The organism is Ancylobacter mangrovi (genome assembly GCF_024752355.1).
In the GTDB taxonomy this organism is placed as follows: Bacteria; Pseudomonadota; Alphaproteobacteria; order Rhizobiales; family Xanthobacteraceae; genus Ancylobacter; species Ancylobacter mangrovi.
Map to the genome: position 1 here is coordinate 732461 of NZ_JANTHZ010000001.1, position 56522 is coordinate 788982.

The 56522-nt window shown below is 70.9% G+C and carries 51 protein-coding genes (2 of these 51 running past the window's edge); 22 read left to right on the top strand and 29 right to left on the bottom strand.

Features of this window, described 5'->3' with window-relative positions; all coding sequences use genetic code 11:
- The 8 genes from NVS89_RS03390 to mgtE all read left to right on the top strand — a co-directional run.
- On the top strand, positions 1-1290 hold the 3' portion of the coding sequence (locus tag NVS89_RS03390) for an ABC-F family ATP-binding cassette domain-containing protein (protein ID WP_258731072.1). 522 nt of this gene lie to the left of the window's left edge; only the last 1290 of its 1812 coding nucleotides appear in the window; its start codon lies beyond the left edge, outside the window; it ends in the stop codon at positions 1288-1290.
- Positions 1287-2096, top strand: coding sequence for a TrmH family RNA methyltransferase (locus tag NVS89_RS03395; protein ID WP_258731073.1), 810 nt, complete (start codon positions 1287-1289; stop codon positions 2094-2096). Before NVS89_RS03390 ends, NVS89_RS03395 begins: the two co-directional genes overlap by 4 nt.
- A 231-nt stretch (positions 2097-2327) precedes the next feature.
- Entirely contained in the window at positions 2328-2945 is a 618-nt protein-coding gene (locus NVS89_RS03400; RefSeq protein ID WP_258731074.1) for an amino acid kinase family protein, read from the top strand.
- Positions 2942-3508, top strand: coding sequence for a flavoprotein (locus tag NVS89_RS03405; RefSeq protein WP_258731075.1), 567 nt, complete (start codon positions 2942-2944; stop codon positions 3506-3508). Before NVS89_RS03400 ends, NVS89_RS03405 begins: the two co-directional genes overlap by 4 nt.
- Positions 3501-5015 (top strand): DUF6513 domain-containing protein, encoded by a 1515-nt coding sequence (locus NVS89_RS03410; RefSeq protein WP_258731076.1) that lies wholly within the window; start codon positions 3501-3503, stop codon positions 5013-5015. The genes NVS89_RS03405 and NVS89_RS03410 overlap by 8 nt, the downstream gene beginning before the upstream one ends.
- A 5-nt stretch (positions 5016-5020) precedes the next feature.
- The gene (locus tag NVS89_RS03415; RefSeq protein WP_258731077.1) at positions 5021-5587 is read left to right on the top strand and encodes a DUF447 domain-containing protein; all 567 of its coding nucleotides are present in this window, start codon (positions 5021-5023) and stop codon (positions 5585-5587) included.
- Positions 5584-6321, top strand: coding sequence for a (5-formylfuran-3-yl)methyl phosphate synthase (locus NVS89_RS03420; RefSeq protein ID WP_258731078.1), 738 nt, complete (start codon positions 5584-5586; stop codon positions 6319-6321). The genes NVS89_RS03415 and NVS89_RS03420 overlap by 4 nt, the downstream gene beginning before the upstream one ends.
- A gap of 252 nt (positions 6322-6573) precedes the next feature.
- Positions 6574-7995, top strand: coding sequence for a magnesium transporter (gene mgtE / locus NVS89_RS03425; protein ID WP_258731079.1), 1422 nt, complete (start codon positions 6574-6576; stop codon positions 7993-7995).
- Between the two features lie 59 nt (positions 7996-8054).
- Here mgtE and NVS89_RS03430 read toward each other — a convergent pair whose 3' ends face one another.
- From NVS89_RS03430 to NVS89_RS03455, 6 genes are all read right to left on the bottom strand, one after another.
- Complete coding sequence (locus tag NVS89_RS03430; RefSeq protein WP_258731080.1) at positions 8055-8267, bottom strand: DUF1059 domain-containing protein; 213 nt, start codon at positions 8265-8267, stop codon at positions 8055-8057.
- Between the two features lie 99 nt (positions 8268-8366).
- Entirely contained in the window at positions 8367-9167 is an 801-nt protein-coding gene (locus tag NVS89_RS03435; RefSeq protein WP_258731081.1) for a formylmethanofuran dehydrogenase subunit C, read from the bottom strand.
- Positions 9164-10093: a formylmethanofuran--tetrahydromethanopterin N-formyltransferase gene (gene fhcD, locus NVS89_RS03440; protein ID WP_258731082.1), complete on the bottom strand. Its 930-nt coding sequence runs from the start codon at positions 10091-10093 to the stop codon at positions 9164-9166. Before fhcD ends, NVS89_RS03435 begins: the two co-directional genes overlap by 4 nt.
- Positions 10090-11757: a formylmethanofuran dehydrogenase subunit A gene (locus NVS89_RS03445; protein ID WP_258731083.1), complete on the bottom strand. Its 1668-nt coding sequence runs from the start codon at positions 11755-11757 to the stop codon at positions 10090-10092. Before NVS89_RS03445 ends, fhcD begins: the two co-directional genes overlap by 4 nt.
- Positions 11758-12999 (bottom strand): formylmethanofuran dehydrogenase, encoded by a 1242-nt coding sequence (locus NVS89_RS03450; protein WP_258731084.1) that lies wholly within the window; start codon positions 12997-12999, stop codon positions 11758-11760.
- A 4-nt stretch (positions 13000-13003) separates the two neighbouring features.
- Positions 13004-13399: a 4a-hydroxytetrahydrobiopterin dehydratase gene (locus NVS89_RS03455; RefSeq protein WP_258731085.1), complete on the bottom strand. Its 396-nt coding sequence runs from the start codon at positions 13397-13399 to the stop codon at positions 13004-13006.
- Between the two features lie 166 nt (positions 13400-13565).
- Here NVS89_RS03455 and NVS89_RS03460 point away from each other — a divergent pair, with 166 nt between their 5' ends.
- From NVS89_RS03460 to NVS89_RS03485, 6 genes are all read left to right on the top strand, one after another.
- On the top strand, positions 13566-14585 hold the full coding sequence (locus tag NVS89_RS03460; protein ID WP_258731086.1) for a beta-ribofuranosylaminobenzene 5'-phosphate synthase family protein: 1020 nt from the start codon (positions 13566-13568) through the stop codon (positions 14583-14585).
- 84 nt (positions 14586-14669) lie between these two features.
- Entirely contained in the window at positions 14670-15566 is an 897-nt protein-coding gene (locus NVS89_RS03465) for an NAD(P)-dependent methylenetetrahydromethanopterin dehydrogenase (protein ID WP_258731087.1), read from the top strand.
- On the top strand, positions 15532-16695 hold the full coding sequence (locus NVS89_RS03470) for an ATP-grasp domain-containing protein (protein ID WP_258731088.1): 1164 nt from the start codon (positions 15532-15534) through the stop codon (positions 16693-16695). The genes NVS89_RS03465 and NVS89_RS03470 overlap by 35 nt, the downstream gene beginning before the upstream one ends.
- Positions 16696-16700: 5 nt before the next feature.
- Positions 16701-17669: a methenyltetrahydromethanopterin cyclohydrolase gene (gene mch, locus NVS89_RS03475; protein ID WP_258731089.1), complete on the top strand. Its 969-nt coding sequence runs from the start codon at positions 16701-16703 to the stop codon at positions 17667-17669.
- Positions 17666-18574 carry an ATP-grasp domain-containing protein gene (locus NVS89_RS03480; protein WP_258731091.1) on the top strand — a complete coding sequence of 303 codons (909 nt, stop codon included), beginning with the start codon at positions 17666-17668 and terminating at the stop codon, positions 18572-18574. Before mch ends, NVS89_RS03480 begins: the two co-directional genes overlap by 4 nt.
- Positions 18571-19437, top strand: coding sequence for a triphosphoribosyl-dephospho-CoA synthase (locus NVS89_RS03485; protein ID WP_258731092.1), 867 nt, complete (start codon positions 18571-18573; stop codon positions 19435-19437). The genes NVS89_RS03480 and NVS89_RS03485 overlap by 4 nt, the downstream gene beginning before the upstream one ends.
- On the opposite strand, the gene NVS89_RS03490 is transcribed toward NVS89_RS03485, so the two are convergent.
- Positions 19427-20125: a HisA/HisF-related TIM barrel protein gene (locus NVS89_RS03490; protein WP_258731093.1), complete on the bottom strand. Its 699-nt coding sequence runs from the start codon at positions 20123-20125 to the stop codon at positions 19427-19429. The two genes, NVS89_RS03485 and NVS89_RS03490, sit on opposite strands and share 11 nt — an antisense overlap.
- A gap of 26 nt (positions 20126-20151) precedes the next feature.
- Between NVS89_RS03490 and NVS89_RS03495 the strand changes: the two genes are divergently transcribed.
- The 3 genes from NVS89_RS03495 to folB are packed head-to-tail and all read left to right on the top strand — an operon-like array spanning position 20152 to position 22532.
- Positions 20152-21117 (top strand): ATP-grasp domain-containing protein, encoded by a 966-nt coding sequence (locus NVS89_RS03495; protein ID WP_258731094.1) that lies wholly within the window; start codon positions 20152-20154, stop codon positions 21115-21117.
- Positions 21114-22154, top strand: a complete 1041-nt coding sequence (locus NVS89_RS03500) for a hydantoinase/oxoprolinase family protein (protein WP_258731095.1) — start codon at positions 21114-21116, stop codon at positions 22152-22154. Before NVS89_RS03495 ends, NVS89_RS03500 begins: the two co-directional genes overlap by 4 nt.
- Positions 22155-22169: 15 nt before the next feature.
- On the top strand, positions 22170-22532 hold the full coding sequence (gene folB, locus NVS89_RS03505) for a dihydroneopterin aldolase (RefSeq protein WP_258731096.1): 363 nt from the start codon (positions 22170-22172) through the stop codon (positions 22530-22532).
- Positions 22533-22557: 25 nt separating this feature from the next.
- On the opposite strand, the gene NVS89_RS03510 is transcribed toward folB, so the two are convergent.
- A complete protein-coding gene (locus NVS89_RS03510) occupies positions 22558-23811 on the bottom strand; it encodes an acyltransferase family protein (protein WP_258731097.1) in 1254 nt (417 codons plus the stop codon).
- 255 nt (positions 23812-24066) lie between these two features.
- Here NVS89_RS03510 and pepN point away from each other — a divergent pair, with 255 nt between their 5' ends.
- Entirely contained in the window at positions 24067-26736 is a 2670-nt protein-coding gene (pepN, locus tag NVS89_RS03515) for an aminopeptidase N (RefSeq protein ID WP_258731098.1), read from the top strand.
- A 97-nt stretch (positions 26737-26833) separates the two neighbouring features.
- Positions 26834-28297, top strand: a complete 1464-nt coding sequence (locus NVS89_RS03520) for a GGDEF domain-containing protein (RefSeq protein ID WP_258731099.1) — start codon at positions 26834-26836, stop codon at positions 28295-28297.
- 6 nt (positions 28298-28303) lie between these two features.
- Here NVS89_RS03520 and fae read toward each other — a convergent pair whose 3' ends face one another.
- A complete protein-coding gene (fae, locus tag NVS89_RS03525) occupies positions 28304-28843 on the bottom strand; it encodes a formaldehyde-activating enzyme (RefSeq protein WP_258731100.1) in 540 nt (179 codons plus the stop codon).
- Between the two features lie 253 nt (positions 28844-29096).
- On the opposite strand from fae, the gene NVS89_RS03530 reads away from it, so the two are divergent.
- Both NVS89_RS03530 and NVS89_RS03535 read left to right on the top strand, forming a co-directional pair.
- On the top strand, positions 29097-31430 hold the full coding sequence (locus tag NVS89_RS03530; protein ID WP_258731102.1) for a PAS domain-containing sensor histidine kinase: 2334 nt from the start codon (positions 29097-29099) through the stop codon (positions 31428-31430).
- Positions 31427-32608, top strand: coding sequence for an NAD(P)/FAD-dependent oxidoreductase (locus NVS89_RS03535; RefSeq protein WP_258731103.1), 1182 nt, complete (start codon positions 31427-31429; stop codon positions 32606-32608). Before NVS89_RS03530 ends, NVS89_RS03535 begins: the two co-directional genes overlap by 4 nt.
- Here the strand turns inward: NVS89_RS03535 and NVS89_RS03540 are convergent.
- The 13 genes from NVS89_RS03540 to NVS89_RS03600 all read right to left on the bottom strand — a co-directional run bounded on the left by NVS89_RS03540 (position 32605) and on the right by NVS89_RS03600 (position 47898).
- Positions 32605-35565, bottom strand: coding sequence for a bifunctional [glutamine synthetase] adenylyltransferase/[glutamine synthetase]-adenylyl-L-tyrosine phosphorylase (locus NVS89_RS03540; protein WP_258731104.1), 2961 nt, complete (start codon positions 35563-35565; stop codon positions 32605-32607). The two genes, NVS89_RS03535 and NVS89_RS03540, sit on opposite strands and share 4 nt — an antisense overlap.
- Before the next feature lie 113 nt (positions 35566-35678).
- Positions 35679-37100, bottom strand: a complete 1422-nt coding sequence (locus tag NVS89_RS03545) for a HAMP domain-containing sensor histidine kinase (RefSeq protein WP_258731105.1) — start codon at positions 37098-37100, stop codon at positions 35679-35681.
- Positions 37084-37764 (bottom strand): response regulator transcription factor, encoded by a 681-nt coding sequence (locus tag NVS89_RS03550; protein WP_258731106.1) that lies wholly within the window; start codon positions 37762-37764, stop codon positions 37084-37086. Before NVS89_RS03550 ends, NVS89_RS03545 begins: the two co-directional genes overlap by 17 nt.
- A 410-nt stretch (positions 37765-38174) precedes the next feature.
- Positions 38175-39719: a Do family serine endopeptidase gene (locus NVS89_RS03555; protein WP_258731107.1), complete on the bottom strand. Its 1545-nt coding sequence runs from the start codon at positions 39717-39719 to the stop codon at positions 38175-38177.
- A 96-nt stretch (positions 39720-39815) separates the two neighbouring features.
- A complete protein-coding gene (locus tag NVS89_RS03560; protein WP_258731108.1) occupies positions 39816-40322 on the bottom strand; it encodes a cytochrome c-type biogenesis protein in 507 nt (168 codons plus the stop codon).
- Between the two features lie 2 nt (positions 40323-40324).
- Entirely contained in the window at positions 40325-42310 is a 1986-nt protein-coding gene (locus NVS89_RS03565) for a heme lyase CcmF/NrfE family subunit (protein WP_258731109.1), read from the bottom strand.
- Positions 42307-42753, bottom strand: a complete 447-nt coding sequence (gene ccmE, locus NVS89_RS03570; RefSeq protein ID WP_258731110.1) for a cytochrome c maturation protein CcmE — start codon at positions 42751-42753, stop codon at positions 42307-42309. The genes NVS89_RS03565 and ccmE overlap by 4 nt, the downstream gene beginning before the upstream one ends.
- A 3-nt stretch (positions 42754-42756) precedes the next feature.
- Positions 42757-43902: a c-type cytochrome biogenesis protein CcmI gene (gene ccmI, locus NVS89_RS03575; protein WP_258731111.1), complete on the bottom strand. Its 1146-nt coding sequence runs from the start codon at positions 43900-43902 to the stop codon at positions 42757-42759.
- Between the two features lie 142 nt (positions 43903-44044).
- Complete coding sequence (locus tag NVS89_RS03580) at positions 44045-44509, bottom strand: RT0821/Lpp0805 family surface protein (protein ID WP_258731113.1); 465 nt, start codon at positions 44507-44509, stop codon at positions 44045-44047.
- Between the two features lie 85 nt (positions 44510-44594).
- On the bottom strand, positions 44595-45974 hold the full coding sequence (locus tag NVS89_RS03585; RefSeq protein WP_258731114.1) for an ATP-binding protein: 1380 nt from the start codon (positions 45972-45974) through the stop codon (positions 44595-44597).
- Positions 45974-46645, bottom strand: coding sequence for a response regulator transcription factor (locus NVS89_RS03590; protein WP_258731115.1), 672 nt, complete (start codon positions 46643-46645; stop codon positions 45974-45976). The genes NVS89_RS03585 and NVS89_RS03590 overlap by 1 nt, the downstream gene beginning before the upstream one ends.
- A 71-nt stretch (positions 46646-46716) precedes the next feature.
- Entirely contained in the window at positions 46717-46953 is a 237-nt protein-coding gene (locus tag NVS89_RS03595) for a hypothetical protein (protein WP_258731117.1), read from the bottom strand.
- 138 nt (positions 46954-47091) lie between these two features.
- Positions 47092-47898: a glycoside hydrolase family 108 protein gene (locus NVS89_RS03600; protein WP_258731118.1), complete on the bottom strand. Its 807-nt coding sequence runs from the start codon at positions 47896-47898 to the stop codon at positions 47092-47094.
- 477 nt (positions 47899-48375) lie between these two features.
- Between NVS89_RS03600 and NVS89_RS03605 the strand changes: the two genes are divergently transcribed.
- A complete protein-coding gene (locus NVS89_RS03605) occupies positions 48376-48690 on the top strand; it encodes a VanZ family protein (protein WP_258731119.1) in 315 nt (104 codons plus the stop codon).
- Positions 48691-48731: 41 nt separating this feature from the next.
- Here the strand turns inward: NVS89_RS03605 and NVS89_RS03610 are convergent, their stop codons facing one another.
- The 7 genes in view from NVS89_RS03610 to NVS89_RS03640 are tightly spaced (at most 46 nt apart) and all read right to left on the bottom strand, a layout consistent with a single transcriptional unit that may run on beyond the window.
- Positions 48732-50204: a DUF5123 domain-containing protein gene (locus NVS89_RS03610; RefSeq protein ID WP_258731120.1), complete on the bottom strand. Its 1473-nt coding sequence runs from the start codon at positions 50202-50204 to the stop codon at positions 48732-48734.
- A complete protein-coding gene (locus tag NVS89_RS03615; protein WP_258731121.1) occupies positions 50201-51070 on the bottom strand; it encodes a hypothetical protein in 870 nt (289 codons plus the stop codon). Before NVS89_RS03615 ends, NVS89_RS03610 begins: the two co-directional genes overlap by 4 nt.
- Position 51071: 1 nt before the next feature.
- Positions 51072-51377, bottom strand: coding sequence for a spike base protein, RCAP_Rcc01079 family (locus tag NVS89_RS03620; protein WP_258731122.1), 306 nt, complete (start codon positions 51375-51377; stop codon positions 51072-51074).
- Between the two features lie 17 nt (positions 51378-51394).
- Entirely contained in the window at positions 51395-52084 is a 690-nt protein-coding gene (locus NVS89_RS03625; RefSeq protein ID WP_258731123.1) for a DUF2793 domain-containing protein, read from the bottom strand.
- A 33-nt stretch (positions 52085-52117) separates the two neighbouring features.
- Entirely contained in the window at positions 52118-56017 is a 3900-nt protein-coding gene (locus NVS89_RS03630; protein WP_258731124.1) for a baseplate multidomain protein megatron, read from the bottom strand.
- A gap of 46 nt (positions 56018-56063) precedes the next feature.
- On the bottom strand, positions 56064-56501 hold the full coding sequence (locus tag NVS89_RS03635; RefSeq protein ID WP_258731125.1) for an NlpC/P60 family protein: 438 nt from the start codon (positions 56499-56501) through the stop codon (positions 56064-56066).
- A 2-nt stretch (positions 56502-56503) separates the two neighbouring features.
- Positions 56504-56522, bottom strand: partial view of a phage/gene transfer agent baseplate hub protein gene (locus NVS89_RS03640; RefSeq protein WP_258731126.1) — the end only. It continues 845 nt past the right edge of the window; only the last 19 of its 864 coding nucleotides appear in the window; the start codon falls outside the window, past its right edge — the gene reads right to left on this strand; its stop codon occupies positions 56504-56506.

A 56522-nucleotide genomic window follows, 5' to 3' on the forward strand; every position in this document is an offset into this window, starting at 1 on the left:
GACCGGCGCTTCCTCGAGGACCTCACCCGCGCCACGGTCTGGCTCGACCGCGGCACGACGCGGCGCATGGAGCGCGGTTTCAGGTTCTTCGAGGAATGGCGCGACCAGGTGCTGGAAGAGGAAGAACGCGACCAGCAGAAGCTCGCCCGCAAGATCGTCGCCGAAGAGCACTGGATGCGCTACGGCGTGACCGCGCGGCGCAAGCGCAACATGCGCCGCGTCGGCCAGCTCGCCGACCTGCGCAAGGAACTGCGCGAGCACCGGCGCGCGCTCGGCACCGTCACCCTCGCCACCACCGAGGCGGAGGTCTCCGGCAAGACGGTGATCGAGGCCGAGAACATCGCCAAGGCCTATGAGGGCCGGCCGATCGTGCGCGACCTCTCGATCCGCATCCAGCGCGGCGACCGGATCGGCGTGGTGGGGCCGAACGGGGCCGGCAAGACGACGCTGATCCGCATGCTGACCGGCCAGCTCGCGCCCGATTCCGGCACGTTGAAACTCGGCACCAATATCGAGATGGCAACGCTCGACCAGCGCCGCGCCAGCCTCGACCCGAACCGCTCGGTGCGCGACACGCTGACCGAGGGGCGCGGCGACCAGGTGTTCATCGGCGGCAATCCGCGCCATGTCATCGGCTACATGAAGGACTTCCTGTTCGCGCCCGAGCAGGCCGGCACGCCGGTCTCCTCGCTGTCGGGCGGCGAGCGCGGGCGGCTGCTGCTGGCCTGCGCGCTGGCGCAGGCCTCGAACCTGATGGTGCTCGACGAGCCGACCAACGACCTCGACCTCGAGACCCTCGACCTCCTGGAAGAGATGATCGACGACTATGCCGGCACCGTCCTGCTGGTCAGCCACGATCGCGACTTCCTCGACCGTACCGTGACCGCCACCATCGCCTATGAGGGCGATGGCAACTGGAACGTCTATGCCGGCGGCTATTCCGACATGGTGGCCCAGCGCGGGCGCGGCGTCGAAGCGCGGGAGAATGGCGCCCGCCAGACCGCTCCGGCGAAGGGGAGCGCCCCGCCGGCGGCCGGAAAGGCGGCCGGCAAACGCAAGCTCTCCTTCAAGGAGAAGCACGCGCTGGAGCAGCTTCCGAAACAGATCGCGAAGCTGGAGGCGGATATCGCCAGGCTCGCCGAGAAGATGCAGGCGCCGGACCTCTACACCAAGGACCCGGCCGGCTTCGCCAAGACCTCCGCCGCGCTGGAGAAGGCGCAGGGCGAGCTGTCGAAGGCCGAGGAGCAGTGGCTGGAGCTGGAGATGCTGCGCGAGGAACTGGGCGGGTGAACCGCCTCATCCCCCTCGCCTCGCCGGACGACCCCCGCATCGACGCCTATCGCGTCATCAAGGAACGCGACCTCGTCGGGCGCGGCGGGCGCTTCATCCTCGAAGGGCGCACCGTGCTCGACGTGGCGCTCTCCCCGCGCAACCGCTTCGCGCTGGAATCGCTGCTGATCGCGGAAAGCCGGGCACAGGCGCTGGCGCCGCTGCTGGCGCAGGCGCCCGAAGGCGTGCCTATCTACACCGCCAGCCAGGCGATCCTCGACGGCATCACCGGCTTCCACATCCATCGCGGCCTGCTCGGCGTCGGGCTGCGTGGTGCGGAGCCGAATGCGGCGGAGCTTCTGGCGCGCCTGCCGGAGGAGGCGCTGGTGGTGGTCCCGCTCGGCATCACCAACCATGACAATGTCGGCGGCATCATGCGCAACGCCGCCGCCTTCGGCGCGGATGCGGCGCTGTTCGACTTCGCCTCCTGCGATCCGCTCTACCGCAAGGCGATCCGCGTCTCGGTCGGCGGCAGCCTGATCGTGCCCTTCGCCCGCGAGGGCATGGCGCACGAGCTTATCGACCTGCTGGCGGCACAGGGTTTCGAGCTTCTGGCGCTGAGCCCGGCCGGCGCGAGCGAGCTGTCCGCCCTCGCCCGCCCGCGCCGCGCGGCGCTGCTGCTGGGCGCGGAAGGGCCGGGGCTCGCGCCCGACATCATGGCCCGCACGCGCACGGTGCGCATCGCGATGAGAGGCGATTTCGATTCCCTCAACGTCGCCACCACCAGCGGTATCGCGCTACACGCTTTGATGAAGCCGGCGCCATAACGCCAGCGTGATCGGGCGATTCAGCCCTCGACAATCCCCGAAACTGCGCTCATGCTCCTAGGTGGAATGCCGGACGGAAGCACCGTCTGAATGACCGTCTACCTTTTCCAGACCCGAAGCCCCGCTTCGGGTCTTTTTTTGGCGGCAATCGGCCCGATTGATCGGGCGGATGGCTGCGCTAGGTTGCGGCCTCGGTGCCGGCCCCGGCGGGCACCCGTTGAGGACGCATCGATGCCAGCAGATCCCCTCGCCGCCCCGGCCCCGCGCCCGCATGTGGTCAAGCTCGGCGGCAGCCTGATCGGCGCGCCGGCGCTATCCCGGCTGCTCCAGGCGCTCGCGCGCGCCCGCACGCCCGTGCTGCTGGTGACGGGCGGCGGGCCCTTCGCCGACGCGGTGCGCGAGGCCCAGCCCCGGCTCGGCCTGTCCGACGCAGCCTGCCACCGCATGGCGATCCTCGCCATGGAGCAGACCGCCCTCGCCTTCGCCGACCTCGCCCCCGGCCTCGTCCCGGTCGACAGCGCCGATGCCATCGCCCGCGCCAGTGAGGGGGCCCGCCCCGCCATCTGGCTGCCGGCACGGATGGCGCTCGCCGCGCTGGAGCTGCCCGAGAGCTGGGCGCTGACCTCGGACAGCCTCGCCGCCTGGCTCGCCGGGTCGATCGGGGCCGGCCGGCTGACGCTGGTGAAGTCCGCCCCCGCCGCACCCGGCTCGGGACCGCGCGACTGGGCCGCCGGCGGGCTGGTCGACCCGCTGTTTCCCGATTATGCCGGGTCCATCGCCGGGCCGGTCGAGGTGATGAGCCTCGAGGCCGCGCTCGGCCATTTCACCGACGGGAGCCTCGCGGCATGAGCGGGAACAAGGGCACCTATCCGCGCTGGGCCTGGGCGCTGACCGGATCGGGGCATTTCTTCACCGAGTCGATCGCCCTCATCAAGCAGCTCGGCGCGGTCGACCTGTTCGTGTCGAAGGCCGCCGACGAGGTGCTGCGCATGTACAAGCAGGACCTGCCGCCGGACACCCGCATCTTCAAGGAGACGACCGCCAGCTCGGCGCCGGTGGGGCGTTTCTACGAAGGCCTCTACCACACGCTGGTGGTCTCGCCCGCCTCTTCCAACACGGTGGCGAAATGCGTGTTCGGCATCTCCGACACGCTGGTGACGAACTGCTTCGCCCAGGCCGGCAAGTGCCGCGTGCACGCCATCGTCTTCGCCTGCGACACCGCCCCGGAGATGATCACCATGGCGCCGAAGGGGCCCTATCCGGTCTATCCGCGCCGGATCGACCTCGAGAACACCGCCAAGCTCAAGGAGTTCGACGACACGACGGTGGTCGAATCCATTCGCGAGCTGGAGGACGCCATCGCCGCCCGCGCCCGGCTGGTGGCGGAGAAGGGCGCGGCCGTCGATGGCTGACGCGGACCCGCCCTCCCCGCTGCGCCGCCCCGAGAAGGTCGCCCTCGTCACCGGCTCGCTGGCCGAGCCGCGGCTCAGCCGGATCGCCGCCGAGATCGGCGACGTCGAGCTGGAGCCGGTAGTGGTCAATGTCGGGGTCAAGGTCGCGGCGCTGATGACGGCCGAGATCGTCGAGCGCCGGCTCAAGCTGCCCGAGGGCACCGACCGGGTGCTGATGCCGGGCCGGTTCCGCGGCGATCTCGACCGGCTGGAGCGCTTCTTCGGCGTGCCCTTCGCCCGCGGGCCGGACGAGATGGCGGACATTCCCGACTATTTCGGCCAGAAGCACCGCGGCGTCGACCTGTCGCGGCACGACGTCACCATCTTCGCCGAGATCGTCGACGCGACGGCGCTGGACACCGATGCTATCCTCGCCCGCGCGCGCATCCTCAAGGGCGAGGGCGCGGACGTGATCGACCTCGGCTGCATGCCCGACACACGCTTCCCGCATCTGGAAGAGGCGATCGCGGCGATGCATTCGGAAGGGCTGAAGGTCAGCGTCGATTCGTTCGACCTATCCGAGCTGTCGCGTGCCACCCGCGCCGGGGCCGACTATTTGCTCAGCCTCAACGAGACCAATCTTCACGTCGCCGCGGAAGGCCCGGCGGTGCCTGTGCTGGTGCCGGCGACCCAGGGCGACCTCGACTCGCTCATTCGTGCGGTCGAGACATGCCGGGCGCGGGGGCAGGCCTTCTATGCCGACCCGATCCTCGACCCGATCCATTACGGCTTCACCGCCTCGATCGTGCGCTATGCCGAGCTGAGACGGCGCTGCCCCGACATTCCGATCCTCATGGGCATCGGCAACGTCACCGAGCTCACCGACGCGGACACCACCGGCATCAACGCGCTGCTGATGGGGATGATCTCCGAGCTTCACATCACCGCCGTGCTGGCGGTGCAGGTGAGCCCGCACTGCCGCACGGCGGTACGCGAGTTCGACCGCGCACGGCGCGAGTTCTTCGCCGCCCGCGAGGCCGGCGCGTTGCCGCAGGGCTTCGGCGGCGGGCTGATGGCGCTGCGCGACCGCCGGCCCTATGCCGCCAGCCCGCAGGAGATCGCCCGGCTGGCGGGCGAGGTGCGCGACCGCAATTTCCGCATCGACGTCGCCGAGGACGGGGTCCACATCTACAATCGCGACGGGCACCATGTCGCGGACGACCCGTTCACGCTGTTCCCGCATCTCAAGGTCGAGGAGGACGGCGCCCACGCCTTCTATCTCGGCGTCGAGACGGCGCGGGCGGAGATCGCCTACAAGCTCGGCAAGCGCTATGCGCAGGACGAGGGCCTTGCCTGGGGCGTCGCCGGCGAGATCGCCGGCAGTCCCGAGGAGGCGCACCGTTTGACATTCAAGCAGGCCGGCACGACGCTCGCGGCGACATCCGCGAAAGCGGCCGGAGCGACGGCCCGCAAACCGCAAGGACCGGCGGGGGAAAACGTCCCGCGACCGGGCGAGGAAGAGACCTGACGGCCATGATCCGCGAAACCATCGTCACCACCCGCTCGCTCGACGGCGAACCGCACATTGCCCCGATGGGCGCGACGGTGATCGAGGGCGGCTACCTGCTGCAGCCCTTCCGGCCCTCGCGCACGCTGACCAACCTCGCCACCACGCGCATCGGCGTCGTCAACTTCACCGACGACGTGCGCATCTTCGCCGGCTGCGTGGTCGGCCGGCGCATGTCGGTGGACGTGAAGAAGGCGACCTATATCGACTGCCCGCGCCTCGCCGACGCGCTCTCCCATGACGAGATCACGGTCGAGACCATGGAGGACGACCCGCAGCGGCCGAAATTCTTCTGCAAGACCTACCATTCGGAGGGCCATACCCGCTTCGAGGGGATGAACCGCGCCAAGGCGGCGGTGCTGGAGGCGGCGGTGCTGGTCAGCCGGATGAACATCCTGACCGACGAGAAGATCGACCAGGAGATGGCCTATCTCGCCATTGCGGTCGAGAAGACCGCCGGCCCGGACGAGCTGGAAGCCTGGAGCTGGATGGTCGAGGCGGTCGACGACTTCCGCCGCAAGCGTGCCTCATGACCGGCGCCTCCTCCCCCGGCCTGCTGGCGAGCGTCGCCGACCTCCACGAGATGGAGCTTGCGCGCGTGGGCGGTGCCGACATCGTCGACCTGAAGCAGCCCGCCTTCGGCGCGCTCGGCGCGTGGAGCAGCGAGGCGCTGACCGCGGCGGTGATGCTGTGGAACGCGTGGGACGAGCAGCAGGCGCCGGGCGCCCGCCGCCCGATGCTGAGCGCGACCGCCGGCGACCAGCCCATGGTGCCGGCGCTGCTGCGCGCCGCCGCCGAGCGGGTGGCCGGCACCGGCGTGCCGATCGTCAAGGTCGGCCTGTTCGCCTCCAAGCACACCAATGAATGCATCGAGGCGCTGGCCCCGCTGGCCGGGCGGTGCTGGGTGATCGGGGTGCTGTTCGCCGACCAGGAGCCCGATTTCGGCACGCTCGCGGCGCTGAGCCGCGCCGGCTTCACCGGGGTGATGATCGACACCGCCGACAAGGCGTCGGGCCGGCTGACCGACCATCTCGACGCGCTCACCCTCGGCCAGTTCATCGCCGAGGCGCGCCGGCACGGGCTGATGACCGGCCTCGCCGGCTCGCTCATCGCCGAGGATATCGGCGTGCTGACGGCGGCCGGGCCGGACTATCTCGGCTTCCGCGGCGCGCTGTGCGAGGGCGGGCGCACCGGCCGGCTCGACCCGGCGCGGCTCGCCGATCTGCGCGCGCGGCTGAAGGCGCATAGCGGCACCGCAAGGGGCTGAGGCCGGGCGCGGAAGGCCGCCTTCCGCGCCGCTTGACTTCCCCGTGCGCCGGGTCCATCTCCGCCCCGCCGCTCGTCACGGCGGCGCAATCGGAACCCCTTACCCATGCCCAGCGACAGTCCAAGTCGATTGTCCGGCCATCGGCGGCCGGCGCCGTGAGCCGAATTCGGGGCTGACCTACAAGTCGACCCGCTGGGATTTCGGCTCTCCGCTCCCGCCACCCGACGGCCGGACGTCGGAAAGAGAGCCGAAATGGAAGACATCCGGAACACGGGCGGCGACCGTCACGAGGATCCCCGTCGCGAGGATTTCCGCGACGACGAGCTGGCGAGCGCCCGCGCGGCCTCCATTGCCGCCGAGCTCGCCGAGGAACACCCCGCCGACATCGCCGCCGCACTCGACGAGGAGGAGCCGGAGACCGCTTCCGCCGTCCTCGCCAGCCTGCCGCGCGACAAGCAGATCGAGATCCTCGACCTGCCCGATTTCGATCTCTCCGGCGACCTGATCGAGGCGCTGCCGGTCGAGGAGGCGGTGCATCTCATCGCCGAAATGTCGGCCGACCGCGCCGCCGACCTGTTCCGCTGGATGGAGGAGCCGGCGCGCTCGCATCTGTTCGCGCGGCTGCCTCCCGCCACCCAGGCCGAGCTCGACCGCCTGCTGGCCTGGCCCGAGGACACCGCCGGCAGCCTGATGACGACCGAGTTCGTCACCGTGCCATCCTCCTGGACGGTGGGCGAGACGCTGCGCCATCTGCGCGAGATCGAGCGCACGCGCGAGACCATCTACGCCATCTACGTGCTCGACCCGGAAAGCCACAGGCTGCTCAAGGCGGTGACGCTGCGCCGGCTCATCACCGGCGAGCCGGGCCAGCCGATCCTCTCGGTGGCGCCGGGCCACGACCCGATCACCGCCGACCCGCTGATGGACCGCGAGGAGGTGGCGCGGCTGATCTCCAAATACGACCTGCTCGCCGTGCCGGTGGTCGACAAGGACGAGCATGTGCTCGGCATCGTCACCGTCGACGACATGATCGACGCGATCATCGAGGAAGGCACCGAGGACGCGCAGAAGTTCGGCGGCATGGAGGCGCTGGACGAGCCCTATATGGAGATCAGTTTCTTCGACATGCTGAAGAAGCGCGCCGGCTGGCTCTCCATCCTGTTCATCGGCGAGTTGCTCACCGCCAACGCCATGCAGCATTTCGAGGCGGAGCTGGAGCGCGCCATCGTGCTCACCCTGTTCATCCCTCTGATCATGAGCTCGGGCGGCAATTCCGGCTCGCAGGCGACCTCGCTCATCATCCGCGCGCTGGCGCTGGGCGAAATCCGGCTGCGGGACTGGTGGCGCGTCGCGCTGCGCGAGCTGCCCTCGGGCCTCGTGCTCGGGAGCATCCTCGCCGTGCTCGGCATGATCCGCATCACCGTGTGGCAGATGCTGGACCTGCACGACTATGGCGAGCACTGGACGCTGGTGGCGGCGACCGTCGGGGCGGCGCTGGTGGCGATCGTGACCTTCGGCTCGCTGATCGGCTCGATGCTGCCATTCGTGCTGCGCCGGCTCGGCTTCGACCCGGCGAGCGCCTCGGCCCCGTTCGTCGCCACCTTCGTCGACGTCACCGGGCTGGTGATCTACTTCTCGGTCGCGCTGGTGATCCTGCACGGCACGCTGCTGTGAGCGCGCCTCGGCCGACGTCGCCCGACGTCGGCCGAGGGTTCGCGCCATCGCGCCGCCGGTCAGGCGGCGTGGTGGACCTGCATGGGCGGCGTGCCCTGATGAATCGCCTTCTTCAGCTCGCCGCGAAATTCCGACGTGTCCTTCGCGCCGTGCACCGCGACCGCGTGCTGGACGACGGCGTCGAGCAGCTCGCGCTCATTGTCGGCGGCAATGGCGACGGAGCACTTCCTGTCGCTGGGCACTTCACGGCAGTCGATGAACATACGGCCCATGGGCGCCTCCTGTGGTTCGGCGCCGAACGGCACGCCCGGCGCCGGCTGGGCAATTTACACCCGACCGGCCCGGGGACCCCAATCACGAAAACGGGCCGCTCAGGCCTGCACCAGCACCTCGCCCTGCCCGCCCATCAGCGTGTCGCCGACGATGCGGCGCGTGCTCTCCCAGCCCTCCAGCACGCCGGCGAGTTCGGGCACGCGGCGGGCGATCAGCCGTACCGCCACCAGTTCGTGCGCGCCGGTGTCGACGAAGCCCGCCGGCAGGTCGGGAAGCGCCGAGGCGAAGATGGTGCCGCGCCGCATGCCGCGCCCCATACGCGGGCCGATGGCGCCGGCGACGCTCACCGTGCCGGCGATCATGTCGGTCGCCAGCCCCTCGCCGGCATCGCCGTCGATCACGATCAGCCCGCCGCGCTGGCGGTCCGCCGCGCGGGTGCCGACCGAGCCGGCGATGCGGATCGTGCCGCCCGACATGCCGCGCCGGGCGCCGGAGGAGGCGGTACCGACGCGCTCGCCGGCATTGCCGCCGAGGCTGATCTCGCCGCCGGAGAGTTCGGCGCCGAGGAAGTCGCCGGCGTCGCCCGCGATGCGCAGCACCCCGCCCGACATGCCGCGCCCCGCCCAGGCGCCGACCGGGCCGTCGACGATCAGCTCGCCCTTGTCCATGCCGGCGCCGACGCCGTCGAGCCGCGCGTCGCCGATCTCGATCAGCAGCACGCCCTCCGGCGCGCCCTCGATGAAGAACAGCTCGGCGAGCGGCACGCTGCGTGCACCGAAGGGCACGGCGAGGCGCTCCAGCTCCGGCAGGGTCAGCGCACAGGTGACGACCGGCGTGATGCCGGCCATGTCGACGCGTGCCTCGAAGGGCGCGCGCGGCTTCAGTGACACCCCGCTCATGCCGCGCCTCCCGCGCCGTTTTCCGCGTCAGCGGCCATGATCTCGCGCAGCTTGAAATGGAACGGGCCGAGATTGCCGCCGTAATTGCCGGCGTCGATGGCCACCACGCCGCCTTCGCTGCCCAGCGCGCAGACCGCGGCGATGCCGACCCGTGTCGCCTCCGACACCGCTTCGAAGCTCACGCCGTCGATCACGATCTCCATCACCGAACCGACCTCGGCCGGAAGCTGGCTCGGCACAGTGCCGCGCAGCGTCGGGCAGTAGGCGTCGTTGGTGGAGGCGAACAGGCCCTTATATTTCGAGCCGACCTTGGAGCCCGAGCGCACCACCCCGCCCGGAAAAGGCAGGATGACGCCCTCGACCTTGCCCATCTCGACCACGGCGGCCTCGGCGGCCTTCAGCGCCTGCCCGCGCGAGCGGGCGAGGATGAGGAAATTGCCGCCGCCCACGCCCTCCACCGAGCCGGTGTCCTCGTCGCAGACGAACTCGCCCTCCATCACCGGCAGGCGCCAGAAGCGCTTGTCGCCGATCTTCTTGGAGATCTGGTGCCCGTCGGCGAAGTAGCGGATGGTCTTGGCCAGCGGCACGCGCTTGCCGTCCTCGATGCCCGCATAGCAGGCCGTGGTCGGGCAGGTGAGCACGCACTGGCCGAGGCGCAGCGGCACCACGGTCTTGAGCTGCTTGAAGTCCATCGCGAAGATCAGCAGCGCCACGCCCGGCCGCCCGTCCGGCGTCTCCTCCGGCGCCAGCGTGCGCTCGATCCCCGCCTCGCAGCCGCAGCCGATGACCGAGGTGGCGAAGCCGGTGGTGGTGCGCCCGGCGGTGAGCGCCCATTCGGGCGTGTCGGCGGTGACGATGAGGCGGGTGCCGACCATCGGGAAGGCTTCCGCGAAGGTGTCGCGGATCTCGACGCCGTTGATGATCATGGCGCCACCCCCTCGCATTTGAGGATGGTTGGCCCGGCGCCCGCCCTCAGCTCGCCGTCGGCAATGCGGAAATGCTTCGCCTTCAGCCCCACCGCCTCGTCGAACCAGCGCCCGATGTCGGTCTCGATGGAGCGGTCGAATTCGGGCCGGGCGACATGGGTGGTGCCCTGCGCCAGCTCCACCACCTCGCCGTCCCTGACGATCAGCCGGCCGTTCTTGAACACGAAGCGCGAGGTCGAGAACATCGCCTCGCGGTCGGAATCCTCACGATGCACCGCGATGTCCGCCACCGCACCCGGGCCGAGATGGCCCTTGTCCTTCAGCCCGAGGATGCGCGCGGGCGCGGCACGGGTGAGGATGGCGATCTCCTCCAGCGAATATTCGCGGGTGATCTCGCCGATCAGCGTGTGCTTCTGCGCCGCCTTGTGCAGCGTCGCGAGCTGGGCGTTGCGGAAGTCGCGGTCCATCAGCAGCCGGATGAGGTGCGGATAGGTGGTGAACGGCCCGCCATTGGGGTGGTCGGTGGTGAGGAAGATCCGCCACGGATCCTCCACCAGCAGGAACAGCTCCAGCCCGATCGCCCATTGCAGCGCGTTGACGAAGGACTTGTCGCGATACTCGAACGGCACCACGCCGCAGGCGGCGTCGAGCTCGATGTCCATGCCGATCGACTTCTTCGGCGTGGCGATGCCGCGGTTGCGGTACTGCGACATGTAGTCGGCCGAGGCGGTGACGGTCTGGCCGAACATCACCTGCCCGACATCGACCGAGATGTTCGGATTGGCGTTCACCAGCTCGGCGATCCGCGCCGCCGAGGAGGAGAACCTGCGGTCCCCCTCGGTGCCGTAGGAGTGGAACTGGAGATGGGTGAGGTGCAGCCGCCGCCCTTCCGCCGCGCGGATGGTGGCGAGCGTGGTCTCGTCATTGCCCGGCACGCCGAGATTGCAGCCGTGCAGGTGGATCGGGTGCGGCAGGCCGAGCTCGGTCACCGCGCGGATCAGCGTGGTCAGCACGTCGCGCGGCGTCGACCCGTAATGCGGGTTGGCCTCGTCGAGGTCCATCTTGCGGGCGTTGAACTTGAACGCGTTGATGCCGCCCGGATTGACGATCTTGATCGCGAAGGCCTGCGTCGCCTCGATCATCCAGCCGACATAGGCGTTGATCTGCTCCTGCCCGGCGCCGGCCGCGAGCAGGCGCAGGAAGTAGTCGTCATTGCCCAGAACCAGATAGGCCCCGGTGTCGAGATTGGGGATGTCCGCCATCTCGAGATGGGCGCCGCGCGCATTCGCGCCGAGCATCGCCGGCTCGAACACCGTGGTGTAGCCGAGCTGGGCGTAGCGGCAGCCGGTGGCATGCGCCGTCGGCACCGCCCGCCCGCCGCCGCAGCCGCAGAAATCCCCCGGCATTTCGGGATAGGCCGCCCGGTCCTCCTGCATGAGGAGCCGGGCGAGGTTCATCTTGCCGCCGGCGATGTGGCTGTGCAGGTCGATGCCGCCGGCCATGACGACATCTCCGCCGAGGTCGTACTCGGCGCTCGCCGGCAGGCCGGTCGGGGCGACGATGCGCCCGTCGAGGATTTCAATGTCGCGCCGCGTTCCGGTCGCGACCCCGTTCTCGCCATTGGCCGGGTCGAGCACGCGCCCGCCCTTCAGCCTCAGTCTCATTCATCCCTCCGCCAGGCCTCGCGCAGCCTCGGCGACGCTCGGAAGCGTCGCGACGCGCAGGGCGCCGAGCGGCATGCTCACTATGGAATCCATCCGGAACACCGTGCCGGCGTGGTCAACGCCCGGGGTGCCGACCGGGATAAGGACATCCGGTTCCTTGTCGAATTGAGTATCGGGATGGGCAAGGGCGATCACCTTGCCCGAAAAGGCGGGCGGCGGCTCGGGCCGGAAGGCCGAGGTCCACACCAGAAGATCAGCATCGGCCAGCGCCTGCCCGGTGGCGTAGAGCGCCCCGTCATGCGCGCTCGCCTGCCCGCGCACCGCCGTGCGCAGCGGGTAGCCGAGCCGCCACAGCAGCAGCTGGTTCACGCCGATGATGTTGTCGCGCCCGCCGAGTGGGAACACGCCGGCACGGGTCACCAGATTGATCGAATCGACCAGCTTCGTGGCGAACTCGGCGACGAGGTCGCCCTGTGCGAGGCCGCCCGCATTCCACGTCACCACCGCGTAGTGCGCCCCGCGCAGCGCCTCGGCGAGCGCGCTGATGTCTTGCGCCGGCACGCCGCCGAAGCTGGTGCCGGGCGGCTGGCCGCCGGCGGCGAACACGCCGAGCGCCTCGAGCGCCGCCACCACGTCGTCAGCGGAGAGATGGGAGACCTCGGCGCCGGCAAGCTGCCGGCGCGCCTTCTCGCCCGGCGCGCCGCCGAGGAACACCACCCGGCGCGGCGCCCCGGCGAACAGCGGCGCTTCAGGATAGAGGCGCTCGAACAGCCGGCCCCAGGTCGCCGAGGGGTCCTCGCCGAGCACCAGCAGCAGGTCGCAGCGGTTGCGCACCTCAGCCAGCGTGGTGGAGAGCCAGCCGGTGCGCTGGGCGGCAGCGTAGTTCGCGAACAGGCCGTCCGAGGCGTAATGGTCGAGCACGCCGCCGAACCGCACGGCGAGGTCGGCGAGCGCGCCCGCGCCCGCCATGTCGACGCCGAGCCCGGCAAAGACCGGGGCGCGCGCCTCGCCGAGCAGGCGCCGCGCCGCTTGCGTGGCCTCGTCCAGACTCACCGGGGCACCGGCGATGCTCGGCCCGCGATCGGGCACGTCCATGCGCCGCAGCAGCCGCGCCGCCTCGGGGCAGACCGCGCCGGCGGCCCGCACTTCGCGGCCCTCGACCTCGACCGTGAGGTCGTCACAGCCCAGCCCGCAGAAGCCGCAGACCACGTCGTCGATCGTCCGGAGAGAAGCCTCGGCCATGGTCTCAATCATACTTGATGTAGGCGAAGCGCAGATCGCTGCGGGGCGTGCCTTCGAGCGCGCTTTCCGGCTCGATACCGGGCTGCCAGCCGACGACGTCCTCGATCTTCTTCGCAAGCTGCAGGTCGCGCTCGGTGATGCCCTTGGCGTCATGCGACATCAGTCGCACCTCGACCCAGGCATAGGAGGCGGTGAGGTCGGGATGGTGCCAGGCGGCCTCGGCGAGATGGCCGACGGTGTTGATCACCATCAGCGTGCCCTTCCAGCTCGAAGTGCGGTAGGTGCGCCGGATCCAACCGTCGACCAGCTTCCACTTCGGAAGCTCGGCGGCAAGGCGCGCGGCAACCTCCTCGTCGGCAAGGGTTTTCTTGGGATCGATCGTATTCGGATCCACCGCCATTTCGGGCATCCTCCTGGCCGCGCGCCCATTCTGTCGCGGGCTGCGCTGGCCGATTCGGTAGCACGGTCACGGGGGGTGCGGCAAACCCCGTTCACGCATGGTGAGATTCGCCCGTGCTTGTCCTCGCCGCCTTCCGCGCCTTACGATGAAGCCTGAGGACACGCCCGTGAACAAGACGACGCTCGATCTGAAAGCGGCGAACAGGCAGGAGGAGGACCGCGCGGTGCGCATTGCCGCGCCGGGCCGCCTGCATCTGGGATTCATCGATCTCGCCGGCACGCTGGGCCGCCGCTTCGGCAGCCTCGGCATCACGCTCGACCGTCCGGCGACGGTGCTGCGCATGCGCCGCGCGGCGCGGCTTTCCGCCTCCGGCCCCGATGCCGACCGGGCGCTGGCGGCGGTGGAGAAGGCGGCGCGCCATTTCGATCTCGATCCCGCCGTCGAGGTGACGGTGGAAGCCGCGCTGCCGCCCCATTCCGGGCTCGGCTCGGGCACCCAGCTCGGCCTCGCCGCGGCGACCGGGCTGTGCCTGCTGCGCGGCCTGACGCTGACGCCGCGCGAGATCGGCGCGGCGTTGGGTCGCGGGGCGCGCTCGTCGATCGGCATCGGCGCCTTCACCCAAGGCGGTGTGATCCTCGACGGCGGCAAGAAGCCAGGCTCGAACGCCCCGCCGCCGATCCTCTCGCGCCTGCCCTTCCCCGAGCACTGGCGCATCCTGCTGGTATATGACAGGAACCATCAAGGGCTTAGCGGCACGGCCGAATCCTCGGCGATGGACAGCCTGCCGCCCTTCGCCGACACGCTGGCCGGCCATATGGCGCGGCTCACGGTGATGGTGGCGCTGCCGGCGCTGGCCGAAGGGGATGTGGATTACTTCAGCGCCGCGGTCGGCGAAATGCAGCGACTTCTGGGCGAGCACTATGCGGATGCCCAGGGTGGCCGCTATACAAGCAGTTCGGTCGCCGAGGTGATGGACTGGCTGGAGAACCGCGGACTGCGCGGACTCGGCCAAAGTTCCTGGGGCCCCACCGGATTCGCCATCATCGGCAGTCCGGAAGACGGCGAACGGATCATGAGCGAGGCGCGCGCCCGTTTCGGGCATCGGTCCGCTCTGGCTTTCGACTGCGTGCGCGGCGGCAATGCCGGCGCACGGATCGAGTGGCTTGCCTGCGTCGAGCAGTGCTAGCGGCGGATTGGCGGAACGCCCGCGTCGCTCTTCATCTCCTCAACAGAGGCCGCAAGGCCCGATTCCACTCGGGAATGAAACGACATGGCGGACTACGCCCCGATTCTCCACATCCTCTCGCCGCTGCGCCACGTCTCGCCCTTCGACGTGAACATGGCGGTCGATGCCGGCTATGCGACCATCCTGCCCTATTCCGGCGTGACGCTGGACGAGGTGGGTGACCTCACCCAGGACATGATGTTCTCGCGCCACCCGGACGCCGCCCCGCGCACCGGGCTGTTCATCGGCGGCAAGGATGCCAGCCTCGCGCTCGACATGGCCGACAAGGCGAGGAGCGTGCTTTTCCCGCCGTTCGAGATCTCGGTCTTCGTCGACCCCGCCGGCTCCTTCACCACCGCCGCCGCCATGGTCGCCGAGGTGGAGCGCAAGCTGCGCCCGACCCGCTCCGAAGGCATCAAGGGCGCCAAGGTGCAGGTCTATGGCGCGACCGGCGTGGTGGGCGGCATTGCCGGCGTGATCGCCGCGCAGGCCGGCGCCGAGGTGACGCTGGTCAGCCATCGCGATATCGAGGCCGTCGCCACCAAGGCGCGCGACTTCAAGCGGCGCTTCGACGTCGACCTCGAAAGCGCCTCCGGGCGCACCGACGAGGAGAAGCGCGCGCTTATCGCCGAGGCGGAGATCGTGCTCGCCTGCGGGCGCGCGGGCGTCGAGATCCTCTCGGCCGACGTGCTGGCGAGCGCGGGCCGGCTGGCCGTGGCCGCGGATGTGAACGCGGTTCCGCCCTCGGGCATCGCCGGGATCGATGCCCACGCGGATGGCAAGGTTCTTGCGAACGGTGCGCTCGGCATTGGCGCACTGACCATCGGCCACCTCAAATACCGCGTGCAGCACGAGCTGTTGCAGCGTATGCGAGTTGCAACCGCGGCCCTCTCTTTCGGATTCGAGGATGCCTTCATTCTCGCACGATCCATCGTCGCCTAAGGATACGGCAGATGTCGTCATTGTCGGCATTGCCGCCCGGGGTCTCGCCGCCGCCGCACGGCGCGCGGGGCTGCGCGCGCTCGTCCTCGACCTGTTCGGCGACGACGACACGCGCGAATTCGCCGTCGCCGCGATTCCGCTCCGGCGGACCGGCGCCTTCGCCATCGATCCCGACGATCTTCTCGAGCAGCTCGCCATCCATGCCGGGCCGGACGTTCCGGTCGTGCTCGGCACCGGCTTCGAGCATGCGCCCGAGGTGGTGGAAGAGCTCGCGAGACGGTTCCGGCTGGTCGGCAACGGCCGCCCGACCCTCGCCTGGCTCAAGGAGCCGATGATGCTGGAGCGGCTGCTGCACAATCTCGGCGTCCCCCATCCGCGCATCTTCGCCGAGCGCGCCCCCGGGGGCGTGACGACGCTGGAGAAGCGCATCGGCGGCTCCGGCGGCTGGCACGTTCGGCCGGCAGAGGAGGCGCGCGGGCGAGGCTGGTACCTGCAGGAGCGGCTCGAGGGCCGCACCGTCTCCGCCCTGTTCCTCGGCGACCGGCGCCAGGCGCGCCTGCTCGCCTTCTCGGAGCAGTGGTGCGCACCCTGCGAGGACGCGCCCTACCGCTATGGCGGCGCCGCGGGGCCGATCCGCCTCGACCCCGAGATCGAGGCCTCGATCGGCGCGGCGCTCGACCGGCTGGTGGGCGCGGCGGGCATCGCCGGCCTCGCCAGTGCCGACCTGTTGCTGCTGGACGAGGGATGGAGCCTCATCGAGGTCAATCCGCGACCGGGCGCCTCGCTCGACGTGTTCGACCACGCCCCGCTGCCGCCGCTGCTGCGGCTGCATTTCGAGGCATGCGAGGGCCGGCTTCCCGAGCTCGCGCTGCTGACCCCGGAAGCGGCCGGCACGGTGCGCGGGGCGGCGATCTTCTACGCCCCTTCCTCGTTCGAGATGCGGCTCGACCCGCTTCCCGAGTGGGTCGCCGACCGTCCGCCGCAAGGCACGCGGATCGAGGCCGGCGAGCCGATCTGTACCCTTTTCGCCGCCGGGCGAGACGTCAGCGAGGTTCGCGACGTGCTGGCACGGCGCCAGGATCAACTGTGGCACGACCTGAGCATGGCCAGCCGCAAGGCTGCGGAGTGAATTTCATGGGCGAGCATATTCGCAACCTGCGCCCGAGCGTTTCCAACCTCGCCGCCCCGCTTGTCGAGGACCTCGTCGCCAAGGCTGGAGTGCTGCGGCTCGACGTGACGCGCAGCCCCTGCGGGGCGCGGCTGGTCGACGCCGGCATCAACGCGCGCGGCGGCATGGAAGCGGGACGGCGGATCGCCGAGATCTGCCTCGGCGGACTCGGCTCGGTCGGCATCGCCTCGGGCGGGCGCTTCGCGCGCTGGGCCGACATGATCACCGTCACCACTGCCGACCCGGTGCTGGCCTGCCTCGGCAGTCAGTATGCCGGCTGGAGCCTCGCGGAAGGCGACTTCTTCGCCCTCGGTTCCGGTCCGGCCCGGGCGCTGTGGGCCAAGGAGACGCTGTTCGAGGAGCTCGGCTACCGCGACCGCGCCGACGAGGCCTGCCTGGTGCTGGAGGTCGACCGCCTGCCGCCCGACACGCTGGTGGCGCGGATCGCGCAGGATTGCGGCGTCGACCCGGAGCGGCTGACGCTGATCCTCACCCCCACCTCCAGCCTCGCCGGCACGGTGCAGATCGTCGCCCGGGTGCTGGAAGTGGCGCTGCACAAGACCCATGCGCTGCACTTCCCGCTGGAGCGGGTGGTGGACGGCATCGGCTCCTCGCCGCTGCCCCCGCCGGCGCCGGACTTCGTCTCGGCCATGGGTCGCACCAACGACGCCACGCTCTATGGCGGCAATGTGCAGCTCTTCGTGGAAGGGCCGGAAAGCGAGGCGCGCGAACTCGCCGAGGGCCTGCCGAGCTCGTCCTCGCGCGACCACGGGCGGACCTTCGCGGAGATCTTCACCGCCTATAATGGCGACTTCTACGCCATGGACCCGATGCTGTTCAGCCCGGCGCGGGTGACGGTGACCGCGCTCGAAACCGGGCGCAGCTTCACCTTCGGCGCCTTCCACGAGGACATACTGGAACGCTCCTTCGCATGAGCGCGTCCCTCAGCGATACGGTCGTCATCTTCACCGAGGATGCCGACTGGCACACGCGCCGGCTCAAGGCGGCGATCGAGGCCGAGGGCCTCGGCGTGGTCGTGCTCTCGCTCAACGATTGCGGCTTCGCCATCGGCGAGACGCCGCACGGGCTGATGCTGCCCGGCTTCGGCGACCGGCTGCCGGCCGCCGCCTTCGTGCGGCTGATCGCCAACGGCACCACCGAGCAGATCACCGCCCGGCTCGGCCTGCTGCATGCGCTGCGCGAGCTCGGCGTGAAGGTGATGAACGATGCGCGCGCAGTCGAGCGCTGCGTCGACAAGAGCATGACCAGCTTCCTGATCGCCCGTGCCGGCCTGCCGACGCCGCGCACCTTCGTGCGCGAGAGCCGCGAGGCGATGCAGGCGCTGGTCGACGAGGCGCCGGGCGACATGGTGCTGAAGCCGCTGTTCGGGGCGCAGGGGCGCGGCATCAAGCGCATCGCGCCGCGCGCACCGCTGCCCGAGCGCGAGAAGGTGGGCTCGGTCTACTACCTGCAGGACTTCGTGGCTCGCGCCTCGGATGAGGCGTTCGAGGACTGGCGGGTGTTCGTGATCGGCGAGACCGTCGTCGCCTCGATGCTGCGCCGCTCGCCGCGCTGGGTCACCAACATCCACCAGGGCGCCGTCGGCGTCGCCGCCCCCGCCGACCCGCGCGCGGCCGAGCTTGCCATCCGGGCCGCCGCGGCGGTCGGCGCCGACTATGCCGGCGTCGACCTGATCGAGGATGCGCAGGGCAATTTCACCGTGCTGGAGGTGAACTCCATGCCGGCCTGGAAGGGCCTGCAGAAGACCACGGACATCGACATCGCCGCGGCCCTGGCGGGGCACCTGCTGCGCGCGCTGGGGCCGGTGCCGGCCCTATGAGCCCGCAGGACATCGCCGCCGGCATCGCGACCGCCTTCCGCGCCGCCTGCCGGGCGGAGCTCGACGCGCTCAAGGTGGGCAACGTCCACCGCCACGGCGCCGGCCACGGCATGGAGGTCGCCCATTTCGAGCGGGCGGCCGATGCTGCCGCCCCTCATATCGCGGCGGTTGGCGCGCGGGTCGGCGCGCGGATCGAGCGGGCGGTCGACGCCTCGCTCGCCGCCGCCGGGCTCAACACCAATCTCGGCATCGTGCTGCTGTGCGCACCGCTTGCCTTCGCCGCCGAATCCGCCGGGCCCGCGCCGACGGACGAGAGGCTCCGCGCGCGGCTTCGCGCGGCGCTGGACGGGCTCGACATGGAGGACGCGGCGGCCACCTTCCGCGCCATCACCCATGCCAATCCCGGCGGCCTCGGGCGCGCGACCGAGCACGACGTGACCGGCCCGGTGCGGATCGGGCTGGTGGAGGCGATGGGGCTGGCGGCGGCGCGCGACAGCATCGCCCGGCAGTTCGTCACCGGTTTCGCCGACATCTTCGAGTTCGGCCTGCCGCGCCTGCGCGCGCTCGCCGACGCGCCCGCCGAAGCGCGGACGGAAGCGGTGCATCTGGGCTTCATGGCCGCATTCCCGGACAGCCACATCGCCCGCAAGTCCGGCATCGGGATCGCCGAGGCGGTCCGCGCGGAGGCGGCGGCGCTGCTGCCGCGGATCGACTTTCGCGCTCCCGACGCAACGCGCCACGCCGCGCTGCTGCCGTTCGACGTCTCGCTGAAGGCGCGCGGGCTGAACCCCGGCACCAGCGCCGACCTCACGGTGGCAACGCTGTTCACCGACCTGCTGACGGGCGGGAGCCTCAGGCCATGAAGCGTGCGATCGCCGCCGCCGGGAGCCGTCCGTCGTGAAGCGCGCTCGCGAGCAGAACCCCGGCAATACCGAGATCGGCGAGCCGCGCCAGATCGTCGGCGTGGCGGACCCCGCCGGCGGCATAGACCCGCCTTGCGCCGGCCCGCACCACGATGCCGGCGAGGCGGGCGAAGTCCGGCCCCTCGCCCGCCCCGACCCGGGCGAGCGTCATGACGATGACCGCCTCCGGCCAGAGCCCGGCCTCGGCGTGGATTTCCGCCGGCCCGCGCGGCCCCTCGGGGCCGTAGTCGAGCGACAGCGCCACCGCGCCCGCGCGGATCGCCGCGAGGCCCGAAGCGAGGTCCGCCATGGTCTCGCTGCCGACCACGGAGCGCCCCGGCCCGGCGGCCGCCCGCCGCTCGACGCGCACGGCTTCCGCCTCGCCCGCATCGACCCAGAGCGCGAGGCCGGGATGGCGGGCCGCGAGCTCGGCCAGCGCCGCGTCATGGCCCGGCCGGCCGGCGATGGCGTCGAGATCGGCCACGTAGAGGCCCGTGAACGGCGCCAGCGCCAGCAGGCCGGCGGCCACGTCGAGCGGCGCCGAGCCGGCGCAGAGCGGCGTCTCGATGGGCCGGTAGGCGGAGCGCTCGCCGCGCCGCGCATGTACGACGGCCCCTCCCATCAGGTCGATCACCGGTATAAGTTTCACCGCTCCAAACCCCGCAGGATGTGCTGATGCTCGTCTTCGTCTGCGAAACGGTCACCGCCGGCGGCTTCGTCGGAGAGGACCTTCCCGACGGCCTGATAGCCGAAGGAACGCTGATGCGCGATGCGCTTATCGGCGATCTGGAGGATCTTCCCGGCATCAGCGTCGTCACGACGCATGACGCCCGCCTGCCCCCGCCCCCGCGCGGCCATTCGACCCCGCTCGGCCCGGGCGAGGATGCGCGCGCGGCGTGGAACCGGCTGGCGGCCGAGGCGCATTGCTGCTGGCCGATCGCGCCGGAGACCGACGGCATACTCGAGCGCTTCGTCGCCGAGCTGCGCACCCTCAACCGGCGCGTCGTCGCATCCGATGCCGCGACGCTGCGCGACTGTTCGAGCAAGAAGCGCACGGCCGCGATCCTCGCCGCGGCCGGCGTCGCGACGGTGCCGACCTGGGGTGTCGACGAGGTGCCGGCCGACGCCGGCGGCCCGTTCGTGGTGAAGCCCGACGACGGCGCCGGCGCGCTCGACGTGACGGTGTGCGCCGGCCGGCCGCGGGGCCCCTATCCGGCGCGGGCGATCGTGCAGCCCTATGTGGAGGGCGTGCCCTCGAGCCTCAGTCTTTTGTGCCAGTCCGGGCGCACCCATGTGCTCGCCGCCAACCGGCAGAACATCGACCGGGCCGACGGCCGGCTCAGCTTCCGGGGCGTGGTGGTCGGCGCGCAGCCGGTCGACGACGCTCTGCGCGCGCTGGGCGCGAAGGTGGGCGCCGCCCTGCCCGGCCTGCACGGCATCGTCGGCCTCGACTACATCGCGACGCCCGACGGGCCGGTGGTGGTGGAGGTCAATCCCCGCCTCACCACCAGCTATGCCGGGCTGCGGCAGGCGCTCGGCGTCAACCCGCTCGCCTTCGTCGCCGAGCTGATCCGCGACGGCGCGGTGCCGGACCTGCCGCACCTGCCGCCAGCGCTGCCGGTCGAGGTGATCGCCCGATGAGCATCGCACGTCTGGCATGGGACATTGGCGGCGCGCATGTGAAGCTCGCCGCCTTCGGCCGCGACGGCCGGCTCAAGGCGGTGCGGATCGCCGCCTGTCCGGTGTGGAAGGGGGCGGAGCACCTGCACGAGGCGATGCGCACGCTGCGGGCCGAGTTTCCGCCCGGCATCCCTTCCGCCGCCACCATGACCGCCGAGCTCGCCGACCTGTGGCCCGACCGGCATGCGGGCGTGGTCGGCACGGCGGCAATCCTGATCGAGGAGCTGGCCGGGGCCCCGCTCGCGCTGTTCGCCGGGCCGGAGGGCTTCGTGCCGGCCGAGGAGGCGGCCGCGCATGCCGCGACCATCGCTTCGGCCAACTGGTACGCGACCGCGGCGGTGCTCGCCCATCTGCTGCCCGAGGGAATCCTGCTCGACATCGGCTCGACCACCGCCGACCTCATCCCCTTCGGCTGCGGGCGGGTCGCGGCGCGCGGCTTCAGCGACGCCGAGCGGCTGGCGAGCAACGAGCTGATCTACAGTGGTGCGGTGCGCACGCCGGTGATGGCGCTCGCGACCGAGGCGCCGTTCGGCGGGCGCTGGGTGCCGATGATGGCCGAGCTCTACGCCACCAGCGCCGACATCCACCGCCTGACCGGTGACCTGCCGGAAGCGGCGGACCTGCATCCCAGCGCCGATGGCGGGCCGAAGACGGCCGAGGCCAGCGCGCGCCGGCTGCTGCGCATGGTGGGGGAGGACCTCACGCCCTCGAACCTCGGCGCGGCACGCGCCCTCGCCCGACACCTCGCCGAGGCGCAGCTCCATCGCCTGTCGCGCGCGCTCGACTGCGTCGCCTCCGGCATGGAGAGCGAGCCCGGCCTCCTCGTCGGGGCGGGCGTCGGGCGCTTTCTCGCCGCCCGGCTCGCGGAACGGCGCGCCATGGCCTATCTCGATCTCGCCGACGTGCTGACGGACGATGCCGCGCTCTCCAGCGACGCCGCCGACTGCGCGCCGGCGGTCGCCGTCGGCCTCCTCGCCGCCGCCCTCACGCCCGCCTGAGCCCCGGAAAACCCCATGTCCGACCGCATCTTCCTTCGAGGCGTCGAACTGCACGCCCATCACGGCCTCCATGAGGAGGAGGCGCGGCTCGGCCAGCGCTTCGTCGTCGATATCGACTGGTGGCTCGACACGCGGCCGGCGGCGGCGGCCGACGACTATGAGCTGACGGTCGGCTACGAGAAGGTGTTCGCCGTCATCCACGAGGTCTCGACCGGCCGCCGCTTCCAGATGATCGAGGCCTTCGCCGACGCCATCGCCGCGGCGGTGCTGGCGCGCTATTCCAGCGTCGAGAAGGTGCGGGTCGAGGTGCACAAGCCCGCCGCCCCGATCGCCGGCATCTTCCGCGATGCCGGCGTCGAGGTGACGCGCAAGAGGTAGTCCGCGCGGAACACGCCCGTCCCCGTCAGCGCCGCAGGTCGCGGCTCACCCGCACGGGCACCGGGGCCGGCGCCACCGAGCGCGGCGGCAGCGGGGCGAGCGTGCGGCCCGCCGTTTCGTGATTGCGCGCAAGGCGGGCGAAACGGTCGCGCCAGGGGACCTCGATCAGGCGGTAGCTGAGCGAGGCGAGCGCGATCACCGCCGCCGCGAAGGCGACCAGCAGCGCCGTCGCCGCCAGCGGGTGGCCGAGGTCGTAGAGCAGCTTGGGATCGCCCAGCACCTCGGTCTTCACCTTCAGCGACGCGCCGGTGACGTCGCCATAGAGCCACAGGCCGAAGCCGAGCAGGATCAGCAGCGGCATGTGGATCAGGTAGATCGAATAGGACCACGCGCCGAGCGCGCGGAACGGACGCGTGGTGAGCAGCCGCGAGGCCAAGCCGCCCTGGCGGGCGAAGACGAGGATGGCGAGCGCGAACACCGCCGGCGCCGCCACGCTGAGCGGGCTCGCGCTGTCCGGCCCCATGCCGGCCGCGACGATGAACAGGCCGGCGAGCAGCACCGCGGCGATCTCCAGCACCGTCGCCGCCGGAAGCGCGCGTCCGCGCATGCGCTCATGGAGGTGATAGGCGCCGACACCGGCGAAGAAGCCGGCGATGCAGCGCAGGAAGCCGTAATCGGCGGTCGAGTTCATATAGGCCGGCGCGACGATCAGCAGCGTGACGGCCGACAGCAGCGACAGCGCCAGCGCGACCGGCAGCAGCCGGCGCGAGCCGGCCGCCAGCAGCACGGCGGCGAACAGCACATAGGTGTAGAACTCGGCCCCTATGCTCCAGGCCGGCCCGTTCCAGGCGACGCCGTAGAAGCCCATGGAATTGAGCAGCGCCGCGTTCAGCAGCAGGCCCTGCATGGAATAGCCGCCGGTGCCGGCCTCGATCATCAGGCTGTCGGGCAGGCGCCCGCCGAGATTGACCGCCATGACCCCCAGCATCAGCGCGAACAGCACGGTGAGATGAAGCGGCCACAGCCGGCCGATGCGACGCAACAGGAAGCCGCCCGCCTGGCGCGCGCTTCCCATGCGGTCGCGATAGGCGTGGCAAACGACGAAGCCGGAGAGGACGAAGAAGAAATCGACGAAAAGGTAAGCGTTGGTCACGAAACGCGAATAGATAAAGTCTAATTTGACGATATAGATGAAATGGTAAATTAAAACCATGATTGCGGCGAGACCGCGCCAAGCATCCAGTGCGTCAAAGCGGTCGGTAACGGCCGACGATTTCATACCATAACACCTCGCGGAACGACTTTATCCGCCCCCCCTTCACCGCCCGACAGCCCATGGACGGCATCGGGCTAACCGGTGAGCTTCCGACGGGTTCCGAAATTCATTGGGGCAATTCCGGGGCACTCCCGCCGTCCGCCGCGGCGGCGACGTGGCCCGGCGAGACCGCCCGCGGTAGGCGCGTGTGCCCGAGGGGGCTTCCTGTCGCCCGGCGGAGGCCCTACTTGTTGGCGGCCCGCCTGCAGGAGTGATGCGATGCGCGATGCCGATCCCCAGCCCGTCCGCCTGACCGATTACCGCCCGCCGGACTGGCTGGTCGACACGGTCGACCTCGACGTGCGCCTGCATCCGCAGGCGACCCGCGTGGTGGCCCGGCTCGGCATGCGCCCGAACCCGCTCGGCCGGCCCGGCGCGCCGATCGTGCTCGACGGCGACGAACTGGAGCTGAAATCGGTGGCGCTCGACGGCGCGCCGCTGGCCGGCGCCGGCTATGCCGCCACGCCCTCCTCGCTCACCATCCTCGCCCCGCCGCAGGAGCCGTTGGTGCTGACGATCGAGACCGTGCTCGACCCGTCGGCCAACACCAAGCTGATGGGCCTCTACTGCTCCAGCGGCACCTACTGCACCCAGTGCGAGGCCGAGGGCTTCCGCCGCATCACCTATTTCCCGGACCGGCCGGACGTGCTCGCCGTCTACACCACCCGCATCGAGGCCGAGCGCGAGGAGGCCCCGGTGCTGCTCGGCAACGGCAACAAGGTGGAGAGCGGCGACATCGAGGGCACCACCCGCCACTTCGCCGTCTGGCACGATCCCTGGCCCAAGCCCTGCTACCTGTTCGCGCTGGTGGGCGGGAAGCTCGACCGCATCACGGAGCCGTTCGTGACCGCCACCGGCAAGGAGGTCGAGCTCGGCATCTATGTCGAGCCCGGCAAGGCGGCGCGCGCGGGCTACGCCATGGACGCGCTGAAGCGCTCCATGCGCTGGGACGAGGAGGTGTTCGGCTGCGAATACGACCTCGACGTGTTCAACATCGTCGCCGTGGCCGACTTCAACATGGGCGCGATGGAGAACAAGGGGCTCAACGTCTTCAACGACAAATACGTGCTCGCCAGCCCCGAGACCGCGACCGACGCGGACTACGCCAATATAGAGGCGATCATCGCCCACGAATATTTCCACAACTGGACCGGCAACCGCATCACCTGCCGCGACTGGTTCCAGCTCTGCCTCAAGGAAGGGCTGACCGTCTTCCGCGACCAGGAGTTCTCCTCCGACCAGCGCTCGCGCCCGGTCAAGCGCATCGCCGACGTGCGGCTGCTGAAGAGCCACCAGTTCGCCGAGGATGCCGGCCCGCTGGCGCATCCGGTGCGCCCGGCCACCTATCGCGAGATCAACAACTTCTACACCGCCACCGTCTACGAGAAGGGCGCCGAGGTGGTGCGGATGCTGAAGACGCTGCTGGGCGAGGAAGGCTTCCGCGCCGGCATGGACCTCTATTTCGACCGCCATGACGGGCAGGCGGCGACGGTGGAGGAGTTCCTCACCTGCTTCGCCGACGCCAATGGCGCCGACCTCTCACAATTCGCGCTGTGGTACGCGCAGTCGGGCACGCCGCAGGTCGAGGTGAACGGCCACTGGGACGCGGCGGCGCGCAGCTACCGGCTCGATGTTCGCCAGACGCAGGTGCCAACGCCCGGCCAGCCGGACAAGCAGCCCATGCTGATCCCGCTCGCGCTCGGCCTCGTCGGCGCCGACGGGCGCGACCTGCCGCTGGTCCCCGATGACGGCACCAACGCCGCCGGCTCGGTGCTGGTCGTCAGCCGGCCGGAGCAAAGCTTCGTGTTCCGTGACGTCGAGGCGCGGCCGGTGCCCTCGATCAACCGCGGCTTCTCCGCGCCGGTGAAGCTGACCACCAACCTCGCCAGCGAGGACCTGCTGTTTCTCGCCCGCCACGACACCGACCCGTTCAACCGCTTCGAGGCCGGCCAGACGCTCGCCCTCGCCCATCTGGTGAGCGCGAGCGGGCTGGCGCCCGAGAAGACCCTCGCCGGCGCCCTCGCCGCCGGCGGCACGGCGCTGGTGGAGGCGCTGATCGAGGCGCTCGGGGCGAGCCTCGAGGATGAGACGCTCGACCCCGCCTTCATCGCACAGGTTCTCTCAGTGCCCTCGGAGGGCGACATTGCCCGCGAGATCGGCAGCGAGGTCGATCCCGACGCGATCCACGCCGCACGGCGCTCGCTGCGGCGCGCGCTCGGCGAGGCGCTGCGCCCGGGGCTGGAGCGCGCCTATGGCCGCCACGCCCCCGACGGCGCCTATTCGCCCGACGCGGTCTCCGCCGGCCGTCGGGCGCTGCGCAACGCCGCGCTCGAGCTGATGGCGAGCACCGGGGAGGCGGCCGACATCGCGCGGGCGCTCGCCCATTTCGAGACCGCCGACAACATGACCGACCGCTTCTTCGCGCTGTCGGTGCTCGCCCATCACGCGCCGGCCGAGCGCGACGCGGCGCTCGACGCCTTCTACCAGCGCTTCCGCGACGACCCGCTGGTGATCGACAAATGGCTGGCGCTGCAGGCGCAGATCGCCGAGCCGGAGACGCTGGAGCGGGTGCGCGAGCTGACCCGACATCCGGCCTTCTCCATGGGCAACCCGAACCGGGTGCGGGCACTGATCGGCAATTTCGCGGCCGCGAACCAGACCCAGTTCCACCGCCCAGACGGCGCCGGGCACCTGTTCGTGGCCGATGCCGTGCTGGAGCTCGACAGGCGCAACCCGCAGGTGGCGGCACGGCTGCTCGGCGCCTTCAAGAGCTGGCGCTCGCTGGAGCCGACGCGGCGCGGCTCCGCCGAGCGCGCGCTGAGGCGGATCGCCGACGGCCCCGGCCTCTCGCCGGATGTGAGCGACATCGTCGCCCGTTCGCTCGGTTGAGCGCGTTAAGTACTATGAATTGCTTGCACTCAAATAGGCCGTTTCAGATCGTCAAATTCGAGGATAGAGTTCTTTTGAACGTATAGCCCAGCGGCACATGGAAAAGACATCGCTCCAGGTGGTTTCGCAGGATGTGACAACACTGGCGGCGACCTATCTCAGTTCGCCCGTCGCATTATGTCTCGTCGACCGCGAGCGACGCTGCCTTGCCGCCAATGAGCGTTTTGCCGCGACGATGAACCGCCCGCTGGCCGGCCTCCTCAATGAGGATCTGGGCCTGCTACTTCCCGGCGCCGATGCCTTCATCGCCACCGCGTTCGAGAAGGCGCGCGAGGGCGAGGCGTTCAGCGACTACGAGCTGCCGGTCAGCGCCTGCGGGCGGGTGTTCCTCGCCTCCGCCGAGCCGTTCCGCACCGATGGCGAGCTTGCCGGGCTGTCGATCGGGCTGGTGGACATCACCGAGCGCAAGCGGATGGCCGAGACGCTGATCGAGATGGAGCAGCGCATCGCCTTCGCCATGGAGAGCGCCAACCAGTGGATCTGGGAGCTCGACATCCCGGCCAACCGGGTGCGGCGCTCACCGCACTGGAAGTCCGGCCTCGGCTATGCCCAGGACGAGGCGGTCAGCGACAGCGAGCACGTGGCCTGGAGCGTGGTCCATCCGGACGACCGGCCGCAGGTGCTGCGGCGCTTCCGCGACCTCGTGGAAGGGCGGACCGACCTGTTCGAGGCGGTCTACCGGGTGCAGCACCGGAACGGGAACTGGATCTGGATCATGGGGCGCGGGCGCATCGTGGAGCGCGCGCCCGACGGCAAGCCGCTGCGCCTCTTGGCGACCAGCGTCGACATCAGCCGCCAGAAGCGGATCGAGCAGGAGCTCGGCGCGACCGTGCGCCAGCGCGAGGACCTCGAACGCGAGCTGGTCGCCGCCAATCGCCGCCTGACCGCGCTGTCGGAGATGGATTCGCTGACCGAGCTGCCGAACCGGCGCAAGTTCGACGAGGTGCTCTCGCGCGAGATCCGCCGCAACGGGCGCCATACCCCGGCCCTGGCGCTGCTGATGATCGATGTCGATCACTTCAAGAGCTACAACGACCTCTACGGCCACCCCGAGGGCGACGAGTGCCTGCGCAGGGTGGCCGAGACGCTGCGCCGGTGCGCGCGCCGGGCCGGCGACGTCATCACCCGCTATGGCGGCGAGGAGTTCGCCGCCATCCTCGCCGACACCAACGAAGCCGATGCGACGCTGCTCGCCGGCCGCATGCTGGAAGCGGTCCGCGCGCTCAGGATCGCGCATGCGGGCAGTTCGCCCGGCATCGTCACGGTCAGCATCGGCGTCGCGGTCTACGAGCTGTCCGAGCCCGCGCCGCGCCCGATGCCGCCCGCCACGCTGATCGAGGCGGCCGACCGGGCGCTCTATTCGGCCAAGCAGGCGGGGCGCAACTGCATCGCCGCCTCCAACATCGATGCGAGCGGCGCGCTGCGCACCATGGCCGTGACCGAGAACGGCACCGCCGCCTCGGCGCGGCCCCTCGACGCCGACAAGGACGCGCGGCGCTGAGCGGGCTCAGTAGTCGATGACGTCCTCGAGTGCGTAGTGCTTGATCGTCTTGCGGTTGGCGATCAGCTCGTCGACCGTCGGCTCGCCCTTCATGGCGCGCGACAGCGCGATCTTCATCGCCTCGTAATTGGTGCGGTAGAGGTCCGCCTTGTCGAGGTTCGCGTCCTCCGCACAGCGCGGATCGAGCCACACCATCACGATCATGCAGATTTCGTCGGCCTGGTCCTTCGGCAGGATGTCCTCGATCAGCGCGTCGACGATGGCGTCGCCGATCGCCCCCTGCACCACGCCGCCCAGCAGTTCGACATAGTCGAGCGACTCGATGGTCGCCTTGGTGGTCATCATGGTGGCCGGGCGCACCATCTGGTTGAGGTCGCGCACCACGAACATGCGGGTGTGGCCCTGCACCTGCCCCATCATGGAGGCGAAGGCATGCCCGGCCGGGCCGCGCACGGAGCCGATCAGCACCTCCGGCATCGCGTCGGTGAACTGCCCTTCCGCGGCCAGCACGGTCGCCTCGCCGGTGCGGAACCAGATGTCGCTCATGGTCGTCTCCTGCCCATAAAGATGAGGCCGAGCGCATAGCACCGGGCCGCGCGATCCGTCCATCGGCCATCGCGTCGCGACCCCTATCGAGGCACCGCCCACTCGCCCTTCGGTTGCCCCGCCGCAAACTTGACTCGCTGGGGACTCTGGACAGGAAGGGTACGATTCGATTCAAATCAGGGTGATTCGGAGAGATGCGGCACATCCCTCCAGGTCGACTGGGAAAGGGTTCGGGACTTCGGGGAGGCCGGCGATGGCTCGCGCCAACGCTGCGGGCGGTTCCGTGCGCGTACAGGCCATGCGAGGTCTGGCGCGCTCGGTAGCACGACCCGCGTATCAGCGGCTGGTCGACGCCGAACCCTTCATGCGCAAGGCGGTGCCGGCGCTTATCGTCGCCTTCATAGGTATCGTCGCGGTTGCCGCGATCGTCCAGAACCGCGCCTATCGGTCCGAGGCCGTGGCCAGCGCGAAGGACGAGCTCGCCCTTTTCGCCACCGCCATCGCCAGCGAGATTGGGCGGCCCGGCGCGGATCTTTCCGCCCCGGAGGCCCTGCTCGCCTCCAGCCTACCCCCGCGCGCCGCCGAGGACGGGCGTCGCTACGGGCTGATCGACAGCGCCGGCACCGTGGTCGCCGTGCATGACGAGGACGCCCGCGCCGCCGTGACCGAGCAGATCCGCCATCTGGTCGTCAACGTGCAGGCGCTCACCATCTTCGCCGAAGATGCCGGCGTGCTGGAGGTGGCGATGCCGGACGGCTCGGCCGCGCTCGCCACCGTGCACAATCTGCGCGCCACCCCGCTCCAGCTGGTCGCCATCCAGCCGCTCGGGCGGGCGTTGAACACCTGGCAGTCAGACACCATCCTCACCGTCACGCTGCTCAGCACCACCGGCGCGGTGCTGATGATCCTCGGCTTCGCCTTCCACTGGCAGGCGACCCGCGCACGCGAGGCGGACGGCATCTACGACACGGTGCGCGCGCGCATCGACACCGCGCTCTCGCGCGGGCGCTGCGGCCTGTGGGACTGGGACATGGGACGCGGGCGCATGTTCTGGTCCGAATCCATGTTCGAGATGCTCGGCCACGAGCCGCGCGACGAGCTGATCTCGTTCGGCGAAGTGTCGGCCCTCGTCCATCCCGACGACACCAATCTCTACGACATCGCCAAGGAGATCGCCGACAAGCCGGGCCGCTCGATCGACCGCATGTTCCGCATGAAGCACGCGGACGGGCACTGGCTGTGGCTGCGCGCGCGGGCCGAGGTGGTGGCGCAGGAGAATGGCGAGCCGCCGCATCTGGTCGGCATCGCGGTCGACATCACCGAGGAGCGCCGCCTCGCCGAGCGCACCGCCACCGCCGACATGCGCCTGCGCGACGCCATCGAGAGCATCTCGGAATCCTTCGTGCTCTGGGACAGCTCAAACCGGCTGGTGATGTGCAACTCCAAGTTCCAGAGCCTGCACGGCTTCGGCGACGCCAATGTCGCGCCCGGCACGCCGTTCGAGGCGGTGGCCGAGCAGGCACGCAAGCCCGTGCTGCGCATCCCCCTGCGCGCCGAGGACCGGCCGGAGGAAGGCGCGCGCGCCTTCGAGGCGCAGCTCGAGGGCGGCCGCTGGCTGAAGATCACCGAGCGCCGCACCAAGGATGGCGGCTTCGTCTCGGTCGGCACCGACATCACCGCGCTGAAGCGCCATGAGGAACGCCTCATGGACAGCGAGAAGCGCCTGATGGCACTGGTCGCGGACCTGCGCAAATCGCAGCAGACGCTGGAGATGCAGGCGCTCCAGCTGGCCGAGCTGGCGCAGAACTACGCCGACGAGAAGACCCGGGCCGAGGACGCCAACCGCGCCAAGTCCGAATTCCTCGCCAATATGAGCCACGAGCTGCGCACGCCGCTCAACGCCATCATCGGCTTCTCGGAGCTGATGGAGAGCGGCCTGTTCGGCCCGCTCGGCAGCGACAAGTACAACGAGTACTGCCGCGACATCCGCGATTCCGGCCGCTACCTGCTCGACGTCATCAACGACATCCTCGACATGTCGCGGATCGAGGCCGGCCGCTTCCAGCTCGCACTGCAGCCGGTGCAGCTCGACGAGATCGTCACCGACGCCATCCGGGTGATGTCAGTACGCGCCGACGAGAAGCACCTCACCCTCGCCAGCGAGAGCGAGGGGCCGGTCGCCATCGAGGCCGACAAGCGGGCGCTGAAGCAGATCGCGCTCAACCTGATCTCGAACGCCATCAAGTTCACGCCCGAGAACGGGCGGATCACCGTGCGCACGCGGCGCTTCTCGCGTGCGGCGCTGCTCGTCATCGAGGACAGCGGCATCGGCATACCGAAGAGCGCGCTGGCCAAGATCGGTAAGCCGTTCGAGCAGGTCGAGAGCCAGTTCACCAAGACCTACAAGGGCTCGGGCCTCGGCCTCGCCATTGCCAAGTCGCTGGTCGAGCTGCATGGTGGCACCATGCGCATCCGCTCGTCGGAAGGCGTGGGTACCACCGTTGTCATCCGCCTGCCTCTCAATGGCCGGCCGGCGCTGCACTATCGCAATGCGCGCGCGGAGCGGCCGATCCCGGCCACCTCATGAGCACGCCCGAAGCTGCTTCCGTCGATACCGCTCCAGCCGACCCCGCCCCCACCGAAACCGCATCCGTCGACTGCGTCGTCGCGGGTGCCGGCGTGGTCGGCCTCGCCATCGCCCGCGCGCTCGCGCGCCACGGCCTCGAGGTGCTGGTGCTGGAAGCGACCGGCCTCATCGGGTCGGACACCTCGGCGCGCAACAGCGAGGTGATCCATGCCGGCATCTACTACGCGCCGGGCACGCTGAAGGCGCGGCTCTGCGTCGCCGGCCGGGAGGCGCTCTACGTCTATTGCGCGGAGCGCGGCATCGCGCACCGGCGCTGCGGCAAGCTGATCGTCGCCGCCAGCGCGGCGGAGACCGGCAAGCTCGAGGCCATCGACGCCCACGCCCGCGCCTGCGGGGTCACGGATCTGCGCCCGCTCGCCAGTGCCGAGGCGCGCGCCATGGAGCCGGCGCTGCAAGCCGAGGCGGCGCTGCTCTCGCCCTCCACCGGCATCATCGACAGCCACGGGCTGATGCTCGCCTATCGCGGCGAGCTGGAGGACGCGGGCGGCATGGTCGCCTTCCACGCGCCGATCATCGCCGGGACCGCCGGAGCCGAGGGCTTTACGCTGGAGGTGGGCGGCGAGGCGCCGATGCGGCTCGCCTGCCGGCTGTTCGTCAACGCCGCCGGCCACGGCGCGGTGCCGCTGGCGCGCGCGATCGAGGGCATTCCGGCCGCCGCGGTGCCGCAGGCGTTCTTCTGCAAGGGGTCCTATTTCACCCTTTCGGGCCGCGCCCCCTTCACCCACCTCGTCTACCCGGTGCCCGAGCAGGCCGGGCTCGGCGTGCACCTGACGCTCGACCTCGGCGGCCAGGCGCGCTTCGGGCCGGACACAGAGTGGATCGACACGCGCGACTACGAGGTCGACCCGGCGCGCGGAGACGCCTTCTACGCCGCGATCCGCCGCTACTGGCCGGCCCTGCCCGACGGCGCGCTCCAGCCCGCCTATGCCGGCATCCGGCCGAAGATCGTGCCGGCCGGCGTGCCGGCGGCCGATTTCCGCATCGACGGGCCGCAGGAGCACGGCGTGCCAGGGCTGGTGCAGCTCTTCGGCATCGAATCGCCCGGCCTCACCGCCAGCCTCGCCATCGCCGAGCTGGTGGCGCACAAGCTCGACGTCAGCCCGGTCCCGGCGCTCTAGCTCTCGGGATCGCCGCACGCGGAAGACGGGTCGAGCACCCGCCCGAAGATCGCGCGCACCTCGTCCTCGATCTCGAACAGGCGCGCCTCCAGCGTCGAGAAGTCCGGCATGCCGCCGGCCCTCGCCAGCAGCCGGCGCAGCGCCGGGCTCGCCTCGGCGGGACGGAACGGCCCCGCCAGCGCGAGGCGCAGCACCTGGGTGAGGTCGTGCAGCAGCCGGCAGGCTTCGGCGAGAACTTGGCCGTCCTCGGCGTCGATCAGCCCGGCGGCGCGCGCCGCCTCGATCACGCGAAGGGTCGAGGTGTCCATGATCGCGGGGTGCCGCGCGGCGTGGACGAGCACGAGATACTGGGCGACGAACTCGATGTCGATCAGACCGCCGCGCGCATATTTCAGGTCCCAGCGCTCGTCCTCGCCCTTCTCCTCGGCGATGGCGGCGCGCATGTCGCGTATGTCGTCGGCGATCCGCCGGGGATCGCGCCGGCGCCGCAGCACCGCGCCGATCGCCGTCTCCACCCGCGCCGCGAAGGCGGGCGAGGCAGCGACGACGCGCGCGCGGGTGAGCGCCATGTGCTCCCAGGTCCACGCCTCCTCGGCCTGGTAGACCTCGAAGCGCGGCAGGCTGGTCGCCACCGGCCCGGAACGGCCCGAGGGGCGCAGCCGCAGGTCGACCTCGTAGAGCTGGCCGGCATTGGTGGGGGTGGTCAGCGCGCTGATGAGGCGCTGGGTGAAGCGGGCGAAATAGTGCCCGCCCTCGAGCGAGCGCGGCCCGTCGCTCTCGGGATGCTCGGGATCGAAGTCGTAGAGCACGATGAGGTCGAGATCCGAGCCCGCTGTCATCTCCCGCCCGCCGAGCTTGCCCATGGCAAGCACCGCGACCTCGGCGCCGGGGATGCTGCCGTAGGCTTCGCGGAAGCGCCTCTCCACCACCGCCAGCAGGGCGCGGATGATGATGCCCGCGAGCCTCGCGAAGGCTTCGCCCGCGCGCGCCGCCGGCAGGGTGCCGGAGAGGATGCGCACGCCGATCAGCACGTGCTGCTCCTGCCGGAAGCGGCGGGCCTGGTCGAGCAGGTCCTCCTCGTTCTCGGCCGCCTCCAGCAGCGCGTCGAGCCGGGCGGCAAGCGCCTCCTCGTCCGGCAGCGCGCCGAAGAAAGCGGGGTCGAGCAGCGCGTCGATCAGCGAGGGGCGGTGCGCCAGCATCTCGCCGAGCCGCGGCGCGGTGCCGAGAATGGTCGCCAGCAGGCGCACGAGATCGGGATGGAGCGCCAGCGCCGGCAGCAGGCGGTGGGCGCTGGGCAGTTCGCGGAAGAAGAGGTCGGCTGCGTTCAGCGCCGCGTCGGGTGCGCCCCCGCGTGCCAGCGCGTCGATGAGCGGCGGCACGATGGCGGCGAGATGCTGGCGCACATCGGCCGGGCGCAGCGCCCGGTGCTCGCCGGCGAGCCAGCCGCGCACGGTGGCGCTGGCGGCCCTGGGATTGGCGAAGCCGAGCTTGAGAAGCGTGGCGAGGGTCTCGCGGTCATCGGCCTCGGTGGGGAATTCCAGCCTGCCGTCCACCGCCGCGCGCGGCGGCACGTCCTCGAACAGGCGCGAATAGTCGTTCTGCACCGTCACCAGCCGCCGGGTCAGCGCCGCGGCGAAGCCGTCGCGGTCGGCATAGCCCATGAAGGCGGCGAAGCCGGCCAGCGCCTCCGCGCTCTCGGGCAGGGTGTGGGTCTGCGCATCCGCGACCATCTGCAGCCGGTGCTCGACGCGGCGCAGGAAGTGATAGGCCTCGTCGAGCTCGGCCCGCACCGTCTCGTCGATCCAGCCGGTCTCGGCCAGCATCGCCAGCGCCTCCAGCGTGCGCGGGGTGCGCAGGCGCGGGTCGCGCCCGCCGGCGATGAGCTGCTGGGTCTGGACGAAGAACTCGATTTCGCGGATGCCGCCGCGCCCGAGCTTCACATTGTGCCCCTCGACCGCGATCGCCTCATGGCCGCGAAAGGCGTGGATGTCCTGCTTCATGGCATGGACATCGGCCACCGCCGCATAGTCGAGCGAGCGGCGCCAGACGAAGGGAGAGAGCTGCCTGAGGAAGGCATCGCCGAGCGCGATGTCGCCGGCGATGGGCCGCGCCTTGATGTAGGCGGCGCGCTCCCAGGTGGCGCCCTCGCGCTCGTAATAGTCGAGCGCCCCCTCGAGCGAGAGCGCGACCGGCGTCGAGGCCGGATCGGGGCGCAGGCGCAGATCCACCCGCGCCACATAACCGTCTGCCGTGCGCTCCTGCAGCAGGCGCACGAGGCGCTGGGTGAGCCGCACGAAGAACGGCGCGGCCTCGACATCCTCGCCGAGCGGCGCCGCCTCGCGGTCGTAGAGCACGATCAGGTCGATATCGCTGGAATAGTTGAGTTCGCCCGCGCCATGCTTGCCCATGGCGAGCACCGTGTAGCCCGCGCCGGCACCGTCTTCGCCCAGCGCCGCCGGGTCGAGCTTGCCCGCCCCCGCCGCCTCGCGCAGCAGGAAGGCGACCGCGGCCCGCACGGCGGCATCGGCGCCGGCGGTCAGTTCCCGGGTCACGGCGATGAGGTCGAACACCTCGCCGATATCGGCGAGGGCGACGGTGAGCGCGGTCTCGGCACGCAGCCGGCGCAGCGCCGCCATCACGGCGTCCTCATCCTCGCTCGCGCCGACAAGCGACAGCGCCGCCTCGCGCGCCTGCGCGAGATGTTCGGCGGGATCGGCCGCGAGCAGGCCGGCCAGCCGCGCCGGATCGCGGCGGATCAGGTCGGAAAGAAAGGGGGAATGGGTGGCGACGTCGGCCAGCACGGCATGGGCGGCGGGATGGGCCTTCATCAGCGCGGTGAAGGACCGGCGCTGATCGGCGGGCGCGTCTTCGAGCAGTTCGGCGAGCGCGGGCGCCAGCTTGCGCACGGCCGGCGCCTCGGCGGCGCGCAGCCGCGCCACCAGCGCCTCCGCCGACATTACCGCTGGCTCGACGGGCCTTTCGCCCACCTCGATCGCCGCCTTTCTCGTGCGCGCCAGCGCCATCCTTACCCCGCTTCGCTCGGATCAAACGCAGTCTAGGTGGGTTTCGTTCACAAAGAGCTAGCCGGCGGCTCGTCAGCGCCCTCGGCATCGAGCGGCAGCTCGACGACGATCCGCAGGCCCGGCTCGTTGTCCTCCAGCTTCAGCGTGCCGCCATGCAGGTGCACCACCGCCGCGACCAGCGACAGGCCGAGCCCGGAGCCGGGCCGGGTGCGGCTCGCCTCCAGCCGCACGAAGCGCTCCACCACCCTCGGCCGCTCCGCCTCCGGTATGCCCGCGCCCTCGTCGGCGATCGTCACCCGCGCGCGGCCCTCGACCTTCTCGGCGGCGAGCCGGACCCGCCGGCGCGTGCCCGGCGCGTCCGGAGCGGAGTACTTGATCGCGTTGTCGATCAGGTTGGAAAACGCCTGCGCCAGCAATTCACGCACGCCCCTCACCGGCAGCGGGCCCTCGACGTGCAGCTCGAGGTCGAGCCCGACCTCGTCGGCGAGCGGCTCGTAGAGCTCGGCGACGCCCGCCACCGTCTCGGCGACGTCGAGCTGCACCATGGCCGCGCTCGCCTGCCCCGCCTCGGCGCGGGCGATCATCAGCAGCGCGTCGAAGGTGCGGATCAGACCGTCCGATTCATCGATCGTGCGCTCCATCGCCGCGCGCCAGTCCTCATCCGCCTGCGCGGTGCGCAGCGCGTCCTCGGCGCGGTTGCGCAGGCGCGTCAGCGGCGTCTTGAGGTCGTGGGCGATGTTGTCGGAAACCTCCTTCAGCCCCGCCATCAGCGTCTCGATGCGCTCCAGCATGGCGTTGAGGCTCAGCGCGAGGCGGTCGAACTCGTCGCCGGTGCCGGCGACGGCGAGGCGCCCCGACAGGTCGCCCGCCATGATGCTCTCGGACACGGCGGTCATCTGGTCGATGCGCTTCAGCACGCGGCGGGTGACGAACAGCCCGCCCGCGAATCCCAGCACCACCAGCAGCACGAGCCCCCACACCGCCGGGCCGATGATGATCTTGCGCAGCTCTTCGCGCTCGACGATGTCGCGCCCGATCAGCAGCCGGAACTCGCCGGGGAGATAGATGACGTTGACCAGCGCCCGGCTCGGCGGCGCCTGCGCCTCCTCCGAGCGCACATAGCTGATCTCGCTCCAGCCGGGCTCGCTCAGCACCGGGAGCGGCAGGTTGAGCACGTTGCCGGCCAGCGGGTCGCCGCTGAAGCTGGTCACCAGCAGCAGCCCGGCATCGGGCGCGCGGGCGCGGCGGTTCACCACCTGCACCAGCCGGCTGATGCCGCCGCGCTCGAACTGGGCCTGCATGTAGCGCGCGTCGGCGTCGATCGCCTCGATCGCCTGCCGGGTGACGAGGCGCTGGGTGTGCCAGCCGAGATAGGCGATGACCGAGCCGGCGAAGACCGCGAACACCAGGAGATAGGCCGCGATCAGCTTGAACGCGGTGGTGCGGATCAGCCTACCGAGCGACGTCACGGATGATGTATCCGGCGCCGCGCACCGTCTGGAGCAGCGGCGGGTCGAACCCCTTGTCGATCTTCGAGCGCAGCCGCGAGACGTGCACGTCGATCACGTTGGTCTGCGGGTCGAAATGGTAGTCCCACACATTCTCCAGCAACATGGTGCGGGTCACCACCTGCCCGGCATGGCGCATGAGATATTCGAGCAGGCGGAACTCGCGCGGCTGGAGCGGGATCTCCTGCCCCGCGCGGGTGCAGCGATGGGCAAGGCGGTCGAGCTCGAGGTCGGCGACCCGGTACACGGTGTCCGCCGCCTGCGGCGCGCCGCGGCGTGCCAGCACCTCGACCCGGGCCAGCAGCTCGGAGAAGGAATAGGGCTTGGGCAGATAGTCGTCGCCGCCGGCGCGCAGGCCGGTGACGCGGTCGTCCACCTGGCCGAGAGCGGAAAGGATCAGCGCCGGCGTCTGGTCGCCGCGCGCACGCAGCTCGGCGATGAGGGAGAGGCCGTCGCGGCGCGGCAGCATGCGGTCGACGACGAGCACGTCGTAGCCGCCCTCGCGGGCGAAGGCGAGACCCTCCTCGCCATCGGCGGCGAGATCGACGACATGGCCGGCCTCACGGAGCGCCTTGCGCAGATAGTCGGCGGCATCGCGATCATCTTCGACGACGAGCAGGCGCATGGCTGTAGTGTCGATTTCCTCTCGTAGAATCGTATCGGACTCTACGCGACCGGGATCGGAAGGGAACACCATATTGACACCTTCGCAAACGGAGTGCTGCTCTTCGCGAATACGTCGAACGTCGCCGATGACCGAAAGAAATGAGCGGCGCATTCACGATCTTTCATTCAAGAAATAAACAAACAAAAGACGTGTCGTCGGGCCCGAACAGGGCATTTTATTTGAAAATAGTCGTCATTTACGAAGAGGCAGGATCAATATCGGGAGATGCGGGGCCTGCCATTGCTTGCGCGCCCGGCGTCTCCGGATGGGGAAGCAGGTCGACGCGGGAAGCCCTTTCGGACTCCCCGCGCCACCGAACCGGCTGTTGCCCAGGGGGCGACGGAACGGGCCGCAGCCGGAACCGATCGTCAGCCGTTGCTCTTGTCGAGCGAGATCGCGACGAAGCGGGTGCCGCGGTCGCTCTTCACGCGCATCAGCACGGCCTTGCGGTTTTCCTTGGCGGCCGCGGCGAGACCGTCGCGCACGTCGTTCGGGGACATGACCGGCTTGCCAGCGACGTCGAGGATGACGTCACCCTCGCGCAGGCCCTTCTCGGCGGCCGGGCCGTCCGGGTCGACCTGGGTGATCACGACGCCCTGGTCGCCGGCGCCGGCGACACCCTTGGCGGGCGCCAGCGACAGGCCGAGGCGGGGCACCTCATGGGTGCCGCTCTCGGCGTCCGGATTGTTGGCCGAGGCGACTTGGTCGGGAAGCTGCTCCAGCGTCACCGACAGGGTCATCGGCTTGCCGTCGCGCAGCACGCTCAGCTTGATGGTGCTGCCGGGCTTGTGGCTCGCCACCTCGCGGGACATCTCGCGCGCGTCCTTGACCTGCTGATCGCCGATCGCGGTCACGATGTCGCCGGGCTTAAGGCCGGCCTTCTCACCCGGGGTGCCGGGCTGGACCTGGGCGATCAGGGCGCCCTGCGTGTCCTTGAGCTCGAGCGCCTCGGCCACTTCGTCGCTGACCGGCTGGATCTGCACGCCGACATAGCCGCGGGCGACCTGGCCACCGCTCTTGAGCGCGTCGACCACCTGCGAGATGGTCTCCGAGGGGATCGCGAAGGCGATGCCGACATTGCCGCCCGAGGGGGAGACGATGGCGGTGTTCATGCCGATCACGTCGCCGTCGAGGCTGAAGGTCGGGCCGCCGGAATTGCCGCGGTTGATCGGGGCGTCGATCTGCAGGAAGTCGTCATACGGGCCCGAGCCGATATCGCGGCCGCGCGCCGAGACGATGCCCGCCGTGACGGTGCCGCCGAGGCCGAACGGGTTGCCGACCGCGACCACCCAGTCGCCGACGCGCGGCGCCTTCTCGGAGAGCTTCACCCACGGGAAGTCGCTGCGGCCGTCGACCTTGATCAGCGCGACGTCGGTGCGCGGGTCGGTGCCGATCACCTTGGCGGTGTAGCTCTTGCCGTTGGTCAGGGTGACGTCGACTTCCGACGCGCCCTCGACGACGTGGTTGTTGGTGACGATGTAGCCGTCATTGGAGATGAAGAAGCCCGAGCCCTGGCCGACGACGCGGCCGTGGCCGTGACGGGGGGACATGTCGCCGCGGCCCTGACCCTGGCCCAGACCGAAGCGGCGCATGAAGCGCTGGATCTGGGGAGGCACCTGGCCCATGTCGCCGTCGTCGCCCATGGCGACGTCTTCTTCGGCGTCCTTCTTGACCTTCACGCTCACCACGGCGGGGGAGACCTTCTCGACGATATCGGCGAAGGAGAAGGTGCTGGCCGGCTGGTTGGTGGAAAGCTGGGCGAAGGCCGGCGTCACCGTCTCCGGCAGCACGAAGGCGCCGACGGCACCGCCGGCAAGCGCGAGGGTGAACACGCCGGCGAGCAGACGCGTGCGGCTGCGGCGCAGGGTGGAGGAGGTCTTCGTGGAAGTCTCGGGAAGCGCGTTGCGCGACATGGGTCGGTCCTCGTTCGACGGTCGTTTCACTCCCCGACCGGGGAGGCTTGATGAGGACCCTAGTGTCGGTCTCCTTAACGCAGGCTGGCGGGCAGCTTAAACATTTGTAACGTTGCGACCGGCCCCGTCCCGCGGCTCCGGGCCGTCGAGAAGCTCGTGCAACCGGCGTTCCTCGTCGGCGCTGAGCGGGGCGGCCGCAGCGGGCGCGCGACGGCGGCGATAGGCGAAGACGAGCCCCACCCCGCCCACCGCCAGCACCAGGAAGGGCGACAGCCACAGAATCCAGTTGGTTCCGTGCCAGGTCGGACGCATCAGCACGAACTCGCCATAGCGCGAGACCAGGAAGCCCAGTACCTGGTCGTCGCTGTCGCCGGCCTTGATGCGCTCGCGCACAAGCAGGCGCAGGTCGCGGGCCAGCGGCGCGTCCGAATCGTCGATCGACTGGTTCTGGCAGACCATGCAGCGCAGCTCCTTGGAGAGCGTGCGCGCGCGGGCCTCCTGCGCCGGGTCGGGCAGCATCTCGTCGGGCCGCACCGCGAAGACGGGGCCGACGCCGGCGAGCAGCAGCAGCGCCGCGCAGGCAAGGGCGCGAAAGCGCTTCATCCTCATTCCGCCGGCACCGCGGCCGGCTTCGGCTTCTTCGCCGGTCGCGGCGCTCCGACGCGCAGGCGCCGGTCGGAGAGCGAGAGCACGCCGCCAAGCGCCATGATCAGCGCGCCGAGCCAGATCAGCGTGACCAGCGGCTTCCAGTAGGCGCGCACGCCGATCGCCCCACCCGGCAGTTCGTCGCCGAGGCTCACATAGAGCTGGCTGAGACCGTAGGTTCGGATTCCCGATTCGGTGGTCGACATGCTGCGGGCGGTGAACAGGCGCTTGGAGGATTCGATGGTGCCCATGTCCGCCCCGCCCCGGCGCACGGAAAAGACGCCGACGAGCGCCCGGTAGTTCGGGCCCTGGCGCGGCTCCAGCCGGTCGAGGGTGAGCTCGTAGCGCCCGACCTCGAAGCTCTGGCCGATCTTCGCGCCGATGATGCGCTCGGCGTTCCAGCTGGTCTCGGCGATGATCCCCATCAGGCAGATGCCGACGCCGGCATGGGCCAGCGCCGCGCCGAAGGTCGCGCGCGGCAGGCCGCGAAAGCGCGCCAAGGCGGTCGCCGCCGGCACCCGGCCGAAGCCGGCGCGCTCGGCGAGGTCGACGCAGGCGCCGATGACGATGAAGACCGCCAGTCCCATCCCGACCGGCGCGAGCACGGGGCCCCCGCCCTGCACATAGACCGCAGCCAAGGCGGCGAGGATGGCCGCGCCGAAGGCCGCCATCAGCCGCTGCGCCGCGCCCAGAAGGTCGCCGCGCTTCCAGGCCAGCAGCGGGCCGAAGGGCATGGCGAAGACGACGGGCGCCATCAGCGCGCCGACGGTCAGGTTGAAATAGGGTGGGCCGACGGTGATCTTGGCGCCGTTATAGGCCTCGAGCGCGAGCGGGTAGAGCGTGCCGACGAACACCGCCGCCGCCGCCGCGGTGAGCAGCAGGTTGTTCAGCACCAGCGCGCCCTCGCGCGAGACCGGCGCGAAGATGCCGCCCTGCCGCAGTGTCGGCGCGCGCAGCGCGTAGATCGCCAGCGAGCCGCCGATGAAGAAGATCAGGATGCCGAGGATGAACACGCCGCGCGAAGGATCGGTGGCGAAGGCATGCACCGAGGTCAGCACGCCGGAGCGCACCAGGAAGGTGCCGAGCAGCGACAGCGAGAAGGCGAGGATGGCGAGCAGGATGGTCCAGACCTTGAGCGCGTCGCGCTTTTCCATCACCACGGCGGAATGGATCAGCGCCGTGCCGGCGAACCACGGCATCAGCGAGGCGTTCTCGACCGGGTCCCAGAACCACCAGCCGCCCCAGCCAAGCTCGTAATAGGCCCAGTAGGAGCCCATGGCGATGCCGACGGTGAGGAACGCCCAGGCGGCCAGCGCCCACGGCCGCACCCAGCGCGCCCAGGCGGCGTCGATGCGCCCGTCGATCAGCGCCGCGACGGCGAAGGCGAAGGTGATGGAGAAGCCGACATAGCCGAGATAGAGCAGCGGCGGGTGGATGGCGAGGCCGATGTCCTGCAGCACCGGGTTGAGGTCCTGCCCCTCGGCCGGCGCCGGCACCACCCGGATGAACGGGTTCGAGGTGAGCAGGATGAAGAGCAGGAAGGCGGTGGCGATCGAACCCTGCACGCCCAGCACGTTGGCCTTCAGCGTCGCCGGCAGGTTGGAGCCGAACAGCGCCACCAGCGCCCCGAACAGCGACAGCACCAGCACCCAGAGCAGCATCGAGCCCTCATGGTTGCCCCACACGCCGGTGATCTTGAACAGCAGCGGCTTCATCGAGTGCGAGTTCTCGACCACGTTCAGCACCGAGAAGTCGGACTGCACATAGGCCGAGACCAGCGTGGCGAAGGACAGGCTGATGAAGCCGAACAGCACGATCGCCAGTGCCGTTCCCACCCGCATCAGCGCCGCGTCGCCCGCGCGTGCGCCCCAGACAGGGATGGTGGTCTGCAGGATCGCCACCGCGAGGGCGAGGACGAGGGCGTAATGGCCGATCTCGGGATTCATCGCGTCGCCTCGCCTTCCTTCCAGACGCCCTGCTTCTTCAGCGCGTCCGCCACCTCCTTGGGCATGTACTTCTCGTCATGCTTGGCGAGCACGGTGTCGGCGCGGAAGCTGCCGTCCGGCTCCAGCGTGCCCTCGGCGATCACGCCCTGCCCCTCCCGGAACAGGTCGGGCAGCAGCCCGGCATAGTTCACCGCGATCTCCCCGCCTCCGTCGGTGACGACGAAGCGCACATGCGCGTTGTCCTGCTTGACGACGCTGTCGTCCTTCACCAGCCCGCCCAGCCTCAGCCGCGTGCCGGGCACGGCGTGCTCGGCGGCGAGCTCGCTCGGCGTACGGAAGAACACGATCGTGTCGTTGAGCGCGAACAGCACCAGCCCGGCGGCGACGCCAAGCACGCCGAGGGCGGAGAAGATGAGCAGCAGGCGCCGTCGTTTGCGGGTCATTCGTCAGCTCCCGAGGCCGAGTTCGCGCGCCAGCGCGTCGATGCGGGCGAGCGCGGCGTCGTCCTTGCCGAAATGGCCGCGCGCGTCGGTGGCGGCGGCCTTCGCCTTGTCGGCGTCGCCGAGCACGGTCCAGGCGCGCATGAGCCGCAGCCAGCCCTCGAGGTCGTCGCCATCCTCGGCGAGCCGCGCGGAAAGGCGCTCGACCATACCGCGGATCATCTGGCTGCGCTGTTCGGGGGTCATGTCCTCGGCCGCCGCAACGTCCGCGGCGCCGGGGCCCGGCACCTGCGCGGTCTGCGGCGCCGGCGCGGCGGCGCCGACCCGGGCCAGCGCGGCATGGACCAGCGGAAGCCAGGGCGCGCCGACCGGCGAATCGGCGGCCAGCGCGCTCCAGTAGGCGGCGGCCTCGGCGGTCTTGCCGTCCTGCTCGGCGGCGAGGCCGAGGAAATAACGTGCCTTGGGGTCCTTCGGGTCCTGCGCCAGCGCCTGCTGGAAGGCGGCGGAGGCTTCCGCCGTCACCACGCCGTCGGCGTCGGCGACCATCGCCTCGCCGAGCCCGCTCTGCCGCGACGGACTGGAGCCGAGCAGGCGGATCGCGTTGGACCAGGTGCGCACGGCGTCGGAGGTGCGCCCGATCCGCAGGTAGATCGGCGCGATCACCTCATAGCCGCGCCCGTCGTCGGGATTGGCCTCGAGATGCTCCTCAACCTTGCGGATCAGCACCGCGACGTCGGCCTCCTCGGGCCGCGCATTGAGTCGTGCCGCAAGCGGCTGGGGGGAAAGCTGGGGCGAGCCGAGCAGGATGTAGAGCGTGCCCGCCAGCACCGGCACGCCGACGAGCGCGATCAGCGCCGCGGCCCGCCGGCGGCCGACATTGCCGGCGGAGGCGGCCCGCGTCGCGTGCACTTCCGCGGAGGCACGCAGGATGCGGCGCGCCACCTCGGCGCGGGCGGCCTCGCCCTCGCCTTCGCCGATCAGCCCGGCGGTGCGGTCGCGCTCGATCTCGGCAAGCTGGTCGCGATAGACGGCAAGGTCCGCCTCGGCTGCGCTCGCGGCCTCGGGCGCGGCGCCGGCACCCGTACGCAACGGCCACAGCACCGCCAGGATGGCGGCGCCGGTCATGAGCGAGAAGGCGATCCACAGCAACATTAGTCTTCCTCTAATGCGCTGAGTTAGCCGACCGGCACGGCGCCGCCAATCCGTATCACCCTCAGTCGGATCGCCGCAGCCTCGCCCAAGGGGCGGAACTGCGGCGCCGTCTCACGCGAGCGTGATGCGAATCGGCCCCGCGTCAGCCGGCAACCGGCGACCAGGTGCCGTCCGGGTTGCGGCAGGCGGTGCCGCGCGCGGTCTGCGGCTGGCCGTCGACGTAGATGGTGTGGGTGAATTCGCGGCACCGGGGCGAGCCGCCACGCGCATAGGTGGGACCGGGGACGATGGTGCCGTAGGCGCCGCTGTCGCCGCGCCAGCTCACCGGCGCGCCAGGCGAGCCATATTCGAGCGCCTGCGCCTGCGCAGCCTGCGCGCGCTGGCGGTCCTGATCGTCGAGCGCGCTGCCGATAGCGGTGCCGACCAGCCCGCCGATCGCCGCACCCGCCAGCGTCGCACCGGTATTGCCACCTGCGATCTGGCCGATGACGCCGCCCGCCAGCGCGCCGACCGCCGCGCCCCCGACCGTATTCGGGTTGTCCTGGGGGGAGCAGCCGGCGAGAAGCCCGCCGATGAGGCCGACGGCGACAAGGTGGTAAGCGCGCATGAAACTGTTTCCTCCAGCTCGGTCACGAAACGTGCGTGGCACGAAGCGGTAGGAATAGGGCGAAACCGGGGCTCCGTCACCCGGTTCACGCGGCCGGCAGGCGCACCGTGCAGCGCAGCCCGCCGATGGGCGAGCGGGCGAAGTCGAGCCGCCCGCCATAGAGGGATACCAGCTCGGAGACGATGGAAAGGCCGAGCCCCGAGCCCGGCTTGGTCTCGTCGAGCCGCTTGCCGCGCTTGAGCGCCTCGGCCTGCTGCTCGGCGGTCAGGCCCGGCCCGTCATCGTCGATGACGATCTCGAAGAAGTCGCGCCGGCCGGCCACGCCGGGCACCGGCACCACCGCGATCTCCACCAGCGAGCGGGCCCACTTGCAGCCATTGTCGACCAGGTTGCCGAGGATCTCCTCGAGGTCCTGGCGCTCGCCGCGGAAGCGCACGCGCGGCGCGACCTCGGCCTCCACCGCCACCCCCTTCGACCGGTAGACCTTGGCGAGCGTGCCCGCCAGTTTCTCGACCACCGGCCCGACATCCTCGACCGTCGAGACCACCGAGGCACGGGCGGCCATGCGCGCGCGCTCGAGATGGTGGGCGACCTGCCCCTTCATCATCTCGGCCTGTTCGGCCACCTTGGCGGCCAGCGGGTCGCCGGCGACGGCCGCCCGCGCAGCCTCGTTCTGCAGCACCGAGATCGGCGTCTTGAGTGCGTGGGCGAGGTTGCCGACATGGGTGCGCGCACGCTCGACGATCTCGCGATTGGCCTCGATCAGCCCGTTCACCTCGGCGACCAGCGGCGCGATCTCGACCGGAAAGTCGCCGGCGATCCGGTCGGCCCGCCCCACCCGCACCTCGTGCAGCGCCACCCGCATGCGCCTGAGCGGGCGCAGGCCGAACAGCACCTGGAACACGAGGGTGAGCAGGAAGGCGAGGCCGAGCACGGCCAGCGTCGCGGCGAGCGCGCGGTCGAATCCCGCCACCTCGTCCTCGATCTCGCCGGCGTCGGCGGCCACCGAGACCGCGTAGCGCCCGTCCTCGCCGAGATCGACCGTGCGCTCGACGAGGCGCAGATTCTGCTCCTCGGGGCCCTTGGCGTAGCTGTAGCGCATGCCGGTCAGGTCGGCCTTGGAGCCGCTCTTGAACAGCATGGGCAGCTTGCCCTCGGGTAGCGAGCGCGAGGTCTTCACCTGCGTCGCCGGCCCGTCGATGCGGGCGATCTGCCAGTACCAGCCGGAAATGGGGAAGTTGAACAGCGGATCGCCGAGCGTGGTCGGCTCGGGCATGGTGCCGGCCGGCGCATTGGCGACGTCGGCGACGATCGTCTTCAGATAGACGTCGAGCCGCTGGTCGAAGGAGCGCTCCACCGCGTCGCGATAGATGGAGGACAGCGCGAAGCCGGTGACCAGCAGCACCAGCGCGCTCACCACGGTCGCCGAGATGAAGAGGCGTAGGGCGAGCGAGCCGGCGCGCATCAGCGCGGCGCCTCCGGCGGCGTGAGCAGGTAGCCGAGCCCGCGCACGGTCTGGATCACCTCGATGCCGAGCTTCTTGCGCAACCGCCCGACGAACACCTCGATGGTGTTCGAATCGCGGTCGAAGTCCTGATCGTAGAGATGCTCGACCAGCTCGGTGCGCGAGACCACGCGCCCGGCATGGTGCATCAGATAGGCGAGCAGGCGGTGCTCGTGCGAGGTCAGCTTCACCTGCCGGCCGTCGACCGTCACCCGCCCGGAGCGGGTGTCGAGCATCACCGGCCCGCAGCTCAGCTCGCTGGCGGCGTGGCCGGCGGAGCGGCGCAGCAGGGCACGAATGCGGGCCAGCACCTCCTCCATGTGGAAGGGCTTGGCAACATAGTCGTCGGCCCCGGCGTCGAAGCCCTGCACCTTGTCGCTCCAGCGGTCGCGCGCGGTGAGGATCAGGACCGGCATCTTGCGGTCGCCGCGCCGCCACGCCTCCAGCACCGACAGCCCGTCCATCTTCGGCAGGCCGATGTCGAGCACCACGGCGTCATAGGGCTCGGTATCGCCGAGATAGTGGCCCTCCTCGCCATCATAGGCGCGGTCGACCACATAGCCGGCCTCGACAAGGGCCTCATACATCTGGCGGTTCAGGTCGGGATCGTCCTCGACGACGAGCAGGCGCAACCTCTTGCTCCTCACGGCAACGCCGCGCGGCGCGCGCGGCGGGCGGAGAATGCCATCGCCGGGCGCCGATGTCAGGTCGGCGCCTCGCCGCGCCAGCCGCACAGTTCGCGGCCCACCGCATTGTGGGCCTTCACCTGGCGGATCGTGGCGTCGGTATCGGCACTGGCCCAGCTTATGGCGCGAAAGGCGCCGCAGGCGCCCCTAGTCGCGGCGGAAGGCGTCGTCGTCGCGCAGCCGGCGATCGTCAGCGTCGCGCCGCTCAGCAGCAGCACGCGCGCGATCGGCGCGCAGAATCGTGTCGGACACATCGCGTTCTCCCTCGGCCACACAGGCGGCGCGCCCGTCGGACCTTCCTTTCGCGTAGAGACCGCCCGCCATGGCGAGCGCGAGCAGCAGCAGCCCCGCCGCCCGAGCCGCGGGGCTGGCGAGAAGGCCGAGCAGCGCCGTCATGCGAGGCTCTCCCCGGCCCGGATGCGCGCCATCGCGGCGTGCAGCGTCAGCGCCACGCCGGCCAGCATCAGCGCGGCGAAGGTCCATTTCAGGGGCTCGGCGAATCCCGCGAGCGGGGCCAGCCGGTCGGCCTGTTCGGCGACAATCGCCGCCAGCCCGCCGGTGCCCGCGATCAGGCCGCCCGCGCCCTCGCGCGTCCGGCCGAGCCGCAGGTCCGAGGGGCGCGCCTTGGGCGCCGTCGAAGGATCCGAGACGACGGCGGGAGGTTGCAGCCGTCCGGCAGAACCCCGCGCCATCCCGGCGGCGGTCTCGCGCACCTCGGCGACGCGCCGGGTCCAGCCGGCGCCGAAGGTGCGGAAGGTCTTCAGTCCGCGCAGCATGGCGAGGCGGCGGTCGCACACCGCGTCGACGGTCTCGACGGGCTCGGCCGCCCGCACCGCGGACAGCGTCGCCTCGCCGACGATGCCGTCGGCCGCCGCACCGACCGCGCGCTGCAGCCATTTCGCGGCCTGCGCGGGACCCGAGTTCACCGCGGCGTCGAACACGCAGTAATCGACGCCCGCCGGCAGGTCGTCGCCGCGGATCGCGTCCCAGTACTGCGCCCGGTAGATCGAGGTGACCTCGTCCTCGCCGATCCGGCGCACGCTGCGCGCCGCCAGTCCCCGGCGCCGGCGCCAGCCGTCATAGACGCGCTGGGTGATCCCCTTCATCGTCGCCCCGCCGGGGTCGGCGGGCAGGTCGGCATAGCCACCTTCATGGACGAGCACGCGCTTGAGCGCCTCGTCGAAGCTCGACGCGGTCATGGCAGTCTCCGGTTGCGGGGAACGGAAATGAAAGGGCCGCCCGCGGGCGGCCGTCGTTTGATCGGTCGGTTCGATGTGATCTAATGGCCGGCGCCGGCGGGTGCCCGACCTGCCGGCGCACCGCTGTCCCCGGGGCCGACGGCCTCGTCGTCGAACCGTCAGGCGCCGATGACCAGGAAAGACGCCGAATATCCAACGACCGCGCTCGCGGTCAGTATCGTGGGCCGCGCCGTCGTCTCCGGGTCGGCGGCGGAGTTCGTCCATCACCTCCCCAGCGCGCTCGCGCGGACCGGGAGCCGCTGAAGCGGCGGCATGCGTGCGTGTCTCCACCTCCCCAGCCTTGCAGCGCCCCGCCGGCCGCGCCGGTCGTCGGCACGCGGCGTGCAAGGCCCCGCCCGCGCCAGCTGATCGGTTGGCATCCCGCCATTGCATGGCGCCAAGGTGAGTGAAGGAATGATCTCCCGCATACCCCTCCTGATGACCGTTGCCCTGGCACTGGGCATCGCCGCCGCGACGGTGGTGCCGATCTGGCTCCGCCCGCACCTGTCGTCGTCGGCCGATGTCGAACGGGCTCTCGCCTTCGCGCTCCTGGGCGTGTCGATGGGATGGCTGTTCCCGCGCCGGTGGCTGCTGCCGCTCGCCATCGGCCTCGGCTACGCCATCGCCCTCGAACTGGCCCAGGAGCTGATACCCACGCGCCACGCGCAGGTGCACGACGCCGCCATAAAGGCGGCGGCGTTCGTCGTCGGCATGCTGATCAGCCGCGTCGCCGCCGCCCGGCCCTGGAAATAGCGCCGGCGGGGGCGACCTTCTTCATAAAGACGAAAGGCCCGTCAGGCCGCGAACTGATAGGCGCCGATCGAGGGCGGGCTGGCGAACGGCTTGCCGTCCTTGTCCGCCGTCACGCCCTCCACGGCCACGCCGGCCGTAACACAGGGCGAGCCGGACTGCAGGCGGAAGTCGGTGCCGGCACTCACGAACAGCGGGTTCGCCGCCACGTCGTGGGCCCCGGCGGTGACGCCCGCCGTGCCGTTGTTGAAGTAGGGCGTGGTGCAGTTGTAGAGGCAGTCATGGTCGTTATCGAGCGTCGCCGTGGTGTCGCTCGAACGGTAGTCGTGGCCGCGCGAGAACCCGGTGATGATGTTGTTCCGGGACGTCACGTTGCCGGTCAGCGAGCGGATCGCCGAGCGCGAGGAGATGATGGCCGAACCGTAGAACGTGTTGTTGAAAACGTTCACGGTCGGCCGGTTCTCCGGCGTGGCGATCCCGACATTGCCGACCTGCAGCGCATAGCCGGCGAGGTCGTCGGCGCCGGGCACGTAGATCACGTTGGACGTGAAATTGTGCGTGCCCCCGACCTGGTTGGTGATCGAGAGGATGAACAGTTCCTGGGCATTGTTGCGCAGGAAGCAGCGGTCGGTGTCGACCGAGGCGCTCGACTGGTTGGAGATGCCGGACTTCTCGTTGTCCCGGATGTCGCAGCGGCGGATGAAGCCGGTCGTGTAGTCGTGGAACGAGATGCCGTCGCCGCGCCCGCCCGAAAGCGTGCGCGCGCCGCCATTGCGCCGGACGACGCAGTCCTCGATCCGGGCGATCGAGGCCGTGCCATGGGCGCCGAAGCCGTCATTCGAGTTGTAGCTGAGGTCGCACATGCTGACCTCGACCCCGACCGAGCCGCCCGTCGCCTCGAACCCGTTGTTCGGGCCGAACCAGGAGGCGATGCCCTCGACCACGGAATAGTCCGAGCCGGTGTTGAACTGGATGTTGTCGTCGGTCCCGCTGGCGGGAATCTCGATCAGCATCCCGGCCGGGTCGGCGCCGACGTCGATATAGACGCTGGTGCCGCTCACCCCGAAGCCGCCGGCACCGGGGGTAGTCGGCGTGCTGGTGTTGACGATCAGCTTGGTGACGGTGTCGCCGCCCGAGAGGACGAACACGTTCTGCGCGGCGTAGCCGATGTCCTTCGCGTAGACCGTGCCCGAGCTGTTGGCCCAGCCCGACGTATGGCGCACCGACCTGGCGACGATCGGCCTGTAGCCCGCCCCATAGGCGCCGATGTGGACGTTGGCGGTCAGCAAAAGGCTCTCGCGCAGCATGTTGCTGTAGAGCGTCTCGCCCCGGACGAAGCCGATGCGCATGCCCGCTTCCACCGGCACGTCGCCCCAGGCCGCCTTGGCCGCGCCCGGTGTCCGGCCGGAGTTGAGCGCCGACCCGTTCACCGGGTCGACGTAGTAGTCGAAGGGCGTGAGGATGGCGGCCGCCCGGCTCGCCACCGACGCGAGGGAAATTCCGAGACCGAAACTCATGACTGGGTCGCTCCGGAAATGGCCCACACCGCGCTCGCATCGTCGGCATTGGCGACGCAGTGCCAGACGATCAGCCCCTTCTCGAGGCTGCGGCTGTGGTCGTAGGGATGGGCGAGGCTGGCACCCGAGGCGGCGACGAGCTGGATCGTCGAGCCCTCCGGCGAGAAGGCGACGCCGCCATAGCCGGCCGGGGTGTCGTTCGGCAGGGTGATCTCCACCTCGCCGGCGACGCTCACAGCGCCGACCCCGGCATGGGTCACGTGGTCGAAGGTGATGTCGTCGCCGATCGCGTAGGCGGGCGTGGCGGCCGTCACCAGCGGGCCGAGCCAGGAACCGGCCGGCGCGCCGCCCCAGCCGCCTTCGGACTTCGGGCCCCAGAGGTCGAGGGTCAGGTTGTCGATGTAGCGGTCGCCGCTCTCGCCGGTGCCCGCATCCGGTGCGCCGTCGCCGGTCAGCAGCGAATAGCCGGACGGGCCCTGTATGCCGGGCACCTGCACCAGCGCCATCTCGGCGCCGAGATATTCGCCCGCGCCGCCGACGGTGATGGAGCCCGCCGCCACCTTCTGGCGCTCGGCGCCGGTGATGGCGTACATGTCGACCAGCGTGTGCTGGCCCAGCGGAAGCTCGTTCACGAAGCTGCCGACATCGTCGATCCGGCAGCCCTCGACATCGCCCTCGCCGTTCGGCTCCAGCAGCGACAGCCCGCCCTCGTCGACGCTCGACAGCACGAAGGGCGCCAGCGGGCCGGATTCCGGCGTGATCGTGAGCTCGATCTCCTTGCCGGTGAAGTCGTAATCCTCCAGCCGGATCTCCGGCAGGGGCGCATTGGTGTTCCAGTGCAGCGGAATCTGAATCGTCGCGGTCATGTCAGTTCACCGTGTGGATGATGAGACCAGGCGTGGTGCCGGTGGCGAGGACGCGCCGCACCAGGAATTCGAGCACGCTCACCAGCCCCACCGGCACCGGCAGGGTCAGCGGCTCGCCATCGGCGGCGTCCAGGGGAAGGATCGAGACCTCGGCGCTCTCCAGCGCGGCCGGCGCGAACACGCGGATGCGCGCATAGCGCTCGAGGTCGGCGTCGTCGCTCGGCGTCACCGCCGCCCCGGCACGGCCGAGGCTGGTGGGCGAGACGGCGCTTCCGCGCCAGGGGTCCCTGGCGGGATCGTAGGGCATGGCAGGCTCCCGATGGTTCAGATGGCGAAGGCGAGCGTGGTGAGGACGAGCCGAACCCGCCCGCCGGTGAAGGCGCTGCCCACGGCGCTCACGCGCACCGGGGTGTCGGCGTAGAAGGCCTGCGGCCCGATCACGCCGATATTGGTCGAGCCGGCCGCGGCCCCGAGCGAGCCGCCGAACTTGGAGGTCTCGGCCGCGGTGCCGACGTCGTAGGCGCCGGCCCCGGTCACGGCGACGAGGGTGCGGCTGGCGACGCCGAGACAGATCGTCCGGTTGGGAATGACCAGCGCCGTCGAGATGGAGGACCCGGCAAGGTCGACCTCGATCTCGCTGGCGCGCAGCGTCACCATCCCGCCCGAGGGCGTGCCGGCGAGAAGGTCGGACCACTCCGTCCCGGTATGGACCAGCGTCAGGCGCTCGGCAGCGACATAGGCGCGCCAGCCCGCGCGGGGCGCGAGGAAGCGCCAGCCCGCGTCATAGAGCGCGATCTCGCTGTCATGGCCGGCCCATTCGCCGCCCGCCCCGGCCGCCACCAGATGGCGGTCGCCCGCCGCCGGCGCACCGGGCGGGGTGGTGCGGCCGCGGTCGAGGACGGCGAGCTGGGTCGCCGCGTCGAGCAGCACCAGCGCCTCGTTGTGGGTGACGTGCTTCTGCGCCTGCGCCGCCGCGATCAGCGGCAGCGCCAGCAGGGGGGTGGTCTCGCTCATGAGGACTCCGTTGGTGAATGGCGGGCCGGCCGGTCACAGCCGCACGCGCGTCTCCAGCGCCGTGCCGGGGCCGACGCTCGCCGACACCTGGGCGATGCGCACGTCGAGATAGCTCTGCGGGGCGCCGAAATCGGCCAGTTCGTCCGCCGCCCCATAGACGACCGGCGGCGCGCCGACGGTGGCGGAGCGCACCACGTCCGTCCCGTTCAGCAGTTCGACCCGATAGGCTTCGCTGGCCTCGCCGAGCGGCACCTCGACCAGTTCCCAGGAATCGCCGTCGATGCGCGTGCGCCGGATCCAGCTCAGCTCGATGCCGGCCTCGGTGCGGCGGGCGCGGGCGTGCACCGGCGCGAGCGGCAGCAGTGCCGCCGGGCCGATCGAGGCCGAGACCTCGCTCGCCGCCGCATCGCCATGGTCGCGGTCGGCCCGCCCGACGCGGTAGGTGACGCTGCGCCCGAGCAGATCGAGGCCGGTCGCGACCGGCACCAGATTGGCGTCGAGCCGCACCAGCCGCGTCCCCGCCGGCCAGGATGCGCGCGAGCGCGCCTCGGTGCCGAGTTGGCCGCGCAGCAGTCCTCTCAGCCGCCAGCGCGAGGCGCCGATCAGCTCGGCATCCTGGAACTGCAGGATCTCGACGCCGCCATCGGGCGCGCGCAGCACCAGCGCGTTGGCCCCGCCCAGCACCGCCTCGTCGCTGGCGGCGGCAAGCGCCCCGCCATAGAGCTCGACATCGAGGCTGGCGCCACGGTTCCAGTGCCAGTTCGGCCCCGGTGCCAGCTCCGTCAGGGTCTCTCCCATCGGGCTCGCCGCCACGACGGTCTCGATCCGCTCGAAGCTCGCCCCGTCGAGGCTTCGCCACACCGCCAGCGCGCCCGGCCAGGGCGCGGCGAAGGCGGCGAGATGCGCCAGCACCGGCGCCGGGTCGGAGGAGGACAGCGTCGGCAGGCCCATCACCAGCGCCTCGGGCGGGCCCGCCGCCGCCGGCAGCGCGATGGTCGCCGTGCGGGACGAGCGCACCGCCAGCGCGAGCACGCTCGGGTCGATGCCGCGCGCGCTCACGAGGCGGGCCTCGCGGTCCTCGATCTCGGTGATCTCGAGCAGCCGCGAGCGCCCGTCGCGGTCGAGCCGCAGCACGTCGCCGGGCTCCAGCGCGAGAAAGGAGGGCGGCAGCGCGAAGCGCACGCTCTCGCGCCCCGCCCAGGCGTCCTGCAGCGCCATTTCGGCGAGCCCGCTCGCCAGCCCGCTCGGGGCGACCATGGCAATGTCGAGCGCGCTGTCGGCCCTCGCCTGCCCGGCGAGGCGGCGCGAGCCGGCGGTGATGCGCCGGTAGTCGGCCGTGCCGTCGACGAAGCTCAGCGTCATCGAGCGCGGCAATTCGCTCTCGGCGGTGCGGGTGAAGCTCGGCGCCGGCACGTCCTCGCCGGTGGCGATGTCGTCGTCGCCGACGACCGCCGCCGCGGCCCCGCCGCGCGGCACCAGCCGCAGCGTCGGGCCGTCGCCCACGAGGTCGAAGGCGAAGGCGCTCGCGAGCGGCTCCAGCGCCGCGCGCACGCTCATCGGCCGGTCGACCACATAGCCGTCCACCACGCCGCGCAGGGTCGAGCTGTCTAGCCCCGCGATTCCGAAATCGGCCGCGAGCTGCGCGCACAGCTCGGCCAACGGCGCCGAGCCGAGCCGGCCGGAAAGCCAATGCCCGGTTTCCCAGTTGGCCCCGTCCGCCCACACCTCGCGCGCCAGCGGGAACACCGGGTAGGGCCGCGCATCCCAGGTCCAGGCGTAGAGCGAATCCGCCTCCAGCATGCGCCCGGAAGGTAGGCCGGCCGGCGGGTTGGCCGCCGTGGTGGCGAAGGCGTCCAGCGTCGCCTCGAGATGGCGGCGCTGCATCAGGTCGTCGCGCTGGCCGTTGGAGAAGGGCGGCAGGCCGCTTTCCACCGACTTCGGGTCGGGAAAGACGCTCGGCCGGTTGGCGCCCTTGTCGACCGCGGCGCAGCCGAACTCGGTCAGCCGCACCGGCTTCGAACCCGGTACCCAGGCGGTCGGCGTCGCCGAGCGCACGCCGCCGGCGCGCTCGTGATGCGCGCTGCCCCACCAGGCGGCGATGTCCTTCTGCCGGAACACCCACGGCTCGCCATAGGCCCCGTCGGTGATCGGCACCCGGCTCTGCGTCAGCCGCGCCGTGTCGTCGGGGTAGTACCAGTCGAAGCCCTCGCCCCCGCGCACATTGGCGGCGAGATAGGCGCGGTCGTAGCCGCTCTCGAAATCCGCCGCGTCGAGATGGGCGTCGCCGTCGCGCCAGTCGGCCACCGGCGCGTACCAGTCGATGCCGACGAAATCGATCGCGGCAGAGGCCCAGAGCGGGTCGAGCGGGAAGCGCACCTCCGCCCCGCCGTCCAGCACATGGGTCGTGTATTCGGTCCAGTCGGCCGCGTAGCCGACGTTGGTGCCGGCCCCGACCACCGCCTTCACCTGCGCCGCCAGCGCGGCATAGGCATCGACCGCCGGATAGACGCCCGACGCCGAGCGCACCCGCGTCAGCGCCGCCATCTCCGAGCCGATCAGGATCGCCTCGACCCCGCCAGCCAGCACGGAGAGCTTGGCGTAGTGCAGCGCCATGCGGCGCAGCGTCCATTCCTCCGGCCCGGAATAGATCACCTGCCCGCCGGCGATCGCGTAGTCGGAGGCCGCCGCGCTGCCGAACAGCGCCGCAACCTGCGCGCCCGCCGTCGCCGTCGCGTCCGGCGAGCCCGGCCGGCCCGGCGCCGGGTCGCAGGTGATGCGCCCGCGCCAGGGATAGGTCGGCTGAGCCCCCGCACCGCTCCAGGGGTCCGGCAACGTGTTGCCCACCGGCACGTCCATCATCACGAACGGGTAGAGCGTGACCGCGAGCCCGCGCGCGTTCAGCCGCTGGATCGCCCGCATCACGCTTTCGTCGGAGGGCGTGCCGCCATAGGCCGGGTGGCCGCCATACTGGCTCACGAGATAGGCACCGGCGCGGATCTCGCCCGCCACCTTCCATTTCACCTCGTCGGTGGCACTGGCCGGCTTGTCGCGCCGCTCGACGCCCGGGCGCACCCGGCACTGGCCGGCCCGCAGGTCGTCGCCGAACCACGACACCACAAGCGCCACCCGCCTGAGGTTCGGGCACAGCGCCAGCAGATGGTCGAGCGCGGCCTCGAAATCGGTGTCGGCGAGCGTGGTGTGGCGGTTCTCCGGCTCGTAGACGCCGGGGCGCTCGACGCGGCGGATCTCGCGCGTGTCGTAGCCGAACTCGGTGGCGCCGGGGATCAGCGTCATCGCGGTGATGCGCTTCTCCAGCTCGCCCACCGCGCGCTCCACCTCGACCGTGATCTGCGGCAGGCGGTTGCCGAAATCGCCCAGCGCCAGGCGCTCGAACACCAGATAGGCGAGCCCGCGATAGGCCGGCGGCGTGCCTTCGATCGCCTCGATCAGCGGGTCGGGAAGCTGGCCCTCGCCGCCGGTGTGGACCCTCAGCGTCAGGCCCTGCGTGTCGAGAAGCTGCCCGTCGGCCCAGATGCGCGCGATCCGGTTCACCGGCCCCTCGCACAGGCCGACCGCGAAGCTGGCGAAATAGGCGTAGGTCGTCGTGGTGGTGCTGGGGCCGAAGCTGGTGCCGCCCTTGCCGCCGGACTGCACCTGCGTCGACACCACCTCCTCCACCGGCGCCGCCCAGATCACCTGCCCGGACAGCCGCGCGCGGCCGTAGAGGCGTGGGATCGGCGCGCCCTCGGTCGAGGTCATGGTGCCGATATCGTCGAGGCGCGGACCCTCGATGCGCCGCCCGCGCGTGAACAGCATGTTGTCGAGCGCGGCGCCGCCGAGCGCGCCGATGGCGCGTCCCGCCACGGCCCCGATCGGGCCGAGCAGCGCCCCGCCGACCGCGGCCCCCGCCGCGCCGAGAAGAAGAGTGGCCATCGTGTTTTCCGTTCATGCGCCGAGGCGGGTTGGATCGCCCCGGGGATCAGGTCCCGGGAAAGGCGAAGGCGAAGGCGAGCCGCCGACGCCACCAGGGGGCGAGGAACACCTCCGCCACCGCCGCCCCGTCATGGGCGTGGACCATGCGTTCGGGCGTCACCAGGATCGCGGCATGCTTCGCCGGCAGGTGGTCGCGCCAGCGGAACAGCAGCACGTCGCCCGGCGCGATCGCCTCCACCGCCACCGGCACCAGGTGGCGCCGGCCGGCCTCCATCATCTGCTCGGCCCGCGTCGCCTCGGCCCAGTCGGGCGCGTAGGCGGGAAGCGCCTCCGGCTCGGGGCCGAGAACCTCGCGCCACACCCCGCGCACCAGCCCGAGGCAGTCCGTGCCCACGCCCTTGCAGGAGGCCCGATGGCGATAGGGCGTGCCGATCCAGTCGCGTGCCTCGGCGACGAGGCGCGCGCGCAGCTCCAGACCCGTCATCTTCACGACTCCCCGGGCTGC

Bases quoted from the DNA above. Each gene is read 5' to 3' on its own strand.
- NVS89_RS03470 (WP_258731088.1), top strand. From the start codon at position 15,532: ATGCCTTCATTCTCGCACGATCCATCGTCGCCTAAGGATACGGCAGAT.
- NVS89_RS03635 (WP_258731125.1), bottom strand. From the start codon at position 56,501: ATGACGGGTCTGGAGCTGCGCGCGCGCCTCGTCGCCGAGGCACGCGAC.
- NVS89_RS03405 (WP_258731075.1), top strand. From the start codon at position 2,942: ATGAGCGGGAACAAGGGCACCTATCCGCGCTGGGCCTGGGCGCTGACC.
- NVS89_RS03610 (WP_258731120.1), bottom strand. From the start codon at position 50,204: ATGAGTTTCGGTCTCGGAATTTCCCTCGCGTCGGTGGCGAGCCGGGCG.
- NVS89_RS03430 (WP_258731080.1), bottom strand. From the start codon at position 8,267: ATGGGCCGTATGTTCATCGACTGCCGTGAAGTGCCCAGCGACAGGAAG.
- NVS89_RS03585 (WP_258731114.1), bottom strand. From the start codon at position 45,974: ATGCGCGCCGGCTCGCTCGCCCTACGCCTCTTCATCTCGGCGACCGTG.
- NVS89_RS03450 (WP_258731084.1), bottom strand. From the start codon at position 12,999: ATGGCCGAGGCTTCTCTCCGGACGATCGACGACGTGGTCTGCGGCTTC.
- fhcD (WP_258731082.1), bottom strand. From the start codon at position 10,093: ATGATCATCAACGGCGTCGAGATCCGCGACACCTTCGCGGAAGCCTTC.
- NVS89_RS03540 (WP_258731104.1), bottom strand. From the start codon at position 35,565: ATGTCGGCGGAGGCGCTGGTGGCGCGGCTGCGCGCCGCCGAGGCGCCG.
- NVS89_RS03465 (WP_258731087.1), top strand. From the start codon at position 14,670: ATGGCGGACTACGCCCCGATTCTCCACATCCTCTCGCCGCTGCGCCAC.
- NVS89_RS03400 (WP_258731074.1), top strand. From the start codon at position 2,328: ATGCCAGCAGATCCCCTCGCCGCCCCGGCCCCGCGCCCGCATGTGGTC.
- NVS89_RS03555 (WP_258731107.1), bottom strand. From the start codon at position 39,719: ATGTCGCGCAACGCGCTTCCCGAGACTTCCACGAAGACCTCCTCCACC.
- NVS89_RS03620 (WP_258731122.1), bottom strand. From the start codon at position 51,377: ATGCCCTACGATCCCGCCAGGGACCCCTGGCGCGGAAGCGCCGTCTCG.
- NVS89_RS03420 (WP_258731078.1), top strand. From the start codon at position 5,584: ATGACCGGCGCCTCCTCCCCCGGCCTGCTGGCGAGCGTCGCCGACCTC.
- NVS89_RS03415 (WP_258731077.1), top strand. From the start codon at position 5,021: ATGATCCGCGAAACCATCGTCACCACCCGCTCGCTCGACGGCGAACCG.
- NVS89_RS03495 (WP_258731094.1), top strand. From the start codon at position 20,152: ATGCTCGTCTTCGTCTGCGAAACGGTCACCGCCGGCGGCTTCGTCGGA.
- NVS89_RS03605 (WP_258731119.1), top strand. From the start codon at position 48,376: ATGACCGTTGCCCTGGCACTGGGCATCGCCGCCGCGACGGTGGTGCCG.
- mch (WP_258731089.1), top strand. From the start codon at position 16,701: ATGGGCGAGCATATTCGCAACCTGCGCCCGAGCGTTTCCAACCTCGCC.
- NVS89_RS03550 (WP_258731106.1), bottom strand. From the start codon at position 37,764: ATGCGCCTGCTCGTCGTCGAAGATGATCGCGATGCCGCCGACTATCTG.
- NVS89_RS03630 (WP_258731124.1), bottom strand. From the start codon at position 56,017: ATGGCCACTCTTCTTCTCGGCGCGGCGGGGGCCGCGGTCGGCGGGGCG.
- NVS89_RS03560 (WP_258731108.1), bottom strand. From the start codon at position 40,322: ATGAAGCGCTTTCGCGCCCTTGCCTGCGCGGCGCTGCTGCTGCTCGCC.
- NVS89_RS03410 (WP_258731076.1), top strand. From the start codon at position 3,501: ATGGCTGACGCGGACCCGCCCTCCCCGCTGCGCCGCCCCGAGAAGGTC.
- NVS89_RS03445 (WP_258731083.1), bottom strand. From the start codon at position 11,757: ATGAGACTGAGGCTGAAGGGCGGGCGCGTGCTCGACCCGGCCAATGGC.
- ccmE (WP_258731110.1), bottom strand. From the start codon at position 42,753: ATGACCCGCAAACGACGGCGCCTGCTGCTCATCTTCTCCGCCCTCGGC.
- pepN (WP_258731098.1), top strand. From the start codon at position 24,067: ATGCGCGATGCCGATCCCCAGCCCGTCCGCCTGACCGATTACCGCCCG.
- NVS89_RS03480 (WP_258731091.1), top strand. From the start codon at position 17,666: ATGAGCGCGTCCCTCAGCGATACGGTCGTCATCTTCACCGAGGATGCC.
- NVS89_RS03530 (WP_258731102.1), top strand. From the start codon at position 29,097: ATGGCTCGCGCCAACGCTGCGGGCGGTTCCGTGCGCGTACAGGCCATG.
- NVS89_RS03510 (WP_258731097.1), bottom strand. From the start codon at position 23,811: ATGAAATCGTCGGCCGTTACCGACCGCTTTGACGCACTGGATGCTTGG.
- NVS89_RS03565 (WP_258731109.1), bottom strand. From the start codon at position 42,310: ATGAATCCCGAGATCGGCCATTACGCCCTCGTCCTCGCCCTCGCGGTG.
- NVS89_RS03500 (WP_258731095.1), top strand. From the start codon at position 21,114: ATGAGCATCGCACGTCTGGCATGGGACATTGGCGGCGCGCATGTGAAG.
- NVS89_RS03535 (WP_258731103.1), top strand. From the start codon at position 31,427: ATGAGCACGCCCGAAGCTGCTTCCGTCGATACCGCTCCAGCCGACCCC.
- folB (WP_258731096.1), top strand. From the start codon at position 22,170: ATGTCCGACCGCATCTTCCTTCGAGGCGTCGAACTGCACGCCCATCAC.
- NVS89_RS03580 (WP_258731113.1), bottom strand. From the start codon at position 44,509: ATGCGCGCTTACCACCTTGTCGCCGTCGGCCTCATCGGCGGGCTTCTC.
- fae (WP_258731100.1), bottom strand. From the start codon at position 28,843: ATGAGCGACATCTGGTTCCGCACCGGCGAGGCGACCGTGCTGGCCGCG.
- NVS89_RS03615 (WP_258731121.1), bottom strand. From the start codon at position 51,070: ATGACCGCGACGATTCAGATTCCGCTGCACTGGAACACCAATGCGCCC.
- NVS89_RS03600 (WP_258731118.1), bottom strand. From the start codon at position 47,898: ATGACCGCGTCGAGCTTCGACGAGGCGCTCAAGCGCGTGCTCGTCCAT.
- mgtE (WP_258731079.1), top strand. From the start codon at position 6,574: ATGGAAGACATCCGGAACACGGGCGGCGACCGTCACGAGGATCCCCGT.
- NVS89_RS03625 (WP_258731123.1), bottom strand. From the start codon at position 52,084: ATGAGCGAGACCACCCCCCTGCTGGCGCTGCCGCTGATCGCGGCGGCG.
- NVS89_RS03455 (WP_258731085.1), bottom strand. From the start codon at position 13,399: ATGGCGGTGGATCCGAATACGATCGATCCCAAGAAAACCCTTGCCGAC.
- NVS89_RS03520 (WP_258731099.1), top strand. From the start codon at position 26,834: ATGGAAAAGACATCGCTCCAGGTGGTTTCGCAGGATGTGACAACACTG.
- ccmI (WP_258731111.1), bottom strand. From the start codon at position 43,902: ATGTTGCTGTGGATCGCCTTCTCGCTCATGACCGGCGCCGCCATCCTG.
- NVS89_RS03435 (WP_258731081.1), bottom strand. From the start codon at position 9,167: ATGAGCGGGGTGTCACTGAAGCCGCGCGCGCCCTTCGAGGCACGCGTC.
- NVS89_RS03485 (WP_258731092.1), top strand. From the start codon at position 18,571: ATGAGCCCGCAGGACATCGCCGCCGGCATCGCGACCGCCTTCCGCGCC.
- NVS89_RS03595 (WP_258731117.1), bottom strand. From the start codon at position 46,953: ATGTGTCCGACACGATTCTGCGCGCCGATCGCGCGCGTGCTGCTGCTG.